Raw genomic sequence first — 57,671 nt, 5'->3', positions numbered from 1 at the left:
GAATAGCACTAAAGCAAAAATGATCCAAAAACCGATTGTAGCGCCCCAGATTTTAGGTTGGTTTTCGGCATTAATAAGTGCCTGCCAGCTGTCGTAATCTTCACCGCCAATAATCACATATAAATAACCGCTATGAAGCCCGTCTTCGGTGATGAGTTTACTGGCTGAAAAAATCTTGTGGGTATCTTCGCTGCGAGGATCTGTGCCAAGCACTGGCAGGCTTTCGCCATTTAAAAACTGTTGAATAATTGCAGTATCGACTCGGTGAGTTTTAATTTTTTCTTCTTTGGCGTCATAGGCAATCACTTTACCATCTGGATCTAAGGTATAAATTTCAAAGCTTGGCCCTAACAACATAAAGTCGTGAAAGGCTTCTTTAAGCGCGGCGTCTGACGTGATCCCTTGCGATAATAAAGGGTTTATGTGTGCCATGTGTTCAGCAAGTTGTAGGTGCAGTGATTGCTGAATTTGATTACGGCTGAATTCATGGTTAAGTTGCAACCATTGCCATAACGCCACAAACAGTAATAACACGATGATTGTGGATGCTAAAAACAACCGATTAAATAAGCGATTCATTAGTTGGTTTGCACCTCTGGTGGTGAAAATTTGTAGCCTACGCCCCACACTGTTTTGACAAGATCATGTTCAGGTGAGCACAAAGAAAGCTTGTTACGTAAACGGTTGATGTGACTGTTTACTGTGTGCTCATAGCCGTCGTAGTTATAGCCCCATACTGCTTCTAACAGTTGCATGCGGCTAAAGACTTGTTGCGGGTGTTTGGCTAAAAATAGCAGTAAATCAAATTCGCGGGCGGTGAGGGTTAACGCTTTATTAAACGCGGTAACTTCACGGGTGCTGGCGTTAATGGTTACGCTGTTAAATTCAATTTGTTGGGTTTGTTCATGTTGTGCTTTGCCGCGTCTTAATAGTGCTTTTACCCGTGCGCGCAGCTCTAATACGCTAAAGGGTTTGACGAGGTAATCATCTGCCCCTGCTTCAAGGCCCAGTACCACATCTGCTTCTGAATCTTTGGCGGTTAATAGCATCAACGGGACTTCCTTACCGTCTTGGCGTAGTTGCTCACACAACATAATGCCATCACCATCGGGGAGCATGCGGTCCATTAATATGAGGTCGAGCTTTTTATGCTCGATTATGTGCATGGCTTGCTTCAAGGTGGTGGCGTGGTCGACGCTGTAGTTGAGTGCTTTGAGGTTAAGTATGATTAACTTAGCCAAGTCTTGTTCGTCTTCTACTAACAAAATATGTTGCGGACAAACATGGCCATTATGTTTCGCGTTTCCATTCATGGTGACTTCCTCAAAGCAAATCCAGTAATTGCATTAATACTTAGACCCGCTTTGAGGAGAATAAATTTCAATCGGGTTGAAATTCATTCAGTCGACACGACCGATTAAGATTATTCAGTACGCATAATGGTGACGGCTAATACTGGGTTATCAAAACGATGCGATGCACCCAGTACTGAATCAGCTAAGCCATCGTACATTGAAATAACACCCGGATGAATATGCACAAAGTCGACATCATCACGGCTAGCGTTAAAACCTTCGCCGCCATCAGCAGGTCCTGGCATAGTACCTTTGGCTTCGCTGTTGGCTTCAGTGCCAGCATCATAAGCCATAAACTTCATCGCGATTGTTGCATCCACTTCCATTCCGGCAATGGTGTAACTGTTAATACCGGTAAAAGCATCGTTAGTGTTAACCAACATGGTGGCCAAACTAATGCTAGCTACGTCGGCTTCATCTAAGGTCAAGGTCAATGTTTCTGGCATACCAGGCATTAATAAGCCTGTGCCGTTAACGCTGCTATTGATCACGCTGAGTGCTGCTATGTCGGCAGTATCACCACCTTCAGCCATTTTCTCGAGTGCTTCGCTGGCCATTTCACCGGCGTTCCATAACATGGCATCACTAGCATGAGAGGCTAAGATAACGGGCGACATTGGTTGGTTAGCCGTCAAGTTAGTCACGGTTACCGTGAAGGTTTGCATCACTGGAGCTGGTGGGGTAACAACAACGGTATCGTCATCGTCATCACCACAGGCAGTAAGCAGTGTTGCAGCAGCCAGCATGGCGATTAAGCTGGGCTTAAGGGTAAAGTCAGTGCGTTTCATGGGCTACCTCCTTATTTTACTGTCACCACAACTTTGGCTACAGGGTTCAACCAGCGATGTACGCGACTGTCTAAGTCACTCATACCACCAGCAGGGTCCATGTCACCTAAAACACCAGGGTGAGTATGTACATTACTGTTGTCAGAATTGTCCATCACGCCAGTGCCATTAGCTCCACCGTCACCACCAGGGGCTGCCGGAATACCCGGTACGCCTGACATGCCGCCGCCATTAATGATTTCATCATTGGCTTCTGTGCCTGCATCATATGCATTGACGTACATAGTATACGTGCCTGCTTCGGTAGGGAATTCCCAAGCGTCTAAGCCCATAAAGGCATCATTAGTGGGTAACACCATCGCTACGATAGATAAATGGGTGTTGTCGCCAGTATCAAGCATTACTCCACTTACATTGGCACCCGCAGCAAGCAAACCCATTGCCGGATTTGCTGATGTTACGCCTGCATTACCGGTTACAGCTGTATCTAAGTCGGCAATGTCACCGCCTTCAGCCATTTTTTGTAACGCTGCAGAAGCTTCGGTACCGACTTGAAACAGGTGGCTGTCAGCGTCGTGGGCTGCGATCAAAATAGGGGTGAAGTGATTTCCGTGAGTTAAGTTTGTCACGCTAACTTCAATATCAGCAGCGAAAGTTGGAAGGCTGAATAATCCTGCAGCCATAAGACTTGCAGTCACTAGTGTACGTTTCATAACCGAGCTCCTTTGTTTAATTGCAACCAGTATGAACAATGGATCTCACCTACTTATCGCCAAATTATCACAAAAGATTAACATCGTTAACTTACCGATAATGACGTGTGATATGGTGTGCTAAAACCAACAATAAGAGCACACCTCAAGTTGAATTAAGGTGTGAAGAAAATAGGTTAATAATGATTAGACAACTGACTCCCGCTGACTTTGATGCAGTGATAACCCTAGGTGAAATAGTCCACGGCAGTGGTTATATGGACATTGAAGAACTCACAGCGATTTATCACAAAGGCATTAAAAATGGCATTAATGCCAATTTTGTCGCGCTTGAAAATGAACAACTTATTGGCTTTCGGTTAACGTATGCCGCGGGACAATGGCCGCAAGATCAATGGTGCACGGTTAATCAGTGGGGCGTTGATTTTAACGATGTGTGTTATTTCAAATCAAACACCATTGCAGAATCTGCCCGTGGTCAAGGGCTTGGTGGGGAGCTATTAGCCGCCTCTAAAGCTGCGGTAATTGCTCAAGGGGCTAAAGCGGGGGTCAGCCATTTATGGCAGCAAAGTCCTAATAATGCTGCGGTGCGGTATTTTACTAAGGCGGGAGGGAAATTGATTGCTCAACACCCACAACGCTGGCATCAACGTTATATGGGTGATGATTACATTTGCGTAATATGCGATGAAGACTGCCATTGCGTTGCCAGTGAAATGCTACTGATTTTTTAACGACATTCTAATAATCAATAATAACAAGAAGATGAATATGTACGATCCGCTGATTAACTCTCATCCTAATAATCAAACGTTTGCCCCTAGCTATTGGGCAAGCACTCAAGTCTTACCCGCACCAACTGCTGCCTTGTCTGGCCGCCAACAAACCGATGTCGCCATTGTGGGTGGTGGCTTCACCGGCCTGTTAACTGCCTATTATTTGGCAACCGAATTCAATATAGATTGCCATGTACTAGAGGCCAACCAAGTCGGTTTTGGTGCCAGTGCCCGCAATGCCGGATTTGTATTAAAAGGTTCGGGTCGATTAGGTTATGCCGCCATGACCAAGCGTTGGGACTTAGCAACGACCAAGGGCATATACGACGAATTCACCCAAGCGGTGGCTAGAGTCGATGGGTTAATCAAACAACATAATATCGCCTGTGAACCGCAAGAAGCGGGCTACTTAAAGGTGGCGCATAATCCTAAAGCCTTAGTCACGCTGCAAAATGCCGCTAATTATATTCAACAACACTTAGCCAGTAGCCAAGACTCGGGCGCCGAGTTTATTTCAAGCCAAGATTTTCGATCCCAGTATTTAGATCATCATCAAGCTTTTGGCGCGCTGCGTTTAAAAGACGGTTTTGGTCTTAATCCGCTTAAATTGTTATTAGGTTATAAGGACATGGTACAAAACCAAGGCGTGACTATTTCTGAGCAATCTTGCGTATTAGAGTGGATTGAAGAGGGCGGTAAACATCGTTTAATTACCGATAAAGGTGAGCTGATTGCCAATAAAGTCATTATGGCGGGCAATGCTTATACGCCTAAACGGTTTAACCCGCGCATAGACGATAAGTTTTTGCCGATATTAAGCAATGTGATTGTCACCGAGCCGCTTACCGCTCAAGAGCTTGCACAGGCAGGTTTGCATACTCATCAAGTGACCATGGACACCCGTATTTTAAAATACTATTACCGTTTATTACCCGACAACCGTTTATTGTTTGGTGGCCGCGGCGCGGTGTGGGGCAAAGATGCTGCGAACCCTGTTTACGGTGAGCGTTTAAAAATGGCGCTCAATAAGTGCTTTCCAAGCTTAACCAATAAAGCCGTGGCCTATAATTGGACCGGGTGGATTGCTGCTGCCATGGATGACATGCCCCATGTGTACAGTAAAGGTGGCGTGGGTTACAGCTTAGGATATTGCGGTGCTGGAGTGTCTTTTAGTAGCCAAGCTGCGTATCGCTTAGCACAAAGTATTGCCGGTGAAACCTTACCCAATTTGCCTTTGTATCAGCAACCCTTGCCTAAATTCCCCTTCACCCAAGCAAGACGGCTTGGGCAATGGGGTTATTATCATTATGGTTGGTTAAAAGACCGTTTTGGTTAATCGCCCATTTCTAGGTTAATAGACGACTTTTTAGTTAACCAACGACTTCGCCAGTGCTGATCCTAGTTTCGTCTAATGGCTCAATTTTGAAATTGAAATAAGCATAAGATGCACTAATAAACGGACAGACTAAGTTAAAGAAGGCGTAGGGCAAGTAAGCGATAGTGGCTACGCCAAGTGTACTTGCCATAAAGGCACCACAGGTATTCCAGGGTACTAACGGACTGGTTACGGTTGCTGAGTCTTCTAGCGCGCGGCTTAAATTAACAGCTGCTAATTTACGGCGGGTGTATTCCACCTTTAACATTCTGCCTGGCAGTACTATGGCAATGTATTGATCGGCAGTAATAATGTTCGCGCCAATACACACGCCCAGGGTGGTAATAATCAAGCTGGCCGTGCCGGTGACGACGGTAAGAATACTTTCTAAAATACGGTTTAATAATCCGGTGACTTCCATCACGCCGCCAAATGCCATCGCACAAAGAATAAGCCAAACGGTTGTTACCATGCTGCTCATGCCACCACGGCTTAATAAATTATCTAATACTTCATCGCCTGTGTTGGCGACATAGCCGTCAAACATGGCTATCCATAAACCTTTCACTAGCGCGACCATTGGCAATAATGTGTCGTCGTGTACAAAGGCAATCACGTTATCAAACTGAAATAATGCTGCGCACACCGCGCCAGCTAACGTACCTAATATGACCGTTGGAAACGCTGGCATTTTGCGGTTAGCTAAATACAACACCACTAATAACGGGATTAATAAATGTATTCCTGGGCTGTAGGTCTTATCCAATAAAGCCAAAGTATCTACGAGTTGATTTTCAATCGGCACCGCATCTGCTGTAAGGCCTAAAAAAGTAAAACCAATCAGGGCAATGATAATGCTCGGCACAGTGGTCCAGGTCATGTGGCGGATATGGCTGAAAATATCAGTACCCGCAACCGCAGGGGCAAGGTTTGTTGTATCAGACATTGGTGACATTTTGTCGCCAAAATACGCGCCACTAATAATAGCGCCGGCAGTAATGTTAACGTCTAGCCCCATTGCTGACGAAATACCCACTAAGGCAATACCTAAGGTGCCTGCAACGGTCCACGAGCTACCAATACTCAGTGCAACCACCGCACACAACAAACAGCAGGCAGTATAAAAGTAGTCTGGGTTAAGGATTTGCATACCATAATAAATCATCGTCGGCACTGTACCGGCTAAAATCCACGTACCAATCAGTGAACCCACACTAAATAAAATTAATAATGCGCCCGTCGCAACCCCAATACTTTTGACGATACCGCGTTCCATTTGATTCCAGCTATAGCCATTTTTATAACCGATGATCATTGCAATACATGCCGCTAACACTAATGCGATTTGATTGGCGCCTGATGAGCTATCCGATGAAAACAGATAAACCGCTGCCGCGAGCATAAGAATAAGGGCAAAAACGGGGATTAGTGCATCAAGTAAGCTGGGTTGCTTGTGCTCCGATGAAGACGGTTTGAACGACGCCGATTGAGACATACTACTTCCTTTGTTGTTATTATTTTTGACCAATATCTCATTCGTGTGAGTTGGCTAAGTGTTATTATAATAAGTTAGTAACTTATTTGTAACAGAAGCACATCCTGACATAAAAATGCCTGTTAAGTCGAACATTGTTGGGCTTGAGTAATAATTTATAGATGGGCAGATTGCTGCAGCTTTTGAGTAGTATGCTTGGTTAATTACTTTGCGTGGTTATATATGTCAAATAGGTCGGTTAATGTGAATAAATAGCCGCTGAGGATATCTGGTGGGACCAGAAGTATCCTCATGAAAACGTGCAGATTTGATCGTTCTTTGGACGCAATTTATGGCTATTAATGACAATATTAAGCCAGTTATTTATTTAAATGTTTTAAGATGGCCTTTTCGGCATCAGCTTTAGTGGCTTCACCTTGAGGAATATCAATTTTTTCTAGGGCTTTATGGCCTGTCATATCTTCTGCAATATGTAACCAATCTGGATGCCAATAGAAAGAGGTGCCCGAGAAGGTGTCCCAATTATGCACTCCGGCTTTTTCACCTTGATAAATCAGGTCGCTAGTATTAACTTTCATTTTATCCTCCAATAATCATTACGAGTACGTTATCTAAAGTTCAGGAGTTTGAATAACAGCCAAGGTAATCACACTCCTTTTCAGTTACTAGCTTGCGCCTTGATCAGGGTCATTTTTGTGATCTAAATCATAAAAGTTGCGGGTTATGGATAATGTAAACAGTAATTAATCTTTTGCGTTACAAGCGGATATAAAAAATCCCTATGATGTTGTTGCCATCAAAGGGATTTTCTAACAAGCTAAACCAAATCTACTATTAGGTTTTAGCTTGTTCACGAGCAATGGCGCGATAAGCAATATCAGTACGGAAGTACACGTCATCCCAATGGATGGCATCCACTAAATCGTAAGCGGCTTGCTGGGCTTCGGTTACTGTGTTGCCCAGAGCAGTAGCGCACAATACGCGGCCGCCGTTAGTCACCACATGGCCGTCTTTCATACTTGTTCCTGCATGGAACACTTTACCGTTAGTGTCGCCAAGGGTTAGGCCATCAATCACATCGCCTTTATTGTAAGCATCTGGATAACCGCCAGCTGCCATGACAACACCTACTGCTGCACGTGAGTCAAACTCTGCTGTGACTTTGTCTAATTCTCCACGAGTTGCGGCTAAACAAAGTTCAACGATATCTGATTGCAAACGCATCATAATAGGCTGGGTTTCTGGGTCGCCAAAGCGGCAATTGTATTCAAGTACTTTGGCGCTGCCATCTGGTGCAATCATTAACCCTGCATATAAAAAGCCGGTGTAAACATTACCTTCAGCTGTCATGCCATCAACTGTTGGGCGAATGACATTAGCGATAGTCCAATCGTGTACAGCTTGTGTTACCACAGGAGCTGGTGAGTACGCACCCATGCCGCCAGTGTTAGGGCCTTGGTCTGCATTGTCACGGGCTTTATGGTCTTGGCTGGTGGCCATAGCAAGAATGTTTTTGCCGTCTACCATTACGATAAAACTGGCTTCTTCACCTTTTAAAAACTCTTCAATCACTACGCGTGAACCGGCATCACCAAACTTATTACCCGCGAGCATGTCATCAATAGCGGCATCCGCTTCAACTTGGTTAGCTGCGATAATCACACCTTTACCTGCTGCTAAACCGTCGGCTTTAATCACGACTGGGAAACCCGTTTTAGCGGTTAATATTGCCGAATAAGCTTTAGCCGGTGCAATCTCAGTGAAGTTTGAGTAGTCAGCAGTAGGAATGTTGTGGCGCGCTAAAAAGTCTTTGGTGAACGCTTTTGACGATTCAAGCTGTGCCGCGCCTTTAGTTGGGCCAAAAATAGGTAAGCCTGCAGCATTAAACGCATCAACTACGCCTAGTGATAATGGCACTTCTGGGCCGACGATGGTAATTGCGATGGCGTTATCTTTGGCAAAGGCGACAAGTGCGTCAATTTGTTCAACATCAATAGCCACGTTTTCTAACTTAGGTTCTAAAGACGTACCAGCATTACCGGGTGCAACAAACACTTTTGTTACTTGAGCTGACTGAGCCGCTTTCCAAGCTAGAGCATGTTCACGACCGCCGCCACCAATTATAAGTACCTGCATCTTCAATCCTTTTATAGCTGCGCTATGTTCTCTATTTCTGCTTCAAGCATGCTCACTTATACTTATAAGCTGCGCGTGCTTTCATTGAACTAGAAAAAATAGCTATGCTCTAATTCGTTTAAACAAAATTTAAAAAGTATCGCTTGTTATCTATTTTTGCAAAAGCATTTAGCAAAAACATGAGTGATAAGCGATACCCATATTTGATATTAGCGTTGCTTAGTGGCGGAAGTGACGCATGCCAGTAAATACCATTGCCATACCGTGCTCGTCTGCTGCGGCGATGATTTCTTCATCGCGAATTGAACCGCCCGGTTGAATGATGCAGCTAATACCTGCCGCTGCAGCAGCGTCGATACCATCACGGAATGGGAAAAATGCATCTGATGCCATTACTGAATTTTCAACCACTAGGCTTTCATCGGCAGCTTTTATTCCCGCTATTTTAGCTGAATATACCCGGCTCATTTGGCCTGCACCGACACCGATAGTCATGCCGTCTTTGGCGTAAACAATGGCGTTAGATTTAACAAACTTAGCCACTTTCCAGCAGAACATTAAGTCTTTTAACTGTTCAGCAGTTGGTTGACGCTTAGACACGACTTTAACGTCTTCTAAGTTCACCATGCCTTGATCGCGGTCTTGTATTAACAAGCCACCATTAACACGTTTGTAATCAAGCGTTGTGGTTTTAGTATTCCACTCACCACATTCTAATAAACGCACGTTGGCTTTAGCAGCAATGATGTCGCGTGCGGCTTGACTCACTTTAGGGGCAATGATGACTTCAACAAACTGACGGTCAACAATGGCTTGCGCCGTTTGTGCATCTAACTCTTGGTTAAAGGCAATGATGCCACCAAAGGCTGATGTTGGGTCGGTTTTAAATGCGCGGTCGTAAGCTTCTAATAAGTTAGCGCCTAATGCCACACCACAAGGGTTGGCGTGCTTAACGATAACGCAGGCTGGGCCTTCGAATTCTTTTACACATTCAAGAGCTGAATCGGTATCAGCGATATTGTTGTAAGACAAAGCCTTACCTTGTAGCTGAATCGCACTGGCAACTGAAGCTTCATCAATTTGCGTGTCGACATAAAACGCCGCTTTTTGATGGCTGTTTTCACCGTAACGTAAGTCTTGTTTTTTGACAAACTGACTGTTGAAAGTACGTGGGAACGTTGAGTCGTCATGACATTCGTCGTTACTGTGCGCTGGCACCATAGTACCAAAGTAGTTAGCAATCATGCCGTCATACGCTGCGGTATGTTCAAAGGCGGCAATGGCTAAGTCAAAACGCGTCTCTAAAGTAGTGCTGCCGTTGTTGGCTTGCATTTCTGCAATCACGCGGCCGTAATCTTTAGCGTTAACGACTATTGTTGTGTCTTTGTGGTTTTTAGCCGTAGAACGCACCATGGTTGGGCCGCCAATGTCGATGTTCTCAACAGCGTCCGCTAAGGTGCAACCTGGTTTTGCAACGGTTTCAGCAAATGGGTATAAGTTAACCGCAACTAAGTCGATAGGCTTAATGGCGTTTTGTTCCATGACGATTTCGTCAATACCGCGGCGAGCTAGAATGCCACCGTGAATTTTTGGGTGTAGGGTTTTAACACGGCCATCCATAATTTCTGGGTGACCCGTGTAGTCAGACACTTCCATTACCGGGATATTATTGTCTGCAAGTAACTTTGCAGTACCGCCCGTTGATAAGAGTTCAACACCTTGTGCATGCAGCGCTTGTGCAAACTCAAGGATTCCAGTTTTATCTGATACGCTTAATAGCGCGCGACGAATTGGTCTGACATTATTCATGTAGGTACAGGTCCGCTAGTTTGATTTTAAGGAGCTTTAGTAAAACAGAGTCAATTAAAGTCTGCTTTACCAAAGTCCCTCATAGTGTTTTTTAGATTGCTTAACACCGTCGAGGCTTACTGTGTTGTGATCAGGCGGGCGTATTTTATCGTAAACCGCTTCTATTGGGTGTTTTTTCTGTGTGATTTCACAATATTGAAATAAGAACAAAGGTACGCAAAAATAATTATCCAACAACTCTTGACCTTGGATTAAACTCCAAGGTTTATACTCAGGTAAAATTCAGATCATGATGGTGAGTTAACATATGTATCGAATAGGCGAACTTTCTGCTTTATATGACATTAAAGCAGACACATTACGGTTTTACGAAAAGCATGGTTTGTTATCACCTTCAAGTCGCTCTGATTCTGGGTATCGGTTATACAACCAAGCTGACTCTGAACGGCTCAAGTTTATATTACGCGCTAAAGCGGTTGGTTTCTCGCTTAACGATATTGCCGATTTATTATCTATAGAAGTGGACAAGTCCAATCGTGCCTGTGCAGACGTTAAAGGTTTGGTTGATACCAAGCTTGAGCAAGTGGAAGCCAAACTGGCAGAGTTACAACACTTTGCAACATCGCTAAAAAGTTTATCGAATACCTGTTGTGGTGGCCCTGATAGCGCCGAGCATTGCTCGATACTTGAAGCGTTAGAGTCGTCTGACAAACACATTATTGCTAAAAAAGAACATCATCATTTTGCTCATTCAGGTCATAAGGATTAAGTATGTTATTGACCAATTTTCTTCATTTATTTTTAGAATCTGCTCCGTGGTTGTTACTGGGCTTAGTGCTGGCCGGGTTGCTAAAAGTATTTGTGCCGATGGCATGGATGCAAAAGCAACTTGGCGGCCATGGAATGAAAACCGTCGTTAAGGCAGCATTATTAGGTGCACCTTTACCTTTGTGTTCGTGTGGTGTTATCCCCGCAGCAGTTGGTTTACGTCGAGCTGGCGCCTCAAAAGCGGCAACAACCTCTTTTTTAGTGTCTACACCCGAAACTGGCGTTGACTCAATTACCGTATCGTATGTATTACTCGGGCCTTTTATGGCGATAGTGCGTCCGATAGCGGCGATTACTAGCGCGATAGTGGCGGGTTTATTAGTGGGCCGTGATGACGATGATGGTATTCCTGCGTCAACATCTGCTAAAGCGAAAACGGCCACTGATTCATCAGCGAGTGCCAAGCCGGTATCATCATGCTGTGGACCCAAATCAACTGCTAGCTCAGACGCCAGCTCTGAAACGACATCTACAGGTAAAACAACCACGAGCACTATGCAAAATGCTGGCGTGAAAATGACAGCGATTAAATCAGAGTCGGTTAATTCAGGACCGATATTGAGCCCGATGACAGCAGCGCAATCAATCGGTGGCAGTCGTTCGCAAGTAAAGCAAAGCAGTTGCTGTAGTAGTAAAGCTGCGGATAAACCAGCCGAGTCTGCACCTGCTGCCTGTTGCAGCACAAAAGCAAAAGATGACGTAATAAAAGACGAAACACCAGCTGCAACCGTTACATCAAGTTGCTGCAGTAGCAAAGCGGAGCCAAAGGTCGAAGCGATATCGACAAGCTGTTGCAGCACAGCAACGACAGTAAACCCTGCGATAAGTGAAAGTAGTGATGAAGCCAGCTGCTGTGCATCGACTCAAGATATGGCAACAGAGTTGAAGCACAACAGTGTATTCAGCCGTGTGTTATCGGGTTTGCATTATGCCGCAACGGATTTAGTGAAAGACACTACCTTGTGGTTATTAGTCGGGTTATTTTTTGCCGCCATCGTGCAGACTTATGTACCAGCTGACTTTTTAGTCAAATGGGGCGACGGCATTCTGGCGATGTTAGTGATGGTTTTGGTGTCGATCCCGATGTATATCTGTGCTACGGCTTCAACGCCTATTGCTGCAGGCTTGCTATTAGCAGGGGTGTCACCCGGCGCGGTACTGGTATTTATGATGGCAGGCCCTGCAACCAATATTGCAACCTTAGGCGTGGTGACTAAAGAGTTAGGCAAGCGTGCATTATATGGTTACTTAGGTGGCGTTATCGGTGTGGCGTTAGTTTTTGGTGTACTAGTTAATTACTTAGTGGATACCTTTGGTTTTGAAGTGATGCCGCAGATTGGTGAAGAGCATGCCTTATTACCTCAAGGCGTAGTGGCGGTTTCTGGTATCGTGCTAGCGGTGTTAATGGCCAAAGTATTGTGGGACATGATCCCAAAAGGCAATAAAGAGAAAGGTTGTTGCTCGTAATAAGTTAAACCAAATGTTAACCATAGCGAGTTAACTCAAGCGTGTTAGCTAAAGCTTGTTAACCATCGCGAATTAAGCACATAAAAAAGCCAGTGATAAATATCACTGGCTTTTTATTAGGCTAAAACATTATTAATTCACAATATAGTGTCAGTCGAAACGAGTACAGGTAAGCAATAGCGCTAGTCAGAAAAGTGCTAGTTAAAAATAGCGTTGAGTTTTTCAGCCAATCTAATGCCAGCTTGCTGCAATCGCTGCTCGATAATGGGTTTATGGGTAAATACGTAGTTAAAACGTAAATCGTCTTCATCTTGATAATTCTGTTCGAGCTGGTAAGCCCTTTGCCTTAATGCTTTCGACTCATCAGCCCATTGATAATAGCTTTGACCACTCCACATTTTGCGTTGTTGTTCGCTAATACGCGTTAAAAAATCACTGTACTCTGTAAAGCTTAACTGCTGCTGTTCAATTAGCTTGCTGTCCCACACAGTATGCAAATTTGTGTGCTCACCAAACCACTTGAGTTTAATTGTATTCCCACCTTTATCATGGCTGTGACCCACATGTAGTGGTTGATGAATGTCGCCGACAAAATGTACGTAAAATGCCAATGCTTGCCATTTCTCTTGTTGGCTGGCTTTAGGGTTTACTAATATTTTTTCAAATCGTTGCAAACTTTCGATGATATCGCCATCAGCATTGCGCTTAACCGTTTTCCACGACTCATCGTCTTCAATTGAAATGTAATGCCATGGCGCAGCGCGATCCCAAGCGTTGTCTGAGCGGATTTCATCAGCCCAAGTTGACATTTGCGCTAAGCTTTCGCCACCTGTCAGTTGGTTTATTTTCTGTTGAGCTGTCGGGGATAAATTGGCTTGAGCGATTTGGCCTACAATTCTGTGGCCTAATTGACCAAATGCTTTGGCAGGTAGGCTGAACGTTAAGGTGAACAATACACTGCCCACTAGCAATAACATGTTATTCAGTAAAACAGACGATTTCATAAAACTTCCAATTCATTGTTGTTAAGGCAATAACAGCGTCTTTAATGTGCCAGCGTATGAAATTATTGTTACGTGACACAGACTTGAGTCGCGACTATATAGCAACAATATGACATTTATGTGTTACTCCAAAGTTGTTTTGCGGTTAATTTTTTCGTTTAAAAATGACATTAAAATGCAACATATCGTCCTTAGACTTCGCCCTGAAGTTTTTGCTCTATTGATTTACTAAGCCCGATAAACGGGTAACTAAACATTAAAATATAAAAATATTCAGGGGTTTGAAATGTTGCTTAATCATAAAATCAGTCGTCTCGCGCTCGCGACATGTTTTGCTATGGGAATTGCTTTACCTGCAATGGCGGCAGATACCGCATCTGATATTCGTGGTCAGATTATAGGTCCTGCTGGTAATGCTGTTACTGATGCAAAAATTACTATTATCCATCAGCCTACCGGTACCGTTACCGAAGTTCCTGTTTCTGATAATGGGCAATTTACTGCCCGCGGTTTACGTGTCGGTGGTCCTTACATTATTAAAGTCGATTCTGATGTGTTTGCTGACACAGTTGAAGACAATGTCTACTTAGGATTAGGCGAAACATTCCGTTTTAACCGCACACTAGAAGCCACTTCTACGATGGAGCGTGTTGGTGTCGTTGGCAGTGCAAGCTTTCATCGCAGCGCCGGCGGTAACAGTGACTTTGGTGAGCAAGATATCGCTAACGCACCCGGTATTAGCCGTGATTTAAAAGATGTGTTGCGCCAAAACCCAATGGCTGTTGTGGGTACCGACGGTATTTCAATGAGCGTGGCGGGCATGAACCCACGTTTTAACACTTTTGTGGTAGACGGTATTTCTCAAAACGATGATTTTGGACTTAATTCAAATGGCTACCCAACTCAGCGTTCACCTATTTCTATCGATGCAGTGGAGAGTGTAGCGCTTAACGTATCGCCTTACTCTGCTCGTAGTGGTGGTTTTACCGGCGCACAAATTAATGCAGTAACTAAGTCGGGCACCAATGATTTATCCGGGACTGTTTTTTGGGAAACCACCAACGACAGCATGGCGGGTGATGGTAAAGACCAGGACTCTGGTGACACCTTAACCCAAGATTTTGAAGAGACCACATTCGGCGGCACGGTTGGTTTTCCTCTGATTAAAGACACTTTGTTTTTCTTTGGCTCATATGAAAACTTTGATGCACCAACGTCGGCAGAGTGGGGGCCAAAGGGCGCTGGTTTTGCCAATGAGTCAGATGTGACTTCAGAAGATCTAATTCGCATAGAACAAATTGCTCAGTCTATATATGGTCTTGATAGCATTGGCGGTTACACCACCTCACCACAAGAAAAAGATGAAAAAATCTTAGCTAAAGTGGATTGGAATATTAACGACCAACACCGTGCCAGTTTTACTTACCAATCGACCATAGGTAATGTAACCAACAACATGTCATCAGGTGATTCGTCATTAAAATTATCAAGCACTTGGTATGACAAAGAAGAAACTTTAGAAACCTACGCGGCCAACTTATACAGCGATTGGACTGACGATTTTAGTACTGAAATCAAAATCGCTTACAAAGATACCACCACTAAATCGAAAACCATTGATGATTTAGGCATAGGTATGGTGTCGGTACAAACCTTCGAAAAGTCAGGTGACAAAGTCATTTTTGGCACTGACAGTTCTCGCCAAGCAAATGAATTAAATAACCAAAATCTTGAGCTACGTTTTGTGGGTGATTATTACCTAGGCGACCACGATATTGGCTTTGGTGCTCAGTACAATAGCGTTGAAATATTCAACTTATTTGCTCAAGATGTGTTGGGCAATTGGGAGTTTGATTCTATTGATAACTTAGCGGCAGGCGCCGTCGATAGTTTCCGTTATCAAAATGCGGCTTCGGGTAATCCAAATGATGTGAGTGCCAGTTTTAACATGGACACCTTGGCATTATTTGTTGAAGACTCATGGGATATTACGGCCGATTTAGAGCTCACGTTCGGTATGCGTTATGAAACCATTAGCATGTCAGATACTCCAGCCATTAATGAAAACTTTGTTAATCGATATGGGTTTGCTAACAACGAAACCTTAGATGGCCAAGATATTTGGTTACCTCGTGTAGGGCTTAAATACTTATTAAGTGATGATGTGACCTTATACGGTGGTGTAGGCCGTTACAGTGGTGGCTCACCATCTGTTTGGATTTCAAATAGCTTTTCAAATGATGGCAACAGCTTATTAAGCTATAACGAAGGTTGGAACCCAGCATGGGGCACTCCAGATTTTGGCAATATTCCAGCAGATGCTCAAGCGGGTTTAGTGGGTGGCGACGGTAATGTTAATGCCATCGACCCTAACTTTGAGTTACCTTCAGACTGGCGTGCAAGTATTGGTTTTGACAGTACGTGGGATTTAGGTGCCTTAGGTGATAATTGGTTTGTGGGTGGTGAGTTTTTATACATTCAAAAAGAAAACGACTTAGCATGGGTTGATTTAGCCCGTCGCCAAGTGAAAACCGATGCCACTGGCCGTGTGGTTTATGAAACCTGGGACCCATTAGCAAATAATGGTGCTGGTGGTAATACCGAGCGTTATGACCTCATGTTAACCAATGCTGAAGATGATGGCTCCAGTAAGACGTTAAGTTTGTCGATTGCCAAAGAGTGGGATATGGGCCTTAGCATGCGTGCAGGTTATGCTTATAACTCAGTTGAAGAAGGCAACCAAGGCTCGTCGTCTACTGCAACGTCTAACTATCAATATACCCCAGTACAATATGATCGTAATGGCACCACTATGGGCACTGGCTATTATGAAACACCGCATCGCTTCACCTTTAGCTTGGGTTATGACGTAGAGTTTGTTGCAGGTTACAACTCTAGCTTTAACTTATTCTACGAAGCGCGTGAAGGTAACCCATTAACGTGGACACTAGGTTCATATCGTGATGGCAATTTAGGTGACCAAAGCAAGTTTGCTGGCGCATCATATTATCTACCTTACATTCCAACAGGTGCTGATGATACTAATGTTGAGTATGCTGGTGGATTAACTTATGAGGAGTTTAAAGCGGCAATTGATGAAATAGGTTTAGGCCAATATGCCGGCGGTATAGCACCAAAAGGCACCGACAACCAACCATGGATACATCAGCTAGACTTCCGCTTTACGCAAGAATTACCAGGGTTTACTGACGAGCATAAAGGTATTTTATACTTCGATATCAAAAACGTACTTAACCTAGTTAATGAAGATTGGGGCGTGGTTGAATACCAAAGCTTTAACAGCGCTAAGCTGGTTGATCATGACTACAATGCGGCGACGGGAGTTTATACTTATTCTGTTCCATTTGGCCAAGATGGTATTGAGACTAACAATTACGATACTTATGACATTAACAAATCAGCTTGGCAGCTTAAAGTGGGCGTGAAGTACAAGTTCTAATACTTTGTTAAGTAGAGTGCTGGTGCTGTATCTAGAGTGCTAATCAATAGGTTCCAAACAAAAATACCGAGCAATTAGCTCGGTATTTTTATGTGCTCAATATGGTTACATCAAGCTATTTATCCGCTAAACGACGTATAAATTATTTGATTTTACTGGCAAAATTTTCAGGTGAATTTTTCGACTGCTTAACCGCACGTTTCTCTTTTAAAGATAATGCCGGCTTTTTCTTCGCTTCTTTTGAATTATTACGTTCTTTGCTCATTTGTATGACTCCTAGCACGCATAATGCGTAACTAATAAATGGTAATTTTTGTTGTTAGTATCGAAGGTGCTAATGAATCAGCCACTTAATACTTACTTAGCCTTTGAACAATTTACTGAACCAAACTTATCATTGATATTGCGAATTAATGATGTGCGAGAACTTACCTCTATGATCTAAATTAATCACCTTATTAAGTTGATACTAGCACCTAGTCAGTTAAAAATATCTATTTATTCTATAGATTATTTTGTGCTTAAAAACTCATCTTTAATTATGATTGCTTTGTTGGACAAAATCGGGGATCTCAAGTACACCTTCGCCCCAATGCTCAAACAAGGCGGCGTATAAAAACTCTACAAACACTCGGTATTTACGGGGTAAATATACGCGCTGTGGAAAACTCAGGGTGACCTTGGTTTGCATCATTGGAAAGTCTTCTAATATCGGTATCAGTTGCTTACTGTCGATGGCTTCTTGTGCAATAAAAACCGGTACCGCAGTAATGCCTAGACCTTCAATAGCAGCCTCTCGGGCAAAGGTGACATTATTGACTTTTAGCTGTGCAGGGGGATCGAGATCAAGCCATTGGCTGCCATCAAAAATACGCCAGCCACCATCAATGTGGGCCGACTGTAACTTAATTGCGGTGTGGAACATTAAATCTTGCGGTATTTGTGGTGTGCCATGACGCTTAAGGTAATTTGGACTTGCCATTAACAACCGGCTAGCAGTGACTAACGAGTAGCTTTGCAGCTTAGGATCACGTTGTTCGGTAATTTGAAATAGAAAATCGACCCCTTCTTCAATCACATCAATTTTACGGTTAGTCAGTTCTGCATCGATGGTGATATTAGGGTAAGCCGCCAGAAACCGCGCAAGAATACGACCTAAAAATAATTGTCCTAGCTCGATAGGGCAAATCACTTTTAAATTGCCTTTGATGTCTTGCTGGCTCGCACTGAGAAGATCTTCGGCATTTTGTAAATCTTGTAGAATTTTACTAATGCGATGGTAATAACTTGAACCCGCTTCAGTGAGTTTCAATGACCTTGTGGTGCGAAACAGTAATTGCACACCGGCATCGGCTTCTAGATCTGCGATTTTACGACTCACAGTGGCTTTGGTTATTCCCAGTGCTCTGGCTGCACCGGTAAAACTACCTTGTTCTACGACTTGCGAGAATATTTGAACGCGATTGAGATCCATATTGTTACACCTGTGAAACAGTGGGTTGAATTTTTACTATCTAATAAACTTAAGGAAACAGTAGTAAACTAGAGCAGAATAAATTAGGAGTCAAATATGTCTATCAATAAGCGGTTAGTGTTAGTGCCAGGTATTATCGTTGTGTTAGTTGTTGCAGGCGTTTATTGGTGGTCACAAGTTCGATATATCGAGTCAACGGACAATGCGTATGTTGAGGCTGATATTTCCAATATCAGTGTAAAAGTTCCCGGCTATATTGTGCAATCTGCTGTGGTTGATAATCAACACGTCAACAAAGGTGAACTGCTGGCTCAATTGGAAGACAGCCAATTTGTTGCCAAGCTAGCTCAAAGCAAAGCTGTGTTAGCGAGTACGCAAGCAAACTTACAAACTCTAGCGGCAAAGGTTGATTTACAACAGGCATTAATTAATCAAGCGAAGGCTACCGTTGTGGCTTCACAGTCAGAGCAGTTAATTGCGCAACAACAATTGAAGCGTTCACAGAAATTAAAAATCAGTAATTACAGTTCACAAAATGATGTTGACCAACTTCAGGCAGGTTTCGATTCAGCATCGGCTCATGTCGATGAGGCGCAAGCCGCATTAGTGGCTAAACAGCGTGAATTGTCGGTATTTAATGCGCAATTATTACAAGTACAAGCGGATGTCGATCAGGCAATGGCCAGTGTCGAGTTGGCTAATATTCAATTGGTGGATACACGTGTTACTGCACCTTTTGCAGGGATTATAGGTAAGCGTGGTGCAATGGTGGGCCAGTATGTTCAACCAGGGCAAGCATTGTTTAGCTTAGTGCCAGATGCACAAGTGTGGATTACGGCTAACTTTAAAGAAACTCAAATTGAGCACATGCAAGCCGGACAAGCCGTTAAGGTGAGTTTAGATGCTTATCCTGATGATGTGTTTAGCGGATTTATCGACAGTTTAGCACCTGCATCGGGTTCTAAATTTAGCTTGTTACCCGCAGAGAATGCGACCGGTAACTTTACCAAAATTGTTCAACGTATTCCGGTGCGTATTCGTCTTGAACGTGATCAACCCTCATCTGCTATTGGGCGTATTTTACCAGGATTAAGCGCTGTGGTTGAAGTCGATACTGAGTCTGCAACCCAATCTCACGAACTCGCTAAGGCAACAGCTGGTCAAGCAATGTCTGTGACTGCAGGGCATTAATATGAGCCAGTCAGCCACTGAGGCAGATGTATCAACAGTCGGCCCTATGAGTACTGTGAGTGATAAACCGACGGGGTATCAGCGCGGTAGCAAACGTTCTTGGATAGCTGTTGCGGGCGGCTTAATCGGTGCCTTTATGGCTATTTTGGATATTCAAATCACCAATGCGTCGATGAAAGAAATTCAAGGTAGTTTAGGCGCCACTTTAGAAGAAGGCAGTTGGATTGCTACCGCTTATTTAGTGGCTGAAATGATTGCCATTCCTTTATCTGGTTGGTTAAGTACTGGGTTATCGACTCGCCGTTATTTACTGTGGACTACCGCTGCCTTTATTGTGGCCTCTATATTGTGCTCAATGTCTTGGAACCTTGAGTCAATGATCGCTTTTCGTGCCTTGCAGGGATTTTTTGGCGGGGCATTAATTCCGTTAGCATTTCGATTAATTCTTGAGTTTTTACCCGACAATAAACGCGCCATGGGTATGGCTTTGTTTGGGGTAACCGCAACATTTGCCCCTTCCATTGGGCCGACGCTAGGTGGTTGGCTAACCGAACAGTTTAGCTGGCATTATTTATTCTATATCAATGTTCCACCAGGCTTATTAGTGATGGCGATGTTAGCTTATGGTTTAGAGCGCAAACCAATCATTTGGGATAAGTTAAAAGACGCCGATTATTCAGGCATTGTCACCATGGCGTTGGGTATGGGCTGTTTAGAAGTTGTGCTAGAAGAGGGCAACCGTAAAGACTGGTTTGGCTCTGATCTTATTCGTAACCTCGCCATTATTGCCGCGATCAATATCAGCTTGTTTATTTGGATCCAGTTACGTAAAGCTCAGCCATTAGTGAATATTCGTCTGCTTGCTCAGCGAGACTTTGCCTTATCTACGGTGGCGTATTTCTTACTGGGGATGGCCCTATTTGGGGCGATTTATATGATCCCGCTGTATTTATCACAAATTCATGATTATACCCCGCTAGAAATTGGTGAAGTGATTATGTGGATGGGCTTTCCGCAGTTGCTGGTACTGCCATTAGTGCCTAAATTAATGCAGAAGTTTGATCCGCGATATTTGGCTGCACTTGGGTTTGCTTTATTTGCGACCAGTTATTATATGAATAGCCATATGACCATGGATTACGCTGGCGATCAAATGATTGCTTCGCAAATAGTACGAGCGTTAGGACAGCCGTTTATTTTAGTGCCTATTGGTATTTTGGCGACAATGCATCTTCAAGCACATGAAAATGCCTCGGCATCGACAGTGCTCAATGTGATGCGTAATTTAGGTGGGGCTTTTGGTATCGCGCTGGTGGCAACGTTAACCGATAATTTAGCTCGAGTTCATTTGGCCCATATTAAAGAGACGTTGCCAGCAGTCAGTGCCCAAGCTTATAACTATATTCAGCATACCAGTTCGATACTGCAAATTGCGGGTTCTGATGCGGTGAGTGCTAACTCACAAGCCTATGCTTTACTAGCTAAAAACATGTCACAGCAGGCATATATTCAAGCCTATAATGATGTGTTTCTTATCATGGCATGTTTTCTATTGATTGCAGTTGTTGCGGTTTTATTGATCCGTAAACCCGTGGCGAAAAGTGATTCAGATCAGCCTAATGAAATGCATTAATCATGTTAGTATTATCTTAATTGATAGCAATAAATTAAGGTGAGAGATGACATTAACGTGGCTAGATGTTGGTTTTACTGAGCTGTCTTTAGAGCAGCTTTATGGCTTATTGCAATTGCGTGTAGATGTCTTTGTGGTTGAACAAAATTGTCCTTATCCTGAATTAGACGGTAAAGATAAACATCCGCAAACCAGGCACTTATTGGGAGTGAATGAACAGGGTGATATAGAGGCTTATAGCCGCGTGTTAGCGCCCGATATTAGTTACCCTCAAGCGAGTATTGGCCGTGTTGCTGTTGCAAAATCTGCCCGTGGTCAGGGCGTGGCCAATCAATTAATGCAAAGTGCCATAGCCATTGCAAAACGGCATTGGCCAACAGACAATATTCAGATTGGGGCACAAGATTATTTACGTCATTTTTATCAACAACTTGGCTTTATTGTCAATTCAGATGTGTACCTTGAAGACGGCATTGAGCATCTTGATATGTTGTTAATCTATAATAGCTAATTGGTATGAGTAGCGTTGGATTCAGAGATAATATAATCAACTCTGCGTTAAGCCGCTATTTCTTTGGATTTGGGTAGATTTTATTAAGGAAAAACGATGTCAGATTATGTAATTAATACCCAGCAAATTGTGTGTGTCGCTCAATTTGTGGCGAAAGCAGGAAAACGTGATGAGTTAGTGGCGGTATTGGCAAGCTTGATCCCTGATACTCGTCGTGAATCTGGCTGTATTCGTTATGAATTGAATGTCAGTATTGATGACGACAACAAAGTTGCCTTTGTGGAAAAGTTTGTCGATCGTGCTGCGTTTGATCAGCATTGCGCTAAAGATGCTATTGAGCATTATTTCCACAATGTAATGCCTGAGTTGGTTGAGTCACATCATGTTGAAGTGTTTAATCAAGTGATTGCTTAATTGGCGGTTGCTGTTAAGTGCGGCAATTTCGATAGCTGTCATTTCAAGTGCTGGATTTCAAGTTCTGGATGTCACGATTAGATTTGAAGCGTTAGAGCTCAACATTAGATTACAGATACAAAAATGCCAATCTAAACAGATTGGCATTTTTAATCATTTATACTGTTAAGCCGAAGCTTTTATATCAGAATGATTAGAAGTCGTAACGAGCACCGACAGTGAAGATGTTGTCATCTTCTAAATCAACAGTAGCTGTACCCACTTTATGGTCGCCTTCATACATAGCATAGTGACCATAAACTAAGGTTGACTTAGAGATACGGTAATCAGCACCCACAGTAATTTGAGTGATGTTTACGTCAGTACCAGTCGCTTCTTTAATATTTTTGTAGTAGCTACCAAAACCAGCTTCATCTTGACCGTATTCAGCTTTTAAGTTTACGCCGTTTAGGTTGTAAGATACGTTAAGGAAGAAAGAATCACCTTCTTGATCAGATGTTTGGCTTTCAGTGTTTTGGTATAAACCACCAAGCTTGAACTCACCTAGCTTAACTTGTGCCACACCACGATAAGCATCAATACCACCAATAGTATTATAAGCTGCAGCGACATAGTAAGGTTGTGCTTTAAGGCCTTTATCACCAATAGTTGCACTTAATGCATATTGATCATCATATGATTCTTTACCAGCATCATCTGTGTAGTTGTCTTCCATTAAATAAGTTGCGTTTAATGTAACTAAGCCACCAATCACTGGTGAATAGTACCAAATACCGTCAGCTTTACGTAACTGGCCGCCAATCATACGATCGATATCTGCGTTGAAGTTACCAAATAAATCAATGCCACCTTCAGACTGTTTAAATACAGTATCGTTACGGCCGATTAACACTGTACCTGCGTCACTTTTTAAACCTAAGAATGTGTTACGCGCTTTAAATACAACTTCGTCACTGCCATTTTTGCCTTCAGTTTGAGTGGTATTTTCAACTTGGAATTCCATTTGGTATAACAGTTCAATACCGTTACCAAATTTTTCGCTACCTTTTACGCCTAAGTTAGAAAAGTTGTTTTCTAATACTGTGCCTTCTTTACCATTTTGAGTTGTTGCGCCTTTATCAGAATTAGTCACGGCTAAATCTAAACGACCATAGAAACTTGGGCCTTCAGCAAGTGTAGCGAAAGAAACTAATGTAAGTACAGATGCTACCGATGCAGAGATTAAGGTTTTTTTCATCTTTCATGCTCCCTAGAACGTTATGTTCTATATTCCATTTTTCATGGTTTTAGTTAGTGAAGTTTGTCGCAGATTCAATTCTGTAACAATCTGGTGCAGATTTTTACAGATTTGATACCTTCAGAGTGTGGCCTAGATCAAATAAACAAGGCCTACTTGAAATTTTGTGTATAAATCTGTGATAACTGCGACCATTTGTATAAAAAAATCACCATATGGCGTGGATCTACCTCTTTAGGGATGTTCCTATTCGATTAAAAATAGGCTAGCGCACAACCATAAAAAGTTGCAGAATTGTATGTTAGCCCATGTTAATTTAATCATTGTGAATATTCGATGTTAATTTTTATATCTTTAGTCTAATAAGGTTATAAATTAAGCATATTTTAATGTTTGTTGTGATAGACACATTGGCGCTAGGACATAAAGACATTTAGCTCAATCTGCCTCTGCTGAGTAATAGATTGCTATCAAACGGCTCTTTATCCTGCTATCTAGATGGTATGGTTTACCATAGATATAGGTACACTATTGACGTGTTAATCCTCCGGCCAGCTTGATCTGTTAAGCTGCAATAAACCGATTTTATTACTTTATCCCACATCCAATATCCCATATTTTATATCTCATATACCAAAACGAGTGAGCAGAATTACTCGCTATAAATACGAGCATGTGGTGCTTGTTATTAAACCAAAACGCATCCTTAACTAAATTCATCTAGAGTGAATCGTGACAAACGTTTAGCTTTGAGGATAAATCATATAAAATTGGCCGCGAAAATAGTCGTTAATTAGGGCGTAACCCATGTTGTCAGAATCTTATACTCATCGTTTTGCTGGTGTTGGCCGTTTGTATGGTCAAGCCGCACTAACGACTTTTTCGCAAGCCCATGTTGTGGTTGTTGGTATTGGCGGTGTAGGCACATGGGTTGCCGAAGCATTAGCAAGAAGTGGGATAGGGCAGATTACGCTAATTGATTTAGATGATATTTGTGTTACCAACACCAATCGCCAAATACATGCATTAATTTCGACTATTGGCCAATCAAAAGTTGAGGTTATGGCAAAACGCATTGGCGAAATTAACCCAGAGTGTGTGGTTAATGAAGTAGAAGATTTTATTACCTTAGATAATCTTGCTGAGTATTTTAAGCCGGCCTCACAAGGTGGCAATATTGATTATGTGGTTGACTGTATTGATGCTGTAAAGCCTAAAGCAGGTTTAATCGCTTGGTGCAAGCGTAATAAAATTCCGCTAGTGACCATAGGTGGTGCTGGCGGACAAACCGATCCGACTTTAATTCAAGTGACTGATTTGGCTAAAACAGTACAAGATCCATTATTGGCAAAAGTGCGCAACATATTACGCAAAGATTACAATTTCACTAAAAATATTCAGCGCCGTTTTGCTGTAGATGCGGTGTTTTCGACCCAACATCTCGTCTATCCTCAAGCTGATGGCAGTGTATGCAACACTAAAGAAAATGCAGAAGGCAGTATGCGAATGGATTGCGCCTCCGGTTTTGGCGCCATTACTATGGTAACGGGAACGTTTGCGTTTGTTGCGGTTAGTCGTGTGCTGACTAAATTAGCCGCTAAACCCGCTTAACATTGTTGTGTAAATTTGTCGGTTATCTCGGCACACTAATCACGAACATTGGCCCACCTAGTGGTGACGTAGCAACATAACAGATATTACCCTTGAGCTGAGTCACCGCGTTAAACGCTGCCGCTAGCCCTAAACCTACTCCTCCTTTGTGACGAGCTGTGGTGAAGAAGGGTTCGAAAATATGTTCGACGATGTCATTAGGAATAACCGCGCCATTATTTTGAATTTCGATTTGGATACTGTCTGGCTCAGCAACGACATTGATGTGGATTTTCGCTTGCGAAACATCCTTAAACGCATGCAAAAAGGCATTTGATACCACATTAGTGATAGCTTGGCTTAATAAACTGGCATTATTATTAAGTTGCAACTGCTTATCCAAACTGGTGGTTATTTCGACGTCTTGCGGTGAAAATATCATTAATGTTGAATCAGTAATATCGCGTAATAGATTGCTCAAATTAAAGACGGTGTTTTTCTCGTGGCTTTGTTCTGCGGCAATAGATTTAAATTGTTGGATCAAATAACTGGCACGAGTGATATTACTGACGATTAACTGACTGCTTTGTTGGTATTGCTCTAAAATCCCATTAATTTGTTCTAAAGTGGCATCATCGCTATGGATTAATTTGATCAACTCTTCTATGTGAGACAATTGCGAGCTGGCAGCCGTTAAGCAAATACCGATAGGGGTATTAATTTCATGAGCTACGCCGGAAACTAACCCACCTAGTGCCGCCATTTTTTCTTTTTCAACCAGAACTTGTTGTGTTCGTTTTAACATTTGCAATGATTGTTCAAGTTCTCTGGTTTGTTCTTTTACCTGGCGCGCGAGCTCATCTTTATAGCTGCGTTCTAATAGCAGTAAGCGATCGCGATCTTCAAGTGCGTGCTGAAGATCGATTTTTGATTGGTGCAATGCTTGATAAGAGCCTCTTATTTGCCGTTGCATGGTATTAACCGCATCGGCTACCAAACTGAATTCATCATGTTGCGGCTTACGATTAAAATCCAAAGGAGTAAAGTCGTGGTCTAAGCTAATATCATCGCAATATTGGCTTAGTTGACGAAGATGTTTGGTCACATTGAACCACACCAGAAGCAAGATAAAGCCAGCCACTAAGAAGGTTTTGATCGCGTTGGATAATAAAATCAGTATTGCTTTATCATACAAACGATCATATATGACATTTAGATCAGCTTGTACGATGAGTGTCCCAACAGGAATATGTTCATTATTGGTATAAATTAATGGGTATTGTTTCTCAATAACAGCCGTTTTCTTATATACACCAAAGTGCCATTCTTGATTCGTGTCATCACGGATAGAAATATAGTTTATGTCAGGTAATTGACTTAAACCACGGAGCTGCGTGTCGATTAAATGTTCATCTATTACCCATATGCTGGCTGCCAGCACTTCTAAATTTACCGCTTCTATATTCGAAAAAACGCGATCAATTCTACTTACATCACTTTGATAATCACTTACGAGCTGATAAGCCGTCGTCACGAGGGTAATTAAAGAACTAAAGATCACGATAGAAAGCGTCAGTTTTCGAGCTATTGGACTTCGCAGTAACTGTTTTATGGATATCAGCATAGTTTCTTCATTGTGATTTATAAATAGGGAGGATCTACCGATGAAAGTATTTATTCTACAATGCATTTCGCCAGTGTTAGTTCGGGTTTCATACCTTGGTTCAAGCATAGCCTGATAGGCCATATATAGTATGAAAAAATAAATAAATATCAGCTAATCAATTATTTTTTTCTGGCATATATTTTGCTTTGCCTTAGTAAGCTCAAAAATCTGACACTGCGGGTAAGCTATGATGAAAATGAAAGTAGGTTCAATAAAGTTATTGAATAGTAAGCGTTTGTTCGTAAGTTCTATGTCATGGCTTATTGTAACATGTGCTAGTTTATTGTTTGCGCCTAAAGATTTATTGGCGTTTTTATCGTTAGACCAACTCGTTAATCAATATGGTCAGTTTATTGGCTTAGGGTTGATTATGGGAGTGGCATATTTTTTAAGCCAGATTTTTGCCTTTGTCGTCGATGAGGCCATCGTATATTTACGTCAAAAACGTACCGTAGAAACTATTGACGCAAAAGTGAAACTACTGGACCCTGCTGAAAGAGCCTTGCTACGGGAGTTCTTTTTACAAGGACAAACTATTTTAACCTTGCCACAAAATGAATTAGCGGTTAAAAATTTAGTTAATACCAGCATACTTGAAATGCTTGGAAACGAGCGTCACTATGCGATTCAAGGGCCAACGGCTGAATACAAAATTTCGATGCAAGCACGTAATTATTTAAATCGTGATGTACTCCGTTTACCAGCGGGTGAACCCAGTGCAGAAGAAATGAGTTACCTGATTAAAACGCGACCACATTTTATTAATGGATTGATTCAATCACGTAAGCATGCAGTGTAATAGCGCGGAAAATAGTGCTGTAGATGAATAAAAAAGATGGGGGCGTATAAAGCCCCCATTCTGGCATAAAAACACATCATGTGTTTTGTCGCCAATGTATCATTCACAAGGAAGTATCCATATTGGATATGAATAATAAGCAGTAAAAAACTTAACCTATTAAGAGACTCACTTAGTAGGTGCAGACTTCACAATAAACATCCACATTAGATAAGACATTATTCCAAAGGTACAAAAAATTACCATCATAGAAAGTAATCCTATTGCGTTACCAAACATTAAATCTAACCAAAATGCCATGATATTTATCCTTTAGGTTGTGAAGACGTGATCATCATAAAGTCAAAATAACGTCGTTATACTGATCTTGATCAATCTTCAGCCGTCATGATGTTAACTTAGTGTAAAATTGCCAATTAGCTCACAAAAAAACACAATCCATCTCAATAGAGGGTGATGAATGACTTTTGACCAATTGAGTGTTTTTATAGAAAATAATAGGTAAAGGGCTTGCCATTATTAAATGCAACGGTATAATCGCCAGCACTTAATCGTGACAATGATTGTTACGAAAAGTATTGTTTGGTTAGGATTAAATTACGAGTGTTGTTTTGCAAAGATATTTGGATTTCTCAGATTACTTTGCAAAGCTAACATAGCTACTAAGTCTTTGCCTGAGTGATGAAATTGGTATACATGGGGGATTCAAAATCCCCTGCTTCACGGCGTGTCGGTTCGAGTCCGACCTCAGGTACCATCATTTGAAAGCCCTGTTCTTAATTGAACAGGGCTTTTTTTATGCTTAAAGTTCAATGGTAACAGATACAAATTAACCTGCTTTGGATCAACAGCGCTAAGTCTCATCTGTGAATCGGCAAGCCGTTAGATTTTTGTTTGTATCTGTATTGCCATTCCCCCAACAGAACGTATTCAAGTATCTTTGATAGACATTCTCGAATACATTTGATTAGTACAAATGACTTGATGATTAGCGGCTTTGAGGTTGAAATAGGCTTATCGTTCTTTACTGTTTCTTTAGCAAGGATATTTTGGCTGTGAGAGTTTTTATGCTGACTCAATACTATTCTTTACGCCACTTTTAACTGTTTAAAGTTCGCTTGTCAGGGTGACTTCTCCTTTTCTGTCTTTAACTCAATTTGAAATATAATGATGAATCATTATAGGGTTTCTTCGCATTATCTCATTCCATTTCTGTTTAAGATAAAATGGCTTAAAAATGTGAGTTGATTCATTTATAAGCTAAATTAATATCATATAAACAAAGTTTAATATAATTGTTAATATATTTAATTTTTAATAAAGCATTATAAATCAGATTGTTATGTTTGTTCGGTGGTCTATCGGTATGACATTTTTTGTTTTTGCTCTTATACAGTATTGCGATTGCACATGTTGGGTATTAGTTTGACCTATCTTCGTCACTTTTTGACGCTTATAAGAAGGAGTTTCCATGCAAGCACAATTTAATGTTCAAATTGGTTCTTTTCGTAAAATCAATAAGATCCCGAATGCTTGGTCAAATGAAGACTACCTTCAGTTGATGGCTATTATGGGCTTAGATGATGGCCTAGAAGGAATGGAGGCTACTGAACTTAGAGAAATGTGCATGATGTCTCTAAATGATTTAGAGGCCAATGAAGCAGCTAAAATCATCTTGACGCATTTATTCAGTGAATTAACTGAAGGTAAAATTGATCAGTTAAGTAATGACATGATCGGTGACAGAATGTGGGAAGAATATTCTGATTGCTTGCTCCATGAAGGTTTTTTTAGCGCTTATGCCTTATTGAGAGAAGCATTTAATGGTGTTTTTGCCGAGCCTACCGGTGTTGAGTTTATGGTTAATGTCACTGCAACTGACGCTGCAGAGTTAACTATTTTTGATGCGTCATTACATGCCTCGATGGTACGTCTTCTCGCATCTGGGTTATCTCCTGATGCACTATTGCATCGATTATATGAAGACCAAATTACCGGGACACAATTTCCAGAAGCCTTAGGGATATTGTGGAAGCTAGAATTAGTATCAAATGAAGGTTTATCTCGTCAGTTTAAGATGGTGAGTTCAGACTTCTGGTTTGGACAATTGGCGAATGTAGAGCAGTTTGAAGCTTCTGCTCATGCTGATGAATCGGATGAAGATGAATAACTAAGGTTATCTAGTTTGATATTTTTAACCAATAAAAAAACCAGCTGATAACAGCTGGTTTTTTTTACATCATTTAGGCTATGCCAAATTAATGATTACTATTATGAGTGCTTACGACGACGTAATGCAGCTAATGGTAGTAATAGTGCAGTTAACCAACCCATAGAACCACCAGAAGATTGCTCTACTTCCTCGGTAACATTAATGGTTGCTGTACCTGGTGCACTTGTCAGCTCACCGTCAGATGCAGTTACTGTGAAAGTGAAGGTGTCATCACCTACTGGAGCAGTAAACAGAATTGATGGACCACCGTTGGTAAAGCTAACACTCTTACCACCAGTTTGAACCCAATTATAAGTTAAAGCATCACCATCGATGTCTTTACCGTTTGCTTTTGCTGTTACTACAAATCCACCAGCGCTATTCATTCCTGAAGGCGCAACCGTTGGAGCATCATTAACGTTATTAACAGTAATAACGACTTGTGTAGGCGTGCTCAAATTCCCTTCTTCATCAGTTGATGTATAAGAGAATGTATCCGTGCCAGTGAAGTCAGCTGTTGGTGTATAAGTAAATGCACCATCTGCTGCTAACGTCAGTTCGCCATTAGTCACTTTATCAACAAGAACAACAGTGTCTAATTTCCCAGCAGGAGACACATCGATTAAGCGTTGAGCCTTAGCCGTCATGCCATCACCCGTTACTTGAGTACGAGCTACTTTTTGGTCTGGCTTAGTATCATTATCTAATACATTACCTTCCATAGAAGTATCTTCATCAAGTGAAGGGGTGTCAGTTTGGCCGAAGCTAAACTCAGTAACCATTGCTTTATAGGCAAGTTCAACACTACCTGCAGTTGTTGATTTTACTTCAACCCAGTCATCATTAGTAACAGATGTGCCTGCACCGTTAAAGTAATGAGTTGTACCTATGCTACCACTGATGTTTTCAGCGCCAATCGTTACGTTAGCTGGCATACCAGGAATATCATAATAATTGAATGTGACTTCTTCAGTATCGCCAGTTTTTAACCACACGCTAAAGCTATACTGATCACCTGAAGGATCGCCCCAAAGTTGCGCATCATTCCATTCAACAACTAAGAATGAAGCTGTTCCAGTGCTCACGACACCAAGAGAGATTGCTCCACCACCAGTATCGCCAACTGTACCATCACTTAAATCAAAATCTGACCAGAATGGTGCAAGGATATTATTTGGATTTGAGCTATCAGGTAGTTCTTTATTAGCATAAGTGCCTGCAGTTGAACTATTACCAGGAATGACTATGCCGTTATCCGAAATAGTGATTGCTGTATAAGTTTGTCCATTGTACTTATAAGCTGGAACTGTAAATACAAATGTAGTTTCATCACAACCGTCTAAACAAGCAGGTGTTTGACTTAAGCCAAGAGCGGTAATATTAGGATATGTACCTGTGCCACTAGTCGTGACCATTTCAGGTAAATCCATTGAACCAACCCAAGTGACTACGCCAGTGTTTTCATCAACAGATAGACCATTTTGCGAGGCGCCGTTCAGGACCACAGATACATCATCTTTTGATGTAAGCTTAGTGCCTTTAGGAGCCGTAGCCGTCAGAGTTACCGTGTTTTCAAACATAGTGTTATTCACAACAGATTTTATTGTGAAAGGATCAGCAACAGAAATATCAGTGTCAGTTGTAAAAGCTGATATTAATGATGAATCACTTGACTCTTTAGCGAGTACAGCCAGTGGAAGGTGAGCATTTTGCTTTCCTTCAGTGCTGCTAATCATGACATTACCGAAAATCCAATCACCATATTCACTAAATGTAGAATCCACAGTGACAGTGAAGGTTGCTGATGCACCCGCTTCAAGTTCAAGTGTTGATGGTGAAATCATTAGACCAGCAGTACCAGAACTTGCAGAAAGCGTCCAAGATGATTTTTCATCACTCTTGTTGTAAACCGTACGAGTAAAGGTACAGATACCAACACATGAGTCTGCAGCTATAGAAGGCTTATCAAATGTTAACACTGCTTTTGCTGCAGCATCTAAATCCATACGACCCGCACCCATAGCAAAAGGCGTTGCTGGTGTTGATGAGTCGTCATCTAGAATGCCATCTATTTTAGATGTAGATGTTAGTGCAGTTTTAATATCAGTTGCTGACCATGTAGGATGTAGCTGACTTAAAAGCGCTGCAGCACCTGCAACATGTGGACTAGCCATACTAGTACCAGAAATCATACTAAAGTCTTCTCCACCGTCATCTGGTGAGAAAGCCGATAAGATGTTTGTTCCTGGGGCTGCGAGATCAGGCTTAAGGATGTTCTCATTACCATTTGGGCCACGAGAGCTAGATTCATTGATAGAATCTGCAAGACCACTGGCCATGATACGTTTAATGTCAGCGCCAATAGTACCTTGAGTCGCTGTATCACCCATTGAATCTAAAATTGCCATGCCGTCATCTTGGGCAATCATAACTGAAGGGAAGGTAATACCCGGCACTGACATAGTGATTGGTGCACCAACACGGTTGTTATAAACAACAACAGCAGTTGCGCCAGCAGCTTCAGCGTTAGTCACTTTATCGCTAAAGTTACAAGTACCACGTGAAATCAGTGCGATACCATCTTTAAATGAATCTGCAGCGAATGGATCACAACCTTCAAAGTTTTCGGCATCAATATTGAGTGCTGAAATAACAGTTCCTGTGATGTCCATATCAATTTCAGTATCTGAACCTGGAATCGCTAACAAATCATCACCACCAGTATTGAAGCTGTTAGCGAAGTAACGACCAGTCGTGCTGTTAGCCACAGTGATACCAGACTCGATACAACCAGGACAGCCAACTGTTTTTGCTGCATTACCATCATTACCAGCAGCACTTACTACAACAATACCAGCAGCTTCGGCAGCTTCAAACATCGTTTTGTATGGGCTACTTGAAGGATCTGAGCCAGCGCCACCACCCCATGAGTTGTTAATGACATCGGCACCATCATTAACGGCATGCTCTAATGCTTCCATGAGCATGATGTTCGAACCACTACCACCAGTACAGTCAGCTTTAGAATAAAGTGCTTTATAAGCCATTAAATATGCTGCTGGAGCAACACCTGATAATGTAACGTCAACACCTTGGAATGTTGTTTCTACCTTGTTGCCAACAGCAGTACCGGCAACGTGAGTACCATGACCACCAAATCCTAATGGGCTCATGTATTCATCGGGACAGACTTGGAATGTAGGTTGTGACCAACGTGCAACAATCAGTTTATCGTTACAGAATGAGCTATCCACCGTTGAACAGTAGTCATCTGTTGGCATCATCCCTGTAGGCGCTTCAAAACCTTCGCCTGAGAACATTGGGTTTTCAGGACGAATACCACCATCAATAATGGCAACACGGATACCTTTACCAGCGTTTTCCATGCCATCTACTGCATTCCACATAGCTTCACTGTTGATTATTTCATGTGAAGCATCCATGTTTGTTTCGTACATAGCTTCAGGATATACAGAGATAACTCCTGGAATAGCCATTATTTGTTCAACAGTTAACCCTTGGCCAACAATAGTGACACCGTTAAATAATGTTGTAAATTGACGCTCAACTTTAGCATTTGAAGCAACCTTTGAAAGGGCCTTTGTAAATGCAGCTTGCTCGGCCTGCAGATGAGACACATAGCTTTTAACTGGAGCTGATTGAATGTCTAATTTGCTATTTTTATCTTTAATCGCGGTAGAAGCATAAGTTGAAATACCACCTTGATATTTTGCAATAGCAGGTGATTCTAGTTCAATAATATAACGCTGAGGAGCTTTGACATCGTTAATTTTAACCGCAGGTTTTTTGTTATGGTCAGTAGAAAGCAGTTCAATGCCTGCATGGTTAGAGCTATATTGAGTATTTGCATAAGTAGCACTTGATATTAGTGCTGCCGAAATGGCTAGGGCTAATTTTGTCTTCACAACTTCTTCCTTGTTTTTAGACACCACTCAATTTGAGGGGGATATCGCTGTAACACGATGTATATTAAGTGATGGTGTTTATAATATTTTCAGTTTTTTGCTGCACTCTATGGCACATCAGTAGCATTTGTAGCACAAAGGTTTAACAAAAGTAACACTGTAACTTAAAAAAACGGCAATCAATTGTTAATAAGTATGTGCAGGTTTGTGATTGAAGTTGTGTTATTCACGAGTGGGAGTTGACAATTTTGGAGTTGATGCAGGGCTTGAGGGCTACTTAGCCCTCCATGGCCTAGGGCTTTACCGATCTTACGATGGGATTTTGTAGGCTGATAAGTGTTTCTGTAGACTGGATTTCATCAATAGATTGAATACGGTTAATTAGCACATGCTGCAATCCATCGATAGATTGGCACATTACCTTTACAAATACCGAGTAATTTCCGGTGGTGTAATACGCTTCTACTACTTCTTCTAATTCATTTAGCTTGGCAATAGCAGCCGGATAATCGCCTGCACTTTTTAAATTGATGCCGATAAAACAGCAAACATCATAACCGAGCGCTTTGGGATTTACGGTAATTTGCGCACCAGTAATAATGCCAGCTTGTTTCATTTTTTCAACGCGAACATGGATCGTCCCAGCACTGACGTTAAAACGTTTCGCCAGTTCCGCAAAAGGTGTTCTGGCGTCTTGCATAAGTGCGGTAAGTATATGATTGTCTAATTCATCACGTTGAAATGAGCTATCCACGGTATAAAGCCTAATAAACCATTAATTGGTCATAAATCTACGACTTTCATTGCATAATAGCTACTAAAATTAGCATGGTTATTAACAATGTTTAATTTTGTTATTGATCCGCCGTAGGGGCCATGAACGTGACGGGAGACTCAAAATGCATTACTTGTTGAGAGTAGGGGTGAGTTATCGATAATGCCGCGGCATGAAGGAGTAACCTAGGTGATAAGCTTTTTGCTAAAGCATCGGCATAAAATCCATCACCAAGGATAGGGTGGCCTAATGCCATCATATGGACTCGAAGCTGATGCGAGCGTCCAGTAATAGGAGTGAGTTTGACTAATGTTGACTTAGCACCATAGCTCACGACTTCAACTAACGTCACCGAAGGTTTACCAACTGTGTGGTCTACTTTTTGTTTGGGTCTATTAGGCCAATCACAAATTAGCGGTAAATCGACTTTAGTGATACTGGTTTTCATATGACCCGCCACTCGAGCAAAATAGGTTTTGGCTGTTTCTCTATCACGAAATTGACGTTTTAATTCTCGTTCAGCACTGCGTCGTAGTGCGACGACAATAACCCCAGAGGTAGCCATGTCTAATCGGTGTACAATTTGCGCATTTGGATGTTCAGCTAAAACCCGAGAATAAATACTGTCATGATAAATAGCCTCTCTTCCTGGAACCGATAGTAGTCCAGAGGGCTTGTTTGCGACCAGAATATCCTTGTCTTGATACACAATATCTAGCCAAGGAGTGGTGGGTGGGTTGTAAATGAAATCAGCCATAGTTGCTCTCGTGAGTCAATTCGCGGCAAAGATACCGCTAGGGCTTATGATGTGCAAGTATAGAATGGAATTGCTGAAAGACTAAAACGACGATTTAAGAGAATGCATTGCCGTTGACGTGCATGATGGTGAATGTCCACACTACAAATGCAAGTGGGATATGTACCAATGCATAAAAGCATTGATCAAGACGACTCATACCTTTTGCTTGCCAAATTAAAAAAAGGTGCGCACCAATGACAGTCGGAAAGAGTACTAATAATGGATAAAGTGAAAATGGGCTAGCATCGGTGAAAATGGCGTGACTCATCAACGCCCAAGCCACCATAAAAGCGGTAGTCAATGGCGGCATAGCAATGCGATATTGGTCTGGGTAAGGGAACATCCCGTGTCCTTAGAGTCATCTCTGTTGTGGTGTATTAACCTTTTATTTCTTTTTTGCTCTGGATCACTTTTCGATGAACTATCGAGTAATGGCGTAATCCAGCGGGTCCATGAGATACAATAACAGATAATAAAATAATAAAGATGACTAATTCAGAATGACACTGACTTATTTGAATAAAAAATCCTAGTAGGATGACTTTTAGTAAGGTTAACACTCCTTTGAGTTGTATTAGCCAGCGCCAATCTCTAATGATCTCCCAACTCATTAGTAATACACCGGATACGATTGCAATAAGCCAATAATTAAACCACAGAGATAACTCAAGATTAAAGATAATGCCACCACCACTGCCCACTACACCAATAATGTGCAGTGCTCTGAGTGCAGTTTTGCTTATCCGTTCAATCCAAAATCGGCGGTTTGATACTGGCAAATTCTTTTTCTGATTCATAGTGTCGTTGCTAGGTTAACATAGCAATAACATTAGCAATTTTACCCCGTTAAAACAGTGATGGGTACAGCAGTTTTTTTTATTTTCAATGTGATTATTCAATTTAATAAATGAATGCCTTAAGTAGATGTTTTTTATCATGTGTTCTAGCTTACTAGGTATCCCTTAAGAGCGTCTCTACTCTAGATTATTTGAAGTAGAGTGAAATGAGAATATGTTGATGAACAAATGAAATCGACATTCGCTATGTTTAGTTTTCGGCTGTATCAAGGCGTCACGAATGTGGCTCCAGAGAACTTGGCTAAATCCGTGTTGATATGGGCAAGAAATGGATGAGGTTTATAACGCTAAAAGGATGTTTTTTGTGGGCGTTACAAGCAAACTATACTGCAGAGTGATTATTGTTGTCGTTGCTATTAACAAGGGAGAGTCTGGATCACAATTTCATCTTTATCCCGTGTGATATTGACGACAATAACTGTTAATTCACATACAATTAGCCTCTGTTTTGAGCGTGACTATTGCATTCAATAGTAGTAAACGATCGCGATAGCGCCATTAACGCATTTGGAGCCTTATGAGAATTGGATTTTTTAGCGCAAAGCCTTACGACATTCGCCATTTCAATAGTATTAACGAAACCTTTAAGGTTGATATTGAATTCTTTGATTACCGACTTTGCATGCAAAACGTAAAATTAGCAGAAGGCTATGAAGTCGTGTGCGCGTTCGTCAACGACTCTTTATGTGAAGAAGTGTTAGTTGAGTTGGAAAAAGGCGGTACAAAAATAATCGCCATGCGTTGTGCTGGCTTTAATAATGTCGATCTGATTGCTGCCGAGCGATTAGGGATGAGAGTCGTTAACGTACCAGCATATTCACCTGAGTCAGTCGCCGAGCATTCAGTGGCCTTAATGTTGACCTTAAATCGTAAAATTCATAAAGCTTATCAACGCACTCGTGATGCCAATTTTGCGTTATCGGGTTTAGTCGGATTTAACATGTTTGGCAAAACCGTTGGGGTGATTGGTACGGGTAAAATTGGTTTGGCCACCATTAAAATTTTATTAGGTTTTGGCTGTAAAGTGATCGCCCACGATCCTTATCCAAACCAAGCGGTAATTGATCTTGGCGTCGAATATGTCTCATTAGAAAGCCTGTATCCTCAATGCGATATCATTAGTTTGCATTGTCCGTTGACCAAAGATAACCATCATTTACTCAACAAGGTCAGTTTTAGCCAAATGAAGCAAGGTGTGATGGTGATTAACACCAGCCGCGGCGGACTATTAGACGCTTTTGATGCGATGGAAGCGTTAAAAGATGGCCAAATTGGCTCGTTAGGGCTTGATGTATATGAAAATGAAAAAGGATTATTTTTCGAAGATAAATCAAATGAGATTATTCAAGATGATATCTTCCGTCGTTTGTCTGCTTGTCATAATGTGATTTTTACCGGTCACCAAGCCTTTTTAACTGAAGAGGCATTAAATGCGATAGCCTCAACAACATTAACGAATGTGACTCAGTTGACCACAGGGCAAACCTGTAATAATGAGCTATTTTAATTCGTACGGGTTAACCGGAATATTTACGAGTACATAGACTATAATCACACTCTGCCCAGCTTGATAAATCTTAGGCGTAGTGCAAAATAAATGGAACATTATGATTACAACAACTGAAATTCACGACATTAAAACGGCTACGGGCTTAATGCGTACCACGCTTTATCGTCCAGACACTAAAGGCCAATTTGCGACCATTATTTTCTACTCAGAAATATTTCAGCAAACCGCGCCTATTGCTCGCTCAGCGGCAATCTTAGCCGGTCATGGTTTTGTTGTATTAGTACCAGAAGTGTTTCATGAGCTAAATCCTATCGGAACCGTGTTGGCTTATGATGAAGCCGGTAAAGATAAAGGTAATGCAGACAAGTGGGCCAAGCCTTTGGAACATCATGACAGTGACACTTGTGCGTTAGTTGACTTTGCACGGGCACAGTCATTTTGCAGTGATAAAGTCGGCGCTATGGGTGTTTGTATCGGTGGTCACTTAGCTTACCGCACCGCACTTAATCCAGACATCAGCGGTGCTTTTTGTTTATATCCAACCGACATTCATTCAAACACATTACCTTGCCAAGAAGGCAATGATTCATTAACCCGTACTGGTGATATAAAAGGCGAGTTAGTGATGGTGTTTGGTAAGCAAGATCCGCATGTCACTAAAGAAGGTCGTAAGCTTATTTATCAAAAGCTTGAACAGGTAAATGCAAACTTTACTTGGCTTGAAGTCAATGCACAACACGCTTTTATGCGTGATGAAGGCGAGCGTTACGATGCCGCTTTAGCATTGCAAATGTATTTACAAGCGGTGGCATTTTTTCATCGAGTATTAAACTAGTCTTATTGCATGTCTGCGTTGAGCTTAAGTACACATATACCCAAGCTACTCCAACATGCTCGCTTCAGAGCTCCCGTAGGATAACGGAACAAGGCAGTGATTGAACAGAATGGTGATGCTCTGTTTAAGATCACTATTTCTAGGTTCTAGGTTCTAGGTCGCTTCGCGGCTAGATCCTATAAAATCTATAGCAAGAGCCTAGATCGCTGCGCTGCTAGGACGCTTCGCGGCTAGATGCGATAAAATCTTATAGCAAGAGCCTAGATCGCTGCGCTGCTAGGACGCTTCGCGGCTAGATCCTATAAAATCTTAGCAGCGAAGCGGTCCCATCTCTGAGCGCAGCGTTCGCTTGTTATCTCTTGCTATCGTGTCTGAAACAGCCCGTAGGCGCGCTATTCCTAGACCCTTGAACTCTGTCACTTCTGGGCATGCACAATCTTGTATTTCGAGGTCGTTTGGGTATAAACCATCAAGTGGCTGCCTGGGGATTACTTTAACCACCGCGCTCGGTTTGCATTAATCTTCGCTTTAGTTTTGTTGCTTGTTGAAAGCGCGCTTGATGTTCGTGGTTCGGGTAATTTAATCACCGCTTTTTGTAGCATTAAGCTATTAGGGTAAGTCATTACATCGCCGATATCTCGTTTGATCAATACGTGAAACAAACTGATTTCAACAATAATGCCACTCATATCTTCTTCTTTATCAACAATTTTTATTCGATCGCCAATACGATACGGAAATGCAAAAAAGATTAATACACCAGCAGTGATGTTGCTCAATATCGACCATTGAGCAAATAGCGCCACGCCTAATACCGCAAAGGCTGAAGACACAAATAGCGACACCTCTTGATAGCCTAACCCTAATGACACCGCCATGACGGATATCGTCACAAAAAACAACAAATAAGAAATCAAACGGGTAATTAAACGGCTACGTACTTCACTGACTTGTTTCTTTTCAGCTTGCAAATGGATCCATTTATTAACCTGACGTTGGGCAAAAAAGAACACCGCCAAATAAATAAAGATCATCAATAAATGGTTAAACATGTCAATTCCCTATCTCGTAATGATAATAAAACATTGTGTTACATACGCTATTTGACGCGAACTTCGGCCAGCATTCTGGGGTATAATAGAGTTTTAAAGTAGAAAAATCTTGCTGTCATATATTAAGCAAGACTCCTCACTGAGTGAAGTATGTCCGATTATAAAGTATTGCACGTCGACGGTGATAGATTTGGTGATTTTTGTGTACTCGACGATGGCGATTATCGGGTTTTATCATTTGGTGATAATGATGAACAAAGTAAAATGGATAAGAGCCAACCACATGTACCGCAACATACCTATGTTCAAGCCATGTTGGCTGTGTTGTTATTTTCGCAACCGAAAAGTGTCATTATTTTAGGCTTAGGAGGCGGGGCATTAGTGCATTCTCTGAGGCATTTTGATGCGGCAATTAAGATTACCGCCGTTGAATTGCGCCAACAAGTTATTGAAGTCGCTAAGCGCTTTTTTCAATTACCCTTGAGTAAAAAGCTCACTGTATTACATCAAGATGCGTATGAGTTTTTAGCCCAAGCAGAGCACAAAAAAGTGGATGTCATTTTTGCCGATATCTACAGTGACAAAGGCGTAGATAAACAACAACTGTCTACTCAATTTATTGAACAAACAAAACAGCTGCTCAAAACCGATGGTTTTTTAGTGTTAAATTGCTGGAAAGAACACAGCCGTGATTTACAGTTACGTGACACACTTCATGCACATTTTAACCAAGTCTTTGCATGTTTAACTGGCGGCGGAAATTGGGTGGTGTTTGCCACTAATAAAGCGAATTGTTTTTCTGCTGCTAATAATAAGCAGGAGCTCCAAACGCTTTCACAAAAACTTGAAATTAATGTCAGTCGCGTACTGACAAGATTTGGTCCTTGGGAATAATTCCCGCCTGTAAGTATCATTAAGCGAATACCGACCTATGTCGGTATTTGTTTTTTTACGCTCTAGGATTTATCTAACCAGATAGTTCAATATGAAAAACCGATTAAGGTGATAGTTTTTATCCGTTATACTTAATTAGTGTCGATCGCTATTATGACTACATCAGATGACGAGCACAGTTTGTTTGCCATCACCGAAACCATATTGGTATCGGGTTTAATGTAAATCTAAATGGAGCATGACATGACACAATCTATCATCAATAGCACTATCAAACCTTTCAAAGCAACTGCATTCCACAATGGTGCTTTCGTTGAAGTTACCGAGCAAGATTTATTAGGCAAGTGGGCAGTAGTATTTTTCTACCCAGCTGACTTTACTTTTGTATGTCCAACTGAATTGGGCGACATGGCTGACCATTATGAAAAGTTACAAGCAATGGGCGTTGAAGTTTACTCAGTATCAACTGACACTCACTTTACCCACAAAGCTTGGCATTCAAGTTCAGACACAATCGGCAAAATTACTTACCCAATGATTGGTGACCCAACTGGTGTTATCACTCGCAACTTTGGTGTAATGATTGAAGAAGATGGTTTAGCACTTCGCGGTAGTTTCGTTATCAACCCTGAAGGCCAAGTTAAAGTCGCTGAAATTCATGACCTAGGTATTGGCCGTAGCGCTTCTGAACTAGTTCGTAAAATTCAAGCTGCACAATATGTTGCAACTCACGATGGCGAAGTATGTCCAGCTAAATGGCAGCCAGGTGAAGAAACATTGGCTCCTTCAATTGACCTAGTGGGTAAAATCTAACCACTAAGTTTACCCTTAGGTTAGTAATATCATCTCCAGCTAGTCGGTGTTCCCCCGGCACTGACTAGCACTTTTAAAATTATCGATTATTACCCATTTTTTAGGAGTTGTTATGTTAGATGCGAATGTAAAAAATCAACTGAAAACCTATCTGCAAAACCTCAAGCGCCCAGTTGAACTTGTCGTATCTGCAGATGACTCAAACAAAGGCAAAGAATTAACCAGCCTAGCCCAAGACATTATTGACTCATCAGACTTAGTTTCAGTCACGTATCAGCAAGGTCAGCGTACACCAAGTATGAGTGTGATTAACCCACAAGCTGCAACCAACATTACCTTTGCTGGATTGCCAATGGGTCATGAATTTACCTCACTGGTGTTAGCGCTATTACACAGCGGCGGACATCCGATTAAGTTGGATGCGGATATCATTGAACAAATCCGCCAATTGCCGGGTGAATTCCATTTTGAAACCTATATTTCGTTAAGTTGCCAAACCTGTCCTGAAGTGATCCAAGCACTGAATATGATGGCGGCAATTAACCCAAATATTACTAACGTGATGATTGACGGTGCGCTTTTCCAACAGGAAGTGAGCGATCGCAATATCATGTCAGTGCCATCAGTATTTTTAAACGGCGAAGCCTTCTCTGTAGGTGCTATTAGCGTTGTTGAAGTACTGAATAAGTTAGATAAAAATGCTGCAGGCAGACAAGCTGAGCAGTTAAACCAAAAATCAGTTTTTGATATGTTAGTGATTGGTGGCGGTCCAGCAGGTGCTGCAGCGGCAATTTATTCTGCTCGTAAAGGGTTAAACACCGGTATCGTAGCGGAGAAATTTGGCGGCCAAGTTGCCGAAACCGTAGGTATTGAGAACTTTATTTCAGTGTCTAAAACCGAAGGGCCTAAACTAGTTGCTAACCTTGAAGCCCACGTTAAGGATTATGACGTCGACATTATGCAAAACCAACGAGCGTTGAGTTTAGCTAAAAATGGCCTGCTTGATGTGACCTTAGAAAGTGGCGCAACCCTAAGCAGTAAAACGATAATTTTGGCAACTGGTGCACGTTGGAGAGAAATGAACGTTCCTGGTGAACAAGAGTACCGTAATAAAGGCGTAGCGTATTGCCCACACTGTGACGGCCCATTATTTAAAGGTAAGCGTGTTGCGGTTATTGGTGGCGGTAACTCTGGTATTGAAGCGGCTATCGACCTTGCTAACATCGTTGAACACGTCACCGTACTTGAGTTTGACAGTAAGTTACGTGCCGATGAAGTGCTACAGCGCAAAGCTAAATCAATGGGTAACATCACCATTATTACCCAAGCGATGACCACTGAAGTCAAAGGTGATGGTACCCGTGTAACCAGTTTGATCTACACTGATCGTGCGACTGGTGAAAGTAATACCGTTGTCTTAGCCGGTATCTTTGTTCAAATTGGTTTAGTTCCTAATACTGAATGGCTAAAAGGTGTGGTTGAGATGACCCCTCGCGGCGAAATTATAGTCGATGAGCGTGGCCAAACATCTATCCCTGGTGTATTCGCCGCAGGTGATGTAACCAATACCCCGTTTAAGCAAATCATTATTGCTATGGGCAGCGGCGCAACAGCATCACTGGGTGCATTTGATTATCTCATCAGACATTCAGAAGAAGAGGATGTAAAAGCTGCATAGCAGATTGTAAGATTTGTTATACGTGGTTTTATATCAACCACCGAATAAAAATAGCCTGCATTTTGCAGGCTATTTTTTTGTATTTTCATTTACAACCTTACATTGTATGGATTGGTTGTTTATCAATAACGGATAAAGAAATTGATATATTAGAAAATTTTCAAGTATATTGAACTTAGGTCGATAGCCTTTACGTACACCTTTACGTAAATATAAAAATAGATAGTCATTTACACATGAGCTTTATCTCGTTAGATAGTATTTTTATAACAATAAAATACTATCAGCTGTAGTGAATTGACTAAGGGTTGATGTTAAACGGTATCCGTCGCAACACAATAATAGCCTCAAGGATTGAGATTCGGTATCACGGTTCTCAATAGCAATATCTCTGTAGTTGTATTGATAAGCTCTACATTTGTTTTATCTTCATTTGATTATCGCTTGGGGGCGGAATATGAATTGGTTTAGTAACATGTCAATCTTCAAAAAGGTTGGATTGATTTTTGTTTTATCGGTTATTATTTTTGCCGTTAACCTTGGTATTAGCACCGTTGCGATTAATAAAAATCGCGACACCTTGTCTTTCATGGAAACCAAGGTGGCAAACCGGGTTGAACTTGCAAACCAAAACGTCATTTATGTACAACGCTTAGATGAGTTATATACCCAAGCGGTATCGTTTGCAGATGAAGATTTGCTCGAAAACGCCAATAAAACGTTTGTTTCACTTAACGAGAATTTAACCGACTTATCAACTACCGATCAGCAAGAGACTGCCGCTTTATCGCAATTATCTAACAGCCTCAATGAATACAATACCATGACACTGTCATTGGCAAGAGGCATGCTTGATGGCACGATCGATATGGCAGATGTGGGCCAAATCAGTCAGAAAAAAGCTAAGATTTTCGATAAACTGACCAACGGAATTACTGTTTATAAAGCCGACAAAGTGGATGAGTTTAGCTCTACCATTAAAGAGGCTGGCGACCGTTCAGAGCAAAGTTTATATCTTTCATTTAGCATCGGTATCGCATTATTGGTGTTTATGGCGCTTGCTACTATTTCGATTGCTCGTTCCATCAGTGGTTCTGCTGGTGATGTGGCAAGTTCATTGGGTGAGTTAGCAGATGGTAAAGGTAACTTGCGTCATCAATTGACGGTTGCAGGTACTGATGAACTAGGACAAGTATCAAGCAATTTTAACCGTTTTTTACGTTTATTGGCGGACTCTATACAACAAGTCGTCAGTGTTACCAGTCCATTATTAGACAGTGCGTCATCGTTAAAAGAACGTATGGCTGTTGCGACTAAGGCAACCAAGCAACAAAGCCACGATGCTAAAGCCGTGCATATGTCGATGGAAGAAATGCGCCACTCGGTGAATGACATTTCACACAGTGCCCAGCAAGCGGCAGAAGCGGCACAAGTTGCTGAGCGAGAAGCGACAGAGGGCTTAGCTGTAGTACAACGTACAGTGAGAATTTCTCAAGAACTCAACTCAGGTATTGAGTTGGCATCGAACTCAATTCATGAGTTAGCTAAAGACACCGAAAGTGTCGGCTCAATTTTGAACGTGATTACCTCTATTGCAGATCAAACAAACTTATTGGCGTTAAATGCGGCCATTGAAGCCGCTAGAGCGGGTGAGCATGGACGTGGTTTTGCTGTTGTTGCTGATGAAGTTCGCGCACTGGCGTCTAAAACGGCAGACGCGACTAAAGAAATCCGTGGCGTATTAGAAAAGCTTAAAATCGCAGCTGAATCATCGGTGAGCACCATGGATGTGGCGATTACTAAGTCATCAGAAAACGAGCGTTATGCTAAAGACACCGGTGAAGTCTTAAGCTCAATTCAATCTAAAATTGTCAGTATTAATAGTATGAATACTCATATTGCTTCAGCGACTGAACAACAATCTTTGGTAGCTGCACATGTGGCGAATAATGTGATTGAAATGAATGCATCGTTTGAACAAACACTGGGAATTCTTGCCGAAGTGCAGGGTATTTCAGAAGGGTTAGACGGTTTTGCTAATGAGCTTAACCACGCTACCTCACAGTTTAAATTGTAATATTGCTGACAATTCAGATCCAAATGTGAGTGGTACACGATAAAAAAACGCACAGAGAAATCTGTGCGTTTTTTATTTTATCCAGCACCAAAAAGCCTTCTGCTCCGCAGTGTTTATCCTCTCTGCCTGACGACATATGTTGCACATAAACAGTTTCTGGCTGTTTGCTGCATTGTTAGCCGCCATTTTTGAATTATTTAGCGTATTATAAAGCCAATTTTTGTGGGGGAAAATTGCCTCCAGCCTGCGTTTGTTTTACTTTATTTAAATTGAATAAATAGACGTTATTTTTTCATCCGTATTTTGCTTCTTTGTCACTGCAATGTGAGCTGTTTGGAAAAGGATTATCATGCCAAGCTTGATTAGAATCGTGTTAATTAATACCCACCTACCAGGTGTGGTCGAACTGTTATTAAAGGGTCACACTAATATTTGTGGTACCAATGCCTCTGGTAAAACAACCTTACAACGGTTAGTGCCGGTATTTTATGGCGAGTACCCTAGCCGTGTTGTTCCGTCAACGCGTGACAGTTTCGAACGTTGGTATTTACCCCATGACTCAAGCTACATTATCTATGAATATCAAAAAGATGATGGTTTACTTTATCAAGCGGTTTTAGCATCAGCGGGTGACGGTAAAGGGGTAAATTACCGCTTTATTGGCCGTGCTTTTGAGTTAGAGCATTATATTAAGTCGCGTAATGGCGACACCATCATTTGTCATTCAATGGCAGAGTTGGGCCGTGAAGTAAAACGTGATGGCGTAGCCCATACAAACTTGTTAAACACTCGCGAGTTTCGAGCGATCATCCAGAACGATCGTAGCTTATTAAATACCGGCAGTAACCGCAATGAGCTGCGGACTTACGCGCGTCAGTTCTCGTTGTGTGACGGCGAACATAGCTTGCGTCATATCGAAAAACTCGCTAAAGCCGTGCACTCGAAAGAGGGCAAAATGGAAACGGTTAAATCAATGATCGCAGCCATTTTAGAAGAAGATGGGGTAAACCCACCGACGTCTAGACTGAATCCACAACGAGTAGAAACGTGGATCCGTGAAAGTCAGCTGGTGCAAGGTTTTGAACAAATCCGCCCCGAATACGAAAAGCTCGAACAAGAATTTAATCAGCTATTAAGCGCAGAGTTACGCTTAGCCAGTTTATCGCGCGGTTATCGCGCTGACGAAACCTTAGAAGCTGATCGCCAAGATCGTAACCAAACTCATGGTAAAGAACTAAACCTCAAGTTGCGTTTATTAGATGATGAGTGGAAAGATGTTCGTGATGAGTTAAACCAGGAATTATCTGCCGCTAAAGGTGACGCTGGCAAATTTGAAGATGAACTCAATGCCATTGAAGACCAGCATGCTGCTTTTTTAGATGCAGACATTGAACAAGCCAAAGCTGATTTAGATAATTTGCCTAATTGGCGCAGTGATGTTGAAAACCTTAACGAGCGTCATAAATTACAAACCGAAAAACACCAAGATATTGAAGCCGCCTTTAATGCCCGCCGTAGCAAAATTGCTGAGCAATTACATCGCGAACTTGAAACGCTACATCTTGAGCAAGACACCCAACGTGAAGCGCGTGATAAGCAACGTGAGCTTGCCAATGACGATCTTGCTAAACTAGAGCTGCAATGGCGTGAACAAACGGATACAGGTAAAGCCAAATTTAGCGAGCAAGAATACCAACTTAAATTAACCGCTGCCGAGCTTAAGCATCAAGTTGATGGTGTGACTTACACCGAAGATGAAAAAATGCGTTTAGCGATTTTCGATGAACGCATAAGCCTAGCTGATGAAGAGCAAGAAACCTGTAATCAAAAGGTCGATCGTTTAACCACAGAAGAGCGTAAACAACGGGCCAAGCGCGACCAAGCTAACGAAGCGCTGCGTATATCCAGTATTCGCGTTAGTGACCGAGAAAATGCCAAAGAAGAACTGCACCATATGTTGTTCCCACAGTCGCATACCTTGTTGGAGTTTTTGCGTAAAGAAGCCCACGGTTGGGAGCACACCTTTGGTAAAGTTATCGCGCCAGAGTTGTTGCATCGCAGCGATCTACACCCAAGCCTAACCAAAGACAGCAGTGAAGCATTATTTGGGGTTAACCTCGATCTTAAAGCCATTGATGTACCGGAGTATGCCGCTACAGAGCAAGATTTACGTATTCGTTTAGCCAAAGCAGAAGAAGCACTAAAAAGTGCGCAAGAAATGCATGCCGAAGCGGAAGATCAACTGGTTGCTATGAATACGGCGCTCGATAGCATCACCCGCGAACTGACCTTTGCCCGTACAGCGTACAAAAATAGCCGTGAAGATTTACGCCGCCTATTTGATGAAAAGCGTAACGAACAACAAAAAATCAATCAAGCTGTGGCAGATCGTAAAGCCGATTCGAGCAAGCGATTAGTACAACTTGATAATGAACTTAAGCTGCTTAGCAATCAGCACCTTGGTTGGTTAAGCGAGCAAAAAGAGCAGGCGCTTGAAGCGCGCATGGAAAAAAATGCCTATTGGCAAGAAGTGGTCGGCGCCATTGATAATCAATTAGGCCAGATTAAAGCCAATATCGAACAACGCCGTGCAAATGCAAAAACCGAGCAAAAAGCAGGTGAAACCTGGTACAAAAATGAGCTTCAGTCGCGTGGTGTTGATGAAGGCACCATTTTGGCGCTTAAAAAACAGATCCGCGATCTTGAAGCCTGCATAAGTAATGCAGAACAACGGCGCAGTGAAGTGCTGCGTTTTGATGATTGGTATCAACATACCTGGCTTGTTCGAAAGCCTAAAGTGCAAACTCAATTAACTGATGTTAAGCGCGCTACGCTGGAGTTGGAGCAACTGCTAAAAGCGAAAACGGCAGAAATAAAACACCGAAGAGACAGTTTAGAAACCGAACGTAAAGCCTGTGATGCCGCCCAAGTAGAGGCGTCTGAAAACCTCACTAAGCTGCGCGCCGTGATGCGCAAGTTAGCTGAGCTCAAATTGCCAGCTAATAACGATGAAGCGATGGGCAGCATTGGCGAGCGTTTGCGCCAAGGCGAAGATTTATTGCTAAAGCGTGACTACTTAATGGGTTCTGTTAAACAATATGTTGAACACTTTGACTCGGTCATTGCCAGTAAATCAGGTTCAAGTTTGGCCGAATTTTGGGAGCGGGCCCGTGATGAGTCTAGCTTTGTTAACGACAAAGGTATTCGTCTACTCGACTATCGCAAGTTAGTCCCACAGCTTGAGCAGTTATTGAATGTGATGGTGCCGCAATCGTTAATGGCAATTCGCGAACAAGGGCGTATTTTTGGTATTGATTTAACGGCGTTTTATGACGTGTTAACCGATATTGACCGCCGTATTGCCAGCCAAAGCGCGCGTATTACCCGTGAAGTGGGTGAAGAATTATTCCTCGAAGGAGTATCAGAATCGGCTGTGCGAATTCGCTCTCGCATCAGCGAACTGGAGTTTTGGCCTGAACTTGAAGTGTTTGTTAAGGCCTTTAAAGCGTGGAAAGCAGATGGTTTCAGCCAACTACCGGACGAGCATTACACTAACTCAATGCGCCGTGCATTAGACATTATTGGCCGTGCAGCATTAACCGGCGGTATTGCGAAACTGTTAGAAATCGAACTGCGTTTAAAAGAAGGTAACAGCGACTTAATTATTCGTACCGACCGTCAGTTAAACGAGTCTTCAAGTCATGGTATGGCTTACCTTATTTTATGTAAGTTTTTATTGGCCTTCACCCGTTTATTGCGCGGTAAAGCCAATGTCACTATCCATTGGCCAATTGATGAGTTAGGTACGCTACATCACACTAACGTGAAGAAAATCTTCGATGCCTGTGAGAACAACAATATCAGTGTATTAGGGGCTTTCCCAAATCCTGAATCTGAAGTGCTAAGTCTATTTGCTAACCGTTACATCATTAATAAGCAAACTAAAAAGCTGCAGGTCGTTAAACCTAAAGCCAACCCGTTAGCGGCCCGTTTATCGCAACGTAACACTAAAACCGAAATGCCTACGGCGGAAATGACTCGCGCTGAAACTGCTAAGGAGCACATCTAATGTCTGAATCGACTGAAACTACCTTAGTAGGTACTGGCGCATTAATAGAGCAATTGTTGCGTGGTGAGTTTATTTGCCGAGTGACCAATGAAGACGGTTGGCGGGCATTAAAAAACAACAGCACTCGCGACAGAGTTGAAACCTACCTTAACCAAATTAATCGCACCATTGCCAGTGCTGGTGAGGGTGAAGTCTTTTTTTGCGGTTATTTGCAGCTCGGCGAGGTTGAGCGCAAAGTTATTTCATCGCAATTTAAAGATATTTGCTCAGGCCTTATTCCATTAGTGGAATGGCTAGTATTAGTGCAAGAAGCCAGTGGTCAAGATGCTCCGCTGAGCGAAGGCGCGCCGATCCGCTTAACCGATTTACAAGCGCGTATTGAAGACACGCCAGCCTTTAGAGAGCAACTCACTAAGTTGAGCCATTACCGATTATTCGGTTCAAGCAGTACTAACGTTGACGGCCAAATTAAGTTGGTGTTTAAGCGCTTAGTGGAACTGGGTTATTTAACCAAACCCAATAGTGAAAAACAGATTTATATTGCCACGGGTAAGTTAGATTATTTATACGAAGTGATCCGCTTTATTGATGAGACCGAAGGCTTAAGCCTTGAGGCACAGGCAGAAACAGCGACTCAAAGGGACTTGATATGAGCAGTAACTTACACCAAGCTGGGGTAAAGCTGCTCAAGCAACTTGGGCGCCATGCCGATGTTGTCATGGATGCATATTTGGCTGGGTCGATTAACGATACAGCCCATGATGCTGGTGTTATCGAAAAACTGAAAAAAAGTGGCATTTTATGGCGACCAGAACCGGATCAAGAACTGCGCTTAAAGCGTTCGGTGCGGGCATTATTGGAAGAAGCATTAAGCGACGAACGTAATCGACAGATTGATGCCAACGTCGGCTCAGCGCTAGCGACAATAAAAACCTTAGCCGACCATTATAAAGAGGCGCGCCGTGATGTGGATTTTAGTGCTGCAGAAGCCTATTTAGCCGATTTAAATGAGCATGTTTACAGTTTTACCGACAGTTTACGTTATTCAATTCGGGTGTTATGGAGCCGAATTAACAACGAATTTGGTTATGTTGGGACTATAAGAGCCAAAATTCGCGAAAACGAATTAGCCCAAAGCCAGGTGTCAGAGCTGCTAAACGGCTTAGAAATGTTTCAATTTAGCGAGTTAGGTGAAATTGCTGGCGATATTCGTGAATTGCGCCGTTTATTGATGACCAGTTTGCAAGAAACCTTAAGTCAATGTACCCAAGAGTTGAGTATTGTCCAAGCGAGATTGTATGAGTTACTTGGGAGATTTAGGCAAATACAAGGGCGCACCCGATTACTAAAAGGTTGGTTACTGCACACCAACATGCATCCTGATTACCAACCTGAAAACCATGTAGTGCATAAAGCGGTGCCGGTATTATTTAATTGTGCTGAAGCGCTGATAGCCCCTGCAAGTGTAGATGTGTCTAACCCTCATCACGAACTAGAGTTGATGGGGTTAGTGGCACAAGTTAAAGCCATTAGTCGCGACTCGTTACCTGCGGTACTGCGTGAGCACAACGTGACCTTTGAAATGGGCGACAGTGAGGATTTTGATATCCCTGAAAATCCCCTTAAAATAGCCGTGGATGAATATTTTTGTGAAGTGATTGATTCTGGTTTACGTCAATCGGCATTAAGTTATTTGCAAGAGAAGCAATTAACATGGGATGCCGAAAGTTGGCTTTATCAAGTCATTGGCGGTTATGAAGGTTTAGCCGATGAGCATAAAAATTACTTTGAGCTTGAACCGATAGGTAAACCTGATCCGGTTTATAGCGGTAACTTTATCATTAACGATGTTGAGTTATGGCTAGCCTAAGCAAAAGACAGTTACAGCTAATGGAACACGCGGCAAAGCAGCGCTTGCCGCGGGTGAAGTTCACTGCCGATTGGAAAAAATTGTATCAATTGTGGCAAATAGGTGAGACCGATGGAACTGACAAATACCTGTATTTGACTGCAAACGATTATGTTTTACTGCGTAACATGGCCCAAATTGATTCGGGCTTAGATATTCTGGCCCTTGATTTTGATGTGCCCCGCCAACAGATGTCACAACTTAGCGCTAATGAAAAATACGCTAACATCAGCCCTGAAGCTGACTATGTATTAATTAAGCTAGCGCCTAGTTTATCTCAAAGCCTAGAGACTGATTTAGCGTCAGGTTCAGTTGCCGATTTATTATCTGTACATAATTGTTCACTGCGGTTAAAGGTCGATAGTGCAATCGCGCTTTGTCAGCGACTCAATCTAACGAACCTCATCGTGGTCGAAAATCTCGACAGTTTTGATCACTTTTTTGCCAACTTATTTACCTCAGATTTACAGGCCATCATTAATAACTGTATGGTGTTATACCGTGGTAGTCATGACTATTCGCCAGCAGGTCGAAAGCGTTTTTTACACTTACTTGAATCACTCAATATCAATGTCATTGGCTTTACTGACCTTGATCCTGCCGGGTTAATGATTGCTAATAGCCTTGAGTCTTGCTGCAGCATAATAGTGCCGCAACTTGCACTAGCGTCGCCTGATAAGTTATTAGCGTTAGCCCAGACAAATTCCACGGATGATTTTCATAAACAACACAAGCAATGGGCTTACCTTAATAACTTGCATCGAGATGCACATTCTGGCGATAAATCAGATTCTCAATTTTCCGCTTCATCAGTAATATATAATCCACAATGGTTAGCGTTAGTGCAATGGCTCGGACAACATTGCGTGAGCATTAAACAGCAGCACATGTTAGCCAAATCGATGTCACTGACGTTACTTAATATCCACTGTTCAGAATAAAACCACTCTTCATAATAAAACCACTGTGCAGAATAAAAAAATACTACGCCGATTTATTAAACCGAGTTGAGCTCACTCAACCGCCAAGTAAAACCTTCAAATTGATTGTTACTCTCGCTGTCTGCTTGATTTTTATAGCTATACGCACAGATTTTAGCCGTTTTCGTCCTAAATCTATTACTGGTTATACCATCGTTAGTGATTAACTAAGTCTATAATCTATTGTTATTTTTAGCTTTTATATTGCATGCTTGTTAAGCGACGATTAAGTCATCACTTTTGTTCATAAGGTGATTGAAATATATTGCGCTATGTCTCAGTATTTCAGCGCTCGAAAAGAATAAGCACCAGGATTGGTATAACAATAATTAGCAACAGAAGTTGCCATTTCGAAGGGAAATTTATAGATGACAAAATCACTTTCAGCACGGATCTTTATCGGTCTATTTTTTGGGGTTCTGCTTGGTAGCATGGTGCAGTTTTTACTGGCCGATAATGCTTTTTTTGGTGGCACGTTAGTTAGCCTAGCAAGTGGTATTGGCACCATGTTCGTCAATATGATTATGATGCTAGTAGTTCCACTGGTGTTTGTGAGTATTGTGTGTGGTGTGTGTGAGTTACAAGATTTAAAAAGCTTTGGTCGTTTAGGGGGGAAAACCTTTGGGTTTTATATCATTAATACCATGGTCGCGATTTTAGCTGCTTTTACCGTCGCAATGATATTTGAGCCCGGTAAAGGCGTGGATATGTCGAGCAACGGTTCACTGGATATTACCGCGACAGAACTGCCTGATTTAATGTCGTTAATTGTGAGTATCGTACCAAACAATCCGTTTTCAGCTTTTACCTCTGGCAATATGTTGCAAGTGATTTTTATGGCGCTATTAATGGGCGGTGTCATTAAATCAATGGGGCAATCGGTTGAGGGAGCAGTTAAAGGATTTCAAACCGCCAATAAAATAATGATGCGCTTAATTTCAGTAGTAATGAGTTTAGCGCCATACGGTGTATTCGCCTTAATGTTTAAATTAGGCGCAACCTTAGAACCTGAAATTTTTGTCAGTGTTGTTGAATATTTAGTGCTTATTTTGGCTCTGTTATTGATTTGGATTTTTATCGTATATCCATATTCGGTCAGCCTGTTCACTCCTATTTCAGCGAAGACTTTCAGAGAAAAAACTCAAGAACAAATTCTCTTTTCATTGTCTACAGCTAGCTCAAACGCCACTATTCCGGTAACCATGCGTACCCTTACTGACAAACTAGGTGTGAGCAAAGCGGTGGCTGGTTTTGGTGTGCCACTGGGTGCAACCATGAACATGGGTGGGGTGTCGATTTATATTACCATTGCAATCTTCTTTGTCGCGAATGCCTTTGGTATGCCAATCAGTAATGATCAAATTCCATCGTTATTGTTTAGCGTATTTTTACTGTCGGTGGGTGCTGGTGGTGTTCCTGGTGGTGGAATGGTGATGATTGGGGTATTGATTTACCAATTAGGCTTACCAGCAGAAGCATTTGTAATTGTTGCTGCATTAGACCGTATTATTGATATGGTGTTAACCTCATGTAATGTGGTCGGTGATACTGCGGTATTAACCATTGTTGATCAAACTGAACAAGCGCATCAGCTTGAGGCTGCAAAAACTACCGCTGAGGAAGTATAAGATCCGTTTAGCAGTATGAATAAAATGGCCTGCATAGCAGGCCATTTTTATGTCTAAGGTGTTTTTTTTAAGGCCTCATGTCTAAGATCTTATGTCTAAGATCTTATGTTTAAGGTCTAAGGCCTTATGTTTAAGGTCATATGCTTAAGGCTTTAAATTGACGAACCTGTTGTGTCGAATATAGTAGATGCTATCTATGCTGCATTTTATTTTCTATCTTAGTCATCAGCTTGAATGTCATTTTTTCTAAATCATCTAAACCGCGATGAGCGACCTGTTCATAAGAGCGATTAATATAGCGATAAGCTTGTGGGTAGTTAAACTCAATCACCTCAAGTTCAGCCAATTCATTCAACGCCTGTGTTTGCCCGATGGGATAGTTCATCATTTGATGATATTCAATGGCTTTTTTAAACTGCTCTCTGGCTTCATCATTGCGACTTATGCGCTGGTTTATCATGCCAGCAAGCTGTGAAATATAACCTAATGTTAGCCAGTCTTTCACTTTAGCAGCATTGGTTTTGGCAATAGTAAGTACACCTAATGCTTGTTCTATCCTGTCGGTTTCGGTATAGCTTTGCGCTAATAACAATCTTAATCTGGCTAGCTCTCGCTCATCTTGCTGATGTGTAGCTAGATCGATTGCTGCTATCAATGTGGTATTAAGCTGTTGATATTGATGTTGCTGCAATTGGATGTTAGCTAGCAGACGCATGGCAACTAAGTTATCGGGTGTGGATTTTATGAGCTTGGATAAGTGCTGCTCAGCAGCTTTAATGTCGCCAAGTTGTAGTTGTGTCATTGCATTGAACAACAGGGGGGAACTAAGACGTGAATGGTATTGAGTTTCTGTCTTGTTATCTTTTTGATTCTGTTGTAAATTATTTTGTAAACTGTGTTGTGGATTGAGCCGCTGAGTAATCATCTGTGCTGCAGCTGATAATACTTGCTCGATGCTTGAAGCGTTAACGACTCCTGCTTCTGTATGATGCTGCTGATGTAATGTAAACGCTAATTGATATTGATTATTGGCGCCGGTAATGTTGGATTCAATCACCAGTCCCGCACCGGAGATGGCCATTAATTGCTTAATATCGGCAGCTTGGCTCAAGTGGTCATTAGAGATAAGCGAGATGATATTTATAATATCTTCGGTTTGCAGTAATGGGTAACTAACACCGACATTTAGCTGATGGATAAGCACATCCATTGCGGCATAGCGATTCCATTGCGAGTCTGTGTTGTCTGTCGCGAGTTGCACCGGAAGCACTAAAATAGTGCCAATTTCTATTGCAGGGGCTTTAGTGGACATCAGATAAGCATAAGTACTCATGCTAATAAGCAGTAAGAGTAAAATAGCCGCAATATATATTTTTTTATTCGATGGTTTGGCGGGCGGCATCGTTATAGTCCTTAATTAATATCCTGAAAATAACTTAGTGGGTATTTAAGTTATTGTAAAGAAATGATTCTTTACTGGTGCCTAATGATTCAAATTTGTATTTTGGTTAACTGTGTTTATTCGCGTCAGTGAGATCATCAATGAGCTCAACTGCAGCGCATAAATGAAAAAACCGCCAAAAGGCGGTTTTTTTACAGCATAATCAATTAATCAATTGATGGCTCTTCGCTGTAATCAATACCGTGATAGCTCAAGCAAGTATCAACTTCGTTTGCGCTACCTAAAATTACCGCAACGCGCTGATGGATTTCGGTTGGCTGAATGTCCAAAATAGTTTCATAACCTGTTGATGCTTTACCGCCAGCTTGTTCCACTAACAATGCCATTGGGTTGGCTTCATACATTAAGCGTAACTTAAACGGTTTGGCTGGGTTTTTATTGTCTGTCGGGTAAGAGAAAATCCCACCACGACACAATACACGATGCACATCACCTACCATTGCAGCAATCCAACGCATGTTAAATGATTGCTCTCGTGGTCCTATTTCTCCGAGTAATAAATCGGCAATATAGGTTTGCATTGGTGCTTCCCAAAAACGCTGGTTTGACATATTAATGGCAAACTCGGCGGTGTCCGGGGTTATTTGCACGTTATTGTCGGTCAGAAGAAACTCTTGGCTGTCTGGAGCAAGAGTATAAAACTGAGTGCCTTGACCAGTGGTTAGCGCCATCATGGTTGATGGGCCATACAACACATAACCCGCAGCAACTTGTTTGCGGCCAGCTTGTAAAAAGCTTTGTTCGTTTAACTCTCCGGTAGGTGCTGGTAATACCGAAAAAATAGTGCCCACTAATGAGTTGATATCGATATTTGATGAGCCATCGAGTGGATCAAAACACACTAAGTATTCACCTTTAGCGTTCACCTCAACCACATAATCTTCTTCTTCAGACGCTAAACCACGTACATTGCCATCGGTTTTAAGGGCATCTTTAAGCATGTCATTGGTGATCACATCCAGTTTTTTCTGGGTTTCGCCTTGAATGTTTTCTTGCTCTGTTGCACCCAAAACACCCGCTAATGCACCGTGACGAACCGCACCACTAATGGCTTTTGAGGTGTCAGCTAAGGTTAATAGTAGTTGTGTTAAAGACGCGTTTACGGCTTGTGCGCTAAGGGTTTGTGCCAAAGTCTGCATGATTTTTCCTATGAGATTTTGCGAGGTTAAGGTCGATGTTGTTAATTCTTATCAGTTATGTGCAAATCATACCCCACAATGGCGCTAATTTCAGCGATTGTTATCTGGGGTTTTGGTTTTACTGTAAATTGAGGCAAAATGTGGGCGGATTGAATTGCCCCAAGGATTAATAATGACAATAACATGGAAGCATCATGCTTTAGCGGCAGTGTCTGCCGTGCCACTCCTTTTTACTAGCCCGGTTTTTTCAGCAACCGCTAAAGGCAGTATCATGAACTCATCAACCACCGCAACACTGACTGCGATCAACGGTAGCACTACACCACTGACCATCGAACGTATTCATGCGTCACCAGCCTTAGCGGGTTCTAGCCCCCGCGGGTTGGCCTTATCGCCTAACGGAAAACGTGTAACTTATTTATCAAGCCGTGCTGATAATCAACATTTGTATGATTTATGGCAAATGGATATCGCGACTGGTAAGCGCAGTGTACTGATTAATGCTGATCAATTAGAGGCAGGAGAACTGTCTGATGAAGAAAAAGCTCGACGAGAGCGTCAACGTATTTACGGCCAAGGGATCATGGAGTATTTCTGGTCTGAAGACAGCCAACATATTTTAATCCCTGCAGCGGGTAAGTTGTATTTATATGACGTTGCCAGTAATAAAGTGGCTGAGCTTGCAACCGGTGACGGTTTTGCAACCGATGCGCGTTTGTCTCCGAAAGGTCACTTTGTATCGTTTGTACGCGATCAAAACTTATTTGTATTGTCATTGGATAACCAAAAAGTAACAGCACTCACCACAGACGGTAAAGGGCCGATTAAAAATGCTATGGCAGAGTTTGTCGCCCAAGAAGAAATGGACCGTATGACAGGTTATTGGTGGGCGCCCGATGAGTCTGCTATCGCCTTTACTCGTATTGATGAAACGGGTGTGGAGTTAGTGACTCGTAATGAAATTTACGCCGAGGGGATTAAATTAACCGAGCAGCGTTACCCTTATGCAGGCAAAGCCAATGTAGAGATCGCACTGGGTGTCGTGACCTTAAAAGATCGCACTATTAGCTGGATTGATTTGGGCAAACAAAAAGACATGTATTTACCTCGCGTAGATTGGCTACCCGACAGCCAGCATGTGTCGTTCCAATGGCAAAGCCGCGATCAACAAACGTTGGATTTACGCATTGCTGCAATCTCTCAGCCGACACAAGTTACAACGGTGATTGAAGAGCGCAGCAAAGCATGGGTAAATTTAAACAATGATTTACACTTCCTAAAGCAACAAGCGGCCTTTATTTGGGGCTCTGAGCGTGATGGATTTAATCATCTGTA

Annotated in this window: 46 protein-coding genes and 1 tRNA gene (2 of these 47 only partly in view); 25 read left to right on the top strand and 22 right to left on the bottom strand. The window is 42.0% G+C overall.

Features of this window, described 5'->3' with window-relative positions; translation table 11 throughout:
* From CXF88_RS07390 to CXF88_RS07375, 4 genes are all read right to left on the bottom strand, one after another.
* Positions 1 to 579: the 5' portion of a HAMP domain-containing sensor histidine kinase gene (locus CXF88_RS07390; RefSeq protein ID WP_101086244.1), read on the bottom strand. It extends 879 nt beyond the left edge of the window; only the first 579 of its 1,458 coding nucleotides appear in the window; its start codon is at positions 577 to 579; its stop codon lies off the left edge, out of view.
* Positions 579 to 1,313, bottom strand: coding sequence for a response regulator transcription factor (locus tag CXF88_RS07385; RefSeq protein WP_101086243.1), 735 nt, complete (start codon positions 1,311 to 1,313; stop codon positions 579 to 581). Before CXF88_RS07385 ends, CXF88_RS07390 begins: the two co-directional genes overlap by 1 nt.
* Before the next feature lie 110 nt (positions 1,314 to 1,423).
* On the bottom strand, positions 1,424 to 2,143 hold the full coding sequence (locus CXF88_RS07380; protein ID WP_101086242.1) for a spondin domain-containing protein: 720 nt from the start codon (positions 2,141 to 2,143) through the stop codon (positions 1,424 to 1,426).
* A gap of 11 nt (positions 2,144 to 2,154) precedes the next feature.
* Positions 2,155 to 2,856, bottom strand: coding sequence for a spondin domain-containing protein (locus tag CXF88_RS07375; protein WP_101086241.1), 702 nt, complete (start codon positions 2,854 to 2,856; stop codon positions 2,155 to 2,157).
* A gap of 182 nt (positions 2,857 to 3,038) precedes the next feature.
* Between CXF88_RS07375 and CXF88_RS07370 the strand changes: the two genes are divergently transcribed.
* Together CXF88_RS07370 and CXF88_RS07365 are read left to right on the top strand one after the other, a co-directional pair.
* Positions 3,039 to 3,590 (top strand): GNAT family N-acetyltransferase, encoded by a 552-nt coding sequence (locus CXF88_RS07370; protein WP_101086240.1) that lies wholly within the window; start codon positions 3,039 to 3,041, stop codon positions 3,588 to 3,590.
* A gap of 37 nt (positions 3,591 to 3,627) precedes the next feature.
* Entirely contained in the window at positions 3,628 to 4,968 is a 1,341-nt protein-coding gene (locus CXF88_RS07365) for an FAD-binding oxidoreductase (RefSeq protein WP_101086239.1), read from the top strand.
* Between the two features lie 34 nt (positions 4,969 to 5,002).
* Here CXF88_RS07365 and nhaC read toward each other — a convergent pair whose 3' ends face one another.
* From nhaC to purH, 4 genes are all read right to left on the bottom strand, one after another.
* Positions 5,003 to 6,502: a Na+/H+ antiporter NhaC gene (gene nhaC, locus CXF88_RS07360; RefSeq protein ID WP_101086238.1), complete on the bottom strand. Its 1,500-nt coding sequence runs from the start codon at positions 6,500 to 6,502 to the stop codon at positions 5,003 to 5,005.
* 359 nt (positions 6,503 to 6,861) lie between these two features.
* Positions 6,862 to 7,080, bottom strand: coding sequence for a hypothetical protein (locus CXF88_RS07355; protein ID WP_011635980.1), 219 nt, complete (start codon positions 7,078 to 7,080; stop codon positions 6,862 to 6,864).
* A gap of 256 nt (positions 7,081 to 7,336) precedes the next feature.
* Positions 7,337 to 8,638 (bottom strand): phosphoribosylamine--glycine ligase, encoded by a 1,302-nt coding sequence (gene purD / locus CXF88_RS07350; protein WP_101086237.1) that lies wholly within the window; start codon positions 8,636 to 8,638, stop codon positions 7,337 to 7,339.
* 219 nt (positions 8,639 to 8,857) lie between these two features.
* The gene (gene purH, locus CXF88_RS07345) at positions 8,858 to 10,447 is read right to left on the bottom strand and encodes a bifunctional phosphoribosylaminoimidazolecarboxamide formyltransferase/IMP cyclohydrolase (protein WP_101086236.1); all 1,590 of its coding nucleotides are present in this window, start codon (positions 10,445 to 10,447) and stop codon (positions 8,858 to 8,860) included.
* Positions 10,448 to 10,754: 307 nt separating this feature from the next.
* Between purH and zntR the strand changes: the two genes are divergently transcribed.
* Together zntR and CXF88_RS07335 are read left to right on the top strand one after the other, a co-directional pair.
* The gene (gene zntR / locus CXF88_RS07340; RefSeq protein ID WP_101086235.1) at positions 10,755 to 11,216 is read left to right on the top strand and encodes a Zn(2+)-responsive transcriptional regulator; all 462 of its coding nucleotides are present in this window, start codon (positions 10,755 to 10,757) and stop codon (positions 11,214 to 11,216) included.
* 2 nt (positions 11,217 to 11,218) lie between these two features.
* Positions 11,219 to 12,742 carry an SO_0444 family Cu/Zn efflux transporter gene (locus tag CXF88_RS07335; protein ID WP_101086234.1) on the top strand — a complete coding sequence of 508 codons (1,524 nt, stop codon included), beginning with the start codon at positions 11,219 to 11,221 and terminating at the stop codon, positions 12,740 to 12,742.
* Between the two features lie 197 nt (positions 12,743 to 12,939).
* Here the strand turns inward: CXF88_RS07335 and CXF88_RS07330 are convergent, their stop codons facing one another.
* A complete protein-coding gene (locus CXF88_RS07330; RefSeq protein ID WP_101086233.1) occupies positions 12,940 to 13,746 on the bottom strand; it encodes a S1/P1 nuclease in 807 nt (268 codons plus the stop codon).
* Positions 13,747 to 14,032: 286 nt separating this feature from the next.
* On the opposite strand from CXF88_RS07330, the gene CXF88_RS07325 reads away from it, so the two are divergent.
* Positions 14,033 to 17,206, top strand: a complete 3,174-nt coding sequence (locus CXF88_RS07325) for a TonB-dependent receptor (protein WP_101086232.1) — start codon at positions 14,033 to 14,035, stop codon at positions 17,204 to 17,206.
* A gap of 142 nt (positions 17,207 to 17,348) precedes the next feature.
* On the opposite strand, the gene CXF88_RS22175 is transcribed toward CXF88_RS07325, so the two are convergent.
* Both CXF88_RS22175 and CXF88_RS07320 read right to left on the bottom strand, forming a co-directional pair.
* The gene (locus CXF88_RS22175; RefSeq protein ID WP_011635985.1) at positions 17,349 to 17,471 is read right to left on the bottom strand and encodes a hypothetical protein; all 123 of its coding nucleotides are present in this window, start codon (positions 17,469 to 17,471) and stop codon (positions 17,349 to 17,351) included.
* A gap of 270 nt (positions 17,472 to 17,741) precedes the next feature.
* On the bottom strand, positions 17,742 to 18,680 hold the full coding sequence (locus CXF88_RS07320) for a LysR family transcriptional regulator (protein WP_101086231.1): 939 nt from the start codon (positions 18,678 to 18,680) through the stop codon (positions 17,742 to 17,744).
* Between the two features lie 96 nt (positions 18,681 to 18,776).
* Here CXF88_RS07320 and CXF88_RS07315 point away from each other — a divergent pair, with 96 nt between their 5' ends.
* The 4 genes from CXF88_RS07315 (at position 18,777) to CXF88_RS07300 (ending at position 22,429) form a co-directional block, all read left to right on the top strand.
* Positions 18,777 to 19,871 carry an HlyD family secretion protein gene (locus CXF88_RS07315; RefSeq protein ID WP_101086230.1) on the top strand — a complete coding sequence of 365 codons (1,095 nt, stop codon included), beginning with the start codon at positions 18,777 to 18,779 and terminating at the stop codon, positions 19,869 to 19,871.
* Positions 19,872 to 19,917: 46 nt separating this feature from the next.
* Positions 19,918 to 21,504 (top strand): DHA2 family efflux MFS transporter permease subunit, encoded by a 1,587-nt coding sequence (locus CXF88_RS07310; RefSeq protein ID WP_101086332.1) that lies wholly within the window; start codon positions 19,918 to 19,920, stop codon positions 21,502 to 21,504.
* Positions 21,505 to 21,550: 46 nt separating this feature from the next.
* Complete coding sequence (locus tag CXF88_RS07305) at positions 21,551 to 22,015, top strand: GNAT family N-acetyltransferase (protein WP_101086229.1); 465 nt, start codon at positions 21,551 to 21,553, stop codon at positions 22,013 to 22,015.
* A gap of 96 nt (positions 22,016 to 22,111) precedes the next feature.
* Positions 22,112 to 22,429 carry a putative quinol monooxygenase gene (locus CXF88_RS07300; protein WP_101086228.1) on the top strand — a complete coding sequence of 106 codons (318 nt, stop codon included), beginning with the start codon at positions 22,112 to 22,114 and terminating at the stop codon, positions 22,427 to 22,429.
* A gap of 193 nt (positions 22,430 to 22,622) precedes the next feature.
* Here the strand turns inward: CXF88_RS07300 and CXF88_RS07295 are convergent, their stop codons facing one another.
* A complete protein-coding gene (locus CXF88_RS07295; RefSeq protein WP_101086227.1) occupies positions 22,623 to 23,666 on the bottom strand; it encodes a porin in 1,044 nt (347 codons plus the stop codon).
* Between the two features lie 807 nt (positions 23,667 to 24,473).
* Here CXF88_RS07295 and tcdA point away from each other — a divergent pair.
* Positions 24,474 to 25,277 carry a tRNA cyclic N6-threonylcarbamoyladenosine(37) synthase TcdA gene (tcdA, locus tag CXF88_RS07290; RefSeq protein WP_174839622.1) on the top strand — a complete coding sequence of 268 codons (804 nt, stop codon included), beginning with the start codon at positions 24,474 to 24,476 and terminating at the stop codon, positions 25,275 to 25,277.
* 22 nt (positions 25,278 to 25,299) lie between these two features.
* Here the strand turns inward: tcdA and CXF88_RS07285 are convergent, their stop codons facing one another.
* A complete protein-coding gene (locus CXF88_RS07285) occupies positions 25,300 to 26,880 on the bottom strand; it encodes an ATP-binding protein (protein WP_101086226.1) in 1,581 nt (526 codons plus the stop codon).
* Between the two features lie 229 nt (positions 26,881 to 27,109).
* On the opposite strand from CXF88_RS07285, the gene CXF88_RS07280 reads away from it, so the two are divergent.
* The gene (locus CXF88_RS07280; RefSeq protein WP_101086225.1) at positions 27,110 to 27,721 is read left to right on the top strand and encodes a superinfection exclusion B family protein; all 612 of its coding nucleotides are present in this window, start codon (positions 27,110 to 27,112) and stop codon (positions 27,719 to 27,721) included.
* Between the two features lie 168 nt (positions 27,722 to 27,889).
* Here CXF88_RS07280 and CXF88_RS07275 read toward each other — a convergent pair whose 3' ends face one another.
* Complete coding sequence (locus CXF88_RS07275) at positions 27,890 to 28,021, bottom strand: DUF3149 domain-containing protein (RefSeq protein ID WP_101086224.1); 132 nt, start codon at positions 28,019 to 28,021, stop codon at positions 27,890 to 27,892.
* A 372-nt stretch (positions 28,022 to 28,393) separates the two neighbouring features.
* On the opposite strand from CXF88_RS07275, the gene CXF88_RS07270 reads away from it, so the two are divergent.
* Both CXF88_RS07270 and CXF88_RS07260 read left to right on the top strand, forming a co-directional pair.
* Positions 28,394 to 28,478, top strand: a tRNA-Leu gene (locus tag CXF88_RS07270).
* A gap of 714 nt (positions 28,479 to 29,192) precedes the next feature.
* Complete coding sequence (locus tag CXF88_RS07260; protein WP_101086223.1) at positions 29,193 to 29,891, top strand: hypothetical protein; 699 nt, start codon at positions 29,193 to 29,195, stop codon at positions 29,889 to 29,891.
* Between the two features lie 101 nt (positions 29,892 to 29,992).
* Here CXF88_RS07260 and CXF88_RS07255 read toward each other — a convergent pair whose 3' ends face one another.
* From CXF88_RS07255 to CXF88_RS07235, 5 genes are all read right to left on the bottom strand, one after another.
* On the bottom strand, positions 29,993 to 33,859 hold the full coding sequence (locus CXF88_RS07255) for a S8 family serine peptidase (protein WP_101086222.1): 3,867 nt from the start codon (positions 33,857 to 33,859) through the stop codon (positions 29,993 to 29,995).
* Positions 33,860 to 34,151: 292 nt separating this feature from the next.
* Entirely contained in the window at positions 34,152 to 34,613 is a 462-nt protein-coding gene (gene asnC / locus CXF88_RS07250) for a transcriptional regulator AsnC (RefSeq protein WP_011636002.1), read from the bottom strand.
* A 100-nt stretch (positions 34,614 to 34,713) separates the two neighbouring features.
* The gene (rluA, locus tag CXF88_RS07245; protein ID WP_101086221.1) at positions 34,714 to 35,391 is read right to left on the bottom strand and encodes a bifunctional tRNA pseudouridine(32) synthase/23S rRNA pseudouridine(746) synthase RluA; all 678 of its coding nucleotides are present in this window, start codon (positions 35,389 to 35,391) and stop codon (positions 34,714 to 34,716) included.
* A 94-nt stretch (positions 35,392 to 35,485) separates the two neighbouring features.
* Positions 35,486 to 35,776, bottom strand: coding sequence for a hypothetical protein (locus tag CXF88_RS07240; RefSeq protein WP_101086220.1), 291 nt, complete (start codon positions 35,774 to 35,776; stop codon positions 35,486 to 35,488).
* Positions 35,777 to 35,810: 34 nt separating this feature from the next.
* Entirely contained in the window at positions 35,811 to 36,230 is a 420-nt protein-coding gene (locus tag CXF88_RS07235) for a hypothetical protein (RefSeq protein WP_101086219.1), read from the bottom strand.
* 577 nt (positions 36,231 to 36,807) lie between these two features.
* On the opposite strand from CXF88_RS07235, the gene CXF88_RS07230 reads away from it, so the two are divergent.
* Together CXF88_RS07230 and CXF88_RS07225 are read left to right on the top strand one after the other, a co-directional pair.
* Positions 36,808 to 37,797, top strand: coding sequence for a 2-hydroxyacid dehydrogenase (locus CXF88_RS07230; protein ID WP_101086218.1), 990 nt, complete (start codon positions 36,808 to 36,810; stop codon positions 37,795 to 37,797).
* Positions 37,798 to 37,897: 100 nt separating this feature from the next.
* Positions 37,898 to 38,635, top strand: coding sequence for a dienelactone hydrolase family protein (locus tag CXF88_RS07225; protein ID WP_101086217.1), 738 nt, complete (start codon positions 37,898 to 37,900; stop codon positions 38,633 to 38,635).
* Between the two features lie 488 nt (positions 38,636 to 39,123).
* Here the strand turns inward: CXF88_RS07225 and CXF88_RS07220 are convergent, their stop codons facing one another.
* Entirely contained in the window at positions 39,124 to 39,687 is a 564-nt protein-coding gene (locus tag CXF88_RS07220) for a mechanosensitive ion channel domain-containing protein (RefSeq protein ID WP_101086216.1), read from the bottom strand.
* Between the two features lie 150 nt (positions 39,688 to 39,837).
* Between CXF88_RS07220 and CXF88_RS07215 the strand changes: the two genes are divergently transcribed.
* The 9 genes from CXF88_RS07215 (at position 39,838) to CXF88_RS07175 (ending at position 53,735) form a co-directional block, all read left to right on the top strand.
* Positions 39,838 to 40,581, top strand: a complete 744-nt coding sequence (locus tag CXF88_RS07215) for a fused MFS/spermidine synthase (RefSeq protein ID WP_101086215.1) — start codon at positions 39,838 to 39,840, stop codon at positions 40,579 to 40,581.
* 243 nt (positions 40,582 to 40,824) lie between these two features.
* Positions 40,825 to 41,394, top strand: a complete 570-nt coding sequence (ahpC, locus tag CXF88_RS07210; RefSeq protein ID WP_101086214.1) for an alkyl hydroperoxide reductase subunit C — start codon at positions 40,825 to 40,827, stop codon at positions 41,392 to 41,394.
* Positions 41,395 to 41,506: 112 nt separating this feature from the next.
* Positions 41,507 to 43,072, top strand: coding sequence for an alkyl hydroperoxide reductase subunit F (gene ahpF, locus CXF88_RS07205; protein WP_101086213.1), 1,566 nt, complete (start codon positions 41,507 to 41,509; stop codon positions 43,070 to 43,072).
* Between the two features lie 475 nt (positions 43,073 to 43,547).
* Positions 43,548 to 45,149 carry a HAMP domain-containing methyl-accepting chemotaxis protein gene (locus tag CXF88_RS07200; protein WP_242445111.1) on the top strand — a complete coding sequence of 534 codons (1,602 nt, stop codon included), beginning with the start codon at positions 43,548 to 43,550 and terminating at the stop codon, positions 45,147 to 45,149.
* Between the two features lie 349 nt (positions 45,150 to 45,498).
* Positions 45,499 to 49,218, top strand: a complete 3,720-nt coding sequence (locus tag CXF88_RS07195) for an ATP-binding protein (protein WP_101086211.1) — start codon at positions 45,499 to 45,501, stop codon at positions 49,216 to 49,218.
* Positions 49,218 to 49,871 (top strand): hypothetical protein, encoded by a 654-nt coding sequence (locus tag CXF88_RS07190; protein ID WP_011636014.1) that lies wholly within the window; start codon positions 49,218 to 49,220, stop codon positions 49,869 to 49,871. The genes CXF88_RS07195 and CXF88_RS07190 overlap by 1 nt, the downstream gene beginning before the upstream one ends.
* The gene (locus CXF88_RS07185; RefSeq protein WP_101086210.1) at positions 49,868 to 51,088 is read left to right on the top strand and encodes a phosphoenolpyruvate carboxylase; all 1,221 of its coding nucleotides are present in this window, start codon (positions 49,868 to 49,870) and stop codon (positions 51,086 to 51,088) included. The genes CXF88_RS07190 and CXF88_RS07185 overlap by 4 nt, the downstream gene beginning before the upstream one ends.
* Positions 51,076 to 52,068 (top strand): hypothetical protein, encoded by a 993-nt coding sequence (locus tag CXF88_RS07180; protein ID WP_101086209.1) that lies wholly within the window; start codon positions 51,076 to 51,078, stop codon positions 52,066 to 52,068. The genes CXF88_RS07185 and CXF88_RS07180 overlap by 13 nt, the downstream gene beginning before the upstream one ends.
* Positions 52,069 to 52,475: 407 nt before the next feature.
* A complete protein-coding gene (locus tag CXF88_RS07175) occupies positions 52,476 to 53,735 on the top strand; it encodes a dicarboxylate/amino acid:cation symporter (protein WP_101086208.1) in 1,260 nt (419 codons plus the stop codon).
* A 190-nt stretch (positions 53,736 to 53,925) separates the two neighbouring features.
* On the opposite strand, the gene CXF88_RS07170 is transcribed toward CXF88_RS07175, so the two are convergent.
* Positions 53,926 to 55,137, bottom strand: coding sequence for a hypothetical protein (locus CXF88_RS07170; protein WP_101086207.1), 1,212 nt, complete (start codon positions 55,135 to 55,137; stop codon positions 53,926 to 53,928).
* 206 nt (positions 55,138 to 55,343) lie between these two features.
* Positions 55,344 to 56,336 (bottom strand): class 1 fructose-bisphosphatase, encoded by a 993-nt coding sequence (locus tag CXF88_RS07165; RefSeq protein WP_101086206.1) that lies wholly within the window; start codon positions 56,334 to 56,336, stop codon positions 55,344 to 55,346.
* Positions 56,337 to 56,508: 172 nt separating this feature from the next.
* Here CXF88_RS07165 and CXF88_RS07160 point away from each other — a divergent pair, with 172 nt between their 5' ends.
* On the top strand, positions 56,509 to 57,671 hold the 5' portion of the coding sequence (locus tag CXF88_RS07160) for a S9 family peptidase (protein ID WP_101086205.1). The gene runs 1,135 nt beyond the window's last position; the window shows 1,163 of its 2,298 coding nt (coding positions 1–1,163); its start codon is at positions 56,509 to 56,511; the stop codon falls past the right edge of the window.

Source organism: Shewanella sp. ALD9, assembly GCF_002836315.1.
GTDB lineage: Bacteria > Pseudomonadota > Gammaproteobacteria > Enterobacterales > Shewanellaceae > Shewanella.
The sequence above is the reverse complement of the archived record's forward strand: the minus strand, read 5'-3'. Positions and strand labels throughout refer to the sequence as shown.

Bases quoted from the DNA above. Each gene is read 5' to 3' on its own strand.
- CXF88_RS07385 (WP_101086243.1), bottom strand. From the start codon at position 1,313: ATGAATGGAAACGCGAAACATAATGGCCATGTTTGTCCGCAACATATT.
- CXF88_RS07380 (WP_101086242.1), bottom strand. From the start codon at position 2,143: ATGAAACGCACTGACTTTACCCTTAAGCCCAGCTTAATCGCCATGCTG.
- CXF88_RS07375 (WP_101086241.1), bottom strand. From the start codon at position 2,856: ATGAAACGTACACTAGTGACTGCAAGTCTTATGGCTGCAGGATTATTC.
- CXF88_RS07370 (WP_101086240.1), top strand. From the start codon at position 3,039: ATGATTAGACAACTGACTCCCGCTGACTTTGATGCAGTGATAACCCTA.
- CXF88_RS07365 (WP_101086239.1), top strand. From the start codon at position 3,628: ATGTACGATCCGCTGATTAACTCTCATCCTAATAATCAAACGTTTGCC.
- nhaC (WP_101086238.1), bottom strand. From the start codon at position 6,502: ATGTCTCAATCGGCGTCGTTCAAACCGTCTTCATCGGAGCACAAGCAA.
- CXF88_RS07355 (WP_011635980.1), bottom strand. From the start codon at position 7,080: ATGAAAGTTAATACTAGCGACCTGATTTATCAAGGTGAAAAAGCCGGA.
- purD (WP_101086237.1), bottom strand. From the start codon at position 8,638: ATGCAGGTACTTATAATTGGTGGCGGCGGTCGTGAACATGCTCTAGCT.
- purH (WP_101086236.1), bottom strand. From the start codon at position 10,447: ATGAATAATGTCAGACCAATTCGTCGCGCGCTATTAAGCGTATCAGAT.
- zntR (WP_101086235.1), top strand. From the start codon at position 10,755: ATGTATCGAATAGGCGAACTTTCTGCTTTATATGACATTAAAGCAGAC.
- CXF88_RS07335 (WP_101086234.1), top strand. From the start codon at position 11,219: ATGTTATTGACCAATTTTCTTCATTTATTTTTAGAATCTGCTCCGTGG.
- CXF88_RS07330 (WP_101086233.1), bottom strand. From the start codon at position 13,746: ATGAAATCGTCTGTTTTACTGAATAACATGTTATTGCTAGTGGGCAGT.
- CXF88_RS07325 (WP_101086232.1), top strand. From the start codon at position 14,033: ATGTTGCTTAATCATAAAATCAGTCGTCTCGCGCTCGCGACATGTTTT.
- CXF88_RS22175 (WP_011635985.1), bottom strand. From the start codon at position 17,471: ATGAGCAAAGAACGTAATAATTCAAAAGAAGCGAAGAAAAAGCCGGCA.
- CXF88_RS07320 (WP_101086231.1), bottom strand. From the start codon at position 18,680: ATGGATCTCAATCGCGTTCAAATATTCTCGCAAGTCGTAGAACAAGGT.
- CXF88_RS07315 (WP_101086230.1), top strand. From the start codon at position 18,777: ATGTCTATCAATAAGCGGTTAGTGTTAGTGCCAGGTATTATCGTTGTG.
- CXF88_RS07310 (WP_101086332.1), top strand. From the start codon at position 19,918: ATGAGTACTGTGAGTGATAAACCGACGGGGTATCAGCGCGGTAGCAAA.
- CXF88_RS07305 (WP_101086229.1), top strand. From the start codon at position 21,551: ATGACATTAACGTGGCTAGATGTTGGTTTTACTGAGCTGTCTTTAGAG.
- CXF88_RS07300 (WP_101086228.1), top strand. From the start codon at position 22,112: ATGTCAGATTATGTAATTAATACCCAGCAAATTGTGTGTGTCGCTCAA.
- CXF88_RS07295 (WP_101086227.1), bottom strand. From the start codon at position 23,666: ATGAAAAAAACCTTAATCTCTGCATCGGTAGCATCTGTACTTACATTA.
- tcdA (WP_174839622.1), top strand. From the start codon at position 24,474: ATGTTGTCAGAATCTTATACTCATCGTTTTGCTGGTGTTGGCCGTTTG.
- CXF88_RS07285 (WP_101086226.1), bottom strand. From the start codon at position 26,880: ATGCTGATATCCATAAAACAGTTACTGCGAAGTCCAATAGCTCGAAAA.
- CXF88_RS07280 (WP_101086225.1), top strand. From the start codon at position 27,110: ATGATGAAAATGAAAGTAGGTTCAATAAAGTTATTGAATAGTAAGCGT.
- CXF88_RS07275 (WP_101086224.1), bottom strand. From the start codon at position 28,021: ATGGCATTTTGGTTAGATTTAATGTTTGGTAACGCAATAGGATTACTT.
- CXF88_RS07260 (WP_101086223.1), top strand. From the start codon at position 29,193: ATGCAAGCACAATTTAATGTTCAAATTGGTTCTTTTCGTAAAATCAAT.
- rluA (WP_101086221.1), bottom strand. From the start codon at position 35,391: ATGGCTGATTTCATTTACAACCCACCCACCACTCCTTGGCTAGATATT.
- CXF88_RS07240 (WP_101086220.1), bottom strand. From the start codon at position 35,776: ATGTTCCCTTACCCAGACCAATATCGCATTGCTATGCCGCCATTGACT.
- CXF88_RS07235 (WP_101086219.1), bottom strand. From the start codon at position 36,230: ATGAATCAGAAAAAGAATTTGCCAGTATCAAACCGCCGATTTTGGATT.
- CXF88_RS07230 (WP_101086218.1), top strand. From the start codon at position 36,808: ATGAGAATTGGATTTTTTAGCGCAAAGCCTTACGACATTCGCCATTTC.
- CXF88_RS07225 (WP_101086217.1), top strand. From the start codon at position 37,898: ATGATTACAACAACTGAAATTCACGACATTAAAACGGCTACGGGCTTA.
- CXF88_RS07220 (WP_101086216.1), bottom strand. From the start codon at position 39,687: ATGTTTAACCATTTATTGATGATCTTTATTTATTTGGCGGTGTTCTTT.
- CXF88_RS07215 (WP_101086215.1), top strand. From the start codon at position 39,838: ATGTCCGATTATAAAGTATTGCACGTCGACGGTGATAGATTTGGTGAT.
- ahpC (WP_101086214.1), top strand. From the start codon at position 40,825: ATGACACAATCTATCATCAATAGCACTATCAAACCTTTCAAAGCAACT.
- ahpF (WP_101086213.1), top strand. From the start codon at position 41,507: ATGTTAGATGCGAATGTAAAAAATCAACTGAAAACCTATCTGCAAAAC.
- CXF88_RS07200 (WP_242445111.1), top strand. From the start codon at position 43,548: ATGTCAATCTTCAAAAAGGTTGGATTGATTTTTGTTTTATCGGTTATT.
- CXF88_RS07195 (WP_101086211.1), top strand. From the start codon at position 45,499: ATGCCAAGCTTGATTAGAATCGTGTTAATTAATACCCACCTACCAGGT.
- CXF88_RS07190 (WP_011636014.1), top strand. From the start codon at position 49,218: ATGTCTGAATCGACTGAAACTACCTTAGTAGGTACTGGCGCATTAATA.
- CXF88_RS07185 (WP_101086210.1), top strand. From the start codon at position 49,868: ATGAGCAGTAACTTACACCAAGCTGGGGTAAAGCTGCTCAAGCAACTT.
- CXF88_RS07180 (WP_101086209.1), top strand. From the start codon at position 51,076: ATGGCTAGCCTAAGCAAAAGACAGTTACAGCTAATGGAACACGCGGCA.
- CXF88_RS07175 (WP_101086208.1), top strand. From the start codon at position 52,476: ATGACAAAATCACTTTCAGCACGGATCTTTATCGGTCTATTTTTTGGG.
- CXF88_RS07170 (WP_101086207.1), bottom strand. From the start codon at position 55,137: ATGCCGCCCGCCAAACCATCGAATAAAAAAATATATATTGCGGCTATT.
- CXF88_RS07165 (WP_101086206.1), bottom strand. From the start codon at position 56,336: ATGCAGACTTTGGCACAAACCCTTAGCGCACAAGCCGTAAACGCGTCT.